This is a genomic window from Streptomyces sparsogenes subsp. cuspidosporus (genome assembly GCF_039532705.1).
GTDB classification, from domain to species: domain Bacteria; phylum Actinomycetota; class Actinomycetes; order Streptomycetales; family Streptomycetaceae; genus Streptomyces; species Streptomyces sparsogenes.
In genome coordinates this window covers 1-54,782 of the sequence record NZ_BAAASD010000039.1, presented here as the reverse complement: position 1 = coordinate 54,782, position 54,782 = coordinate 1, and the positions used below count along the sequence as shown (strand labels likewise).

Annotated in this window: 56 protein-coding genes (1 of these 56 running past the window's edge); 26 read left to right on the top strand and 30 right to left on the bottom strand. The window is 72.1% G+C overall.

From position 1 onward, the window contains the following. The 3 genes from ABFY07_RS33015 to ABFY07_RS33005 all read right to left on the bottom strand — a co-directional run. A protein-coding gene (locus tag ABFY07_RS33015; protein WP_346178012.1) for an NAD-dependent epimerase/dehydratase family protein crosses the window boundary here: on the bottom strand, positions 1-72 show its beginning. Its footprint begins 834 nt before the window's first position; the window shows 72 of its 906 coding nt (coding positions 1-72); it begins with the start codon at positions 70-72; its stop codon lies beyond the left edge, outside the window. Between the two features lie 208 nt (positions 73-280). Beyond that, positions 281-598 (bottom strand): transcriptional regulator, encoded by a 318-nt coding sequence (locus ABFY07_RS33010; RefSeq protein ID WP_346178011.1) that lies wholly within the window; start codon positions 596-598, stop codon positions 281-283. Next, the gene (locus ABFY07_RS33005) at positions 595-1,059 is read right to left on the bottom strand and encodes a hypothetical protein (RefSeq protein ID WP_346178010.1); all 465 of its coding nucleotides are present in this window, start codon (positions 1,057-1,059) and stop codon (positions 595-597) included. The genes ABFY07_RS33010 and ABFY07_RS33005 overlap by 4 nt, the downstream gene beginning before the upstream one ends. Before the next feature lie 182 nt (positions 1,060-1,241). On the opposite strand from ABFY07_RS33005, the gene ABFY07_RS33000 reads away from it, so the two are divergent. After that, positions 1,242-2,081: an SAM-dependent methyltransferase gene (locus ABFY07_RS33000; RefSeq protein WP_346178009.1), complete on the top strand. Its 840-nt coding sequence runs from the start codon at positions 1,242-1,244 to the stop codon at positions 2,079-2,081. 85 nt (positions 2,082-2,166) lie between these two features. Here the strand turns inward: ABFY07_RS33000 and ABFY07_RS32995 are convergent, their stop codons facing one another. After that, a complete protein-coding gene (locus ABFY07_RS32995) occupies positions 2,167-2,418 on the bottom strand; it encodes a hypothetical protein (protein WP_346178008.1) in 252 nt (83 codons plus the stop codon). A 737-nt stretch (positions 2,419-3,155) separates the two neighbouring features. Here ABFY07_RS32995 and ABFY07_RS32990 point away from each other — a divergent pair. Beyond that, the gene (locus tag ABFY07_RS32990) at positions 3,156-3,758 is read left to right on the top strand and encodes an XRE family transcriptional regulator (RefSeq protein WP_346178043.1); all 603 of its coding nucleotides are present in this window, start codon (positions 3,156-3,158) and stop codon (positions 3,756-3,758) included. A gap of 116 nt (positions 3,759-3,874) precedes the next feature. Here the strand turns inward: ABFY07_RS32990 and ABFY07_RS32985 are convergent, their stop codons facing one another. The 5 genes from ABFY07_RS32985 to ABFY07_RS32965 form a co-directional block, all read right to left on the bottom strand. After that, positions 3,875-4,282, bottom strand: a complete 408-nt coding sequence (locus tag ABFY07_RS32985) for a peptidase inhibitor family I36 protein (RefSeq protein WP_346178007.1) — start codon at positions 4,280-4,282, stop codon at positions 3,875-3,877. Between the two features lie 97 nt (positions 4,283-4,379). Further along, on the bottom strand, positions 4,380-4,931 hold the full coding sequence (locus ABFY07_RS32980; RefSeq protein WP_346178006.1) for a YciI family protein: 552 nt from the start codon (positions 4,929-4,931) through the stop codon (positions 4,380-4,382). Positions 4,932-5,116: 185 nt separating this feature from the next. Beyond that, positions 5,117-6,520, bottom strand: coding sequence for an acyltransferase family protein (locus ABFY07_RS32975; RefSeq protein ID WP_346178005.1), 1,404 nt, complete (start codon positions 6,518-6,520; stop codon positions 5,117-5,119). Positions 6,521-6,692: 172 nt separating this feature from the next. Then, positions 6,693-8,192, bottom strand: coding sequence for a polysialyltransferase family glycosyltransferase (locus ABFY07_RS32970; protein WP_346178004.1), 1,500 nt, complete (start codon positions 8,190-8,192; stop codon positions 6,693-6,695). Further along, positions 8,192-9,166, bottom strand: coding sequence for a glycosyltransferase family 2 protein (locus ABFY07_RS32965; protein ID WP_346178003.1), 975 nt, complete (start codon positions 9,164-9,166; stop codon positions 8,192-8,194). Before ABFY07_RS32965 ends, ABFY07_RS32970 begins: the two co-directional genes overlap by 1 nt. A gap of 187 nt (positions 9,167-9,353) precedes the next feature. On the opposite strand from ABFY07_RS32965, the gene ABFY07_RS32960 reads away from it, so the two are divergent. The 4 genes from ABFY07_RS32960 to ABFY07_RS32945 all read left to right on the top strand — a co-directional run bounded on the left by ABFY07_RS32960 (position 9,354) and on the right by ABFY07_RS32945 (position 14,308). Continuing rightward, positions 9,354-10,715 carry a DUF6716 putative glycosyltransferase gene (locus ABFY07_RS32960; protein WP_346178002.1) on the top strand — a complete coding sequence of 454 codons (1,362 nt, stop codon included), beginning with the start codon at positions 9,354-9,356 and terminating at the stop codon, positions 10,713-10,715. A 110-nt stretch (positions 10,716-10,825) separates the two neighbouring features. Beyond that, entirely contained in the window at positions 10,826-12,067 is a 1,242-nt protein-coding gene (locus ABFY07_RS32955; RefSeq protein WP_346178001.1) for a cytidylyltransferase domain-containing protein, read from the top strand. Further along, positions 12,068-13,015, top strand: a complete 948-nt coding sequence (locus tag ABFY07_RS32950; RefSeq protein ID WP_346178000.1) for an N-acetylneuraminate synthase family protein — start codon at positions 12,068-12,070, stop codon at positions 13,013-13,015. A 108-nt stretch (positions 13,016-13,123) separates the two neighbouring features. After that, positions 13,124-14,308 carry a hypothetical protein gene (locus ABFY07_RS32945; protein ID WP_346178042.1) on the top strand — a complete coding sequence of 395 codons (1,185 nt, stop codon included), beginning with the start codon at positions 13,124-13,126 and terminating at the stop codon, positions 14,306-14,308. 28 nt (positions 14,309-14,336) lie between these two features. Here the strand turns inward: ABFY07_RS32945 and ABFY07_RS32940 are convergent, their stop codons facing one another. Further along, positions 14,337-14,876, bottom strand: coding sequence for a GNAT family N-acetyltransferase (locus tag ABFY07_RS32940; RefSeq protein ID WP_346177999.1), 540 nt, complete (start codon positions 14,874-14,876; stop codon positions 14,337-14,339). Beyond that, positions 14,861-15,754, bottom strand: a complete 894-nt coding sequence (locus ABFY07_RS32935; RefSeq protein ID WP_346177998.1) for an NsdA family TPR-like regulatory protein — start codon at positions 15,752-15,754, stop codon at positions 14,861-14,863. Before ABFY07_RS32935 ends, ABFY07_RS32940 begins: the two co-directional genes overlap by 16 nt. A 146-nt stretch (positions 15,755-15,900) precedes the next feature. Between ABFY07_RS32935 and ABFY07_RS32930 the strand changes: the two genes are divergently transcribed. From ABFY07_RS32930 to ABFY07_RS32895, 8 genes are all read left to right on the top strand, one after another. Beyond that, complete coding sequence (locus tag ABFY07_RS32930; RefSeq protein ID WP_346177997.1) at positions 15,901-16,308, top strand: NUDIX hydrolase; 408 nt, start codon at positions 15,901-15,903, stop codon at positions 16,306-16,308. A gap of 334 nt (positions 16,309-16,642) precedes the next feature. After that, positions 16,643-17,917, top strand: a complete 1,275-nt coding sequence (locus ABFY07_RS32925; protein ID WP_346178041.1) for an amidohydrolase — start codon at positions 16,643-16,645, stop codon at positions 17,915-17,917. A 164-nt stretch (positions 17,918-18,081) separates the two neighbouring features. Further along, positions 18,082-19,119 (top strand): BMP family lipoprotein, encoded by a 1,038-nt coding sequence (locus ABFY07_RS32920; protein ID WP_346177996.1) that lies wholly within the window; start codon positions 18,082-18,084, stop codon positions 19,117-19,119. 161 nt (positions 19,120-19,280) lie between these two features. Continuing rightward, entirely contained in the window at positions 19,281-20,891 is a 1,611-nt protein-coding gene (locus tag ABFY07_RS32915) for an ABC transporter ATP-binding protein (RefSeq protein WP_346178040.1), read from the top strand. Continuing rightward, positions 20,888-22,162 (top strand): ABC transporter permease, encoded by a 1,275-nt coding sequence (locus tag ABFY07_RS32910; RefSeq protein WP_346177995.1) that lies wholly within the window; start codon positions 20,888-20,890, stop codon positions 22,160-22,162. The genes ABFY07_RS32915 and ABFY07_RS32910 overlap by 4 nt, the downstream gene beginning before the upstream one ends. Positions 22,163-22,280: 118 nt before the next feature. After that, positions 22,281-23,546 carry an ABC transporter permease gene (locus ABFY07_RS32905; protein ID WP_346177994.1) on the top strand — a complete coding sequence of 422 codons (1,266 nt, stop codon included), beginning with the start codon at positions 22,281-22,283 and terminating at the stop codon, positions 23,544-23,546. After that, the gene (locus ABFY07_RS32900) at positions 23,546-23,965 is read left to right on the top strand and encodes a cytidine deaminase (RefSeq protein WP_346178039.1); all 420 of its coding nucleotides are present in this window, start codon (positions 23,546-23,548) and stop codon (positions 23,963-23,965) included. The genes ABFY07_RS32905 and ABFY07_RS32900 overlap by 1 nt, the downstream gene beginning before the upstream one ends. A gap of 50 nt (positions 23,966-24,015) precedes the next feature. Beyond that, complete coding sequence (locus tag ABFY07_RS32895; protein ID WP_065960536.1) at positions 24,016-25,296, top strand: thymidine phosphorylase; 1,281 nt, start codon at positions 24,016-24,018, stop codon at positions 25,294-25,296. Between the two features lie 144 nt (positions 25,297-25,440). On the opposite strand, the gene ABFY07_RS32890 is transcribed toward ABFY07_RS32895, so the two are convergent. Then, positions 25,441-26,805 (bottom strand): MFS transporter, encoded by a 1,365-nt coding sequence (locus tag ABFY07_RS32890; protein WP_346177993.1) that lies wholly within the window; start codon positions 26,803-26,805, stop codon positions 25,441-25,443. Between the two features lie 183 nt (positions 26,806-26,988). Between ABFY07_RS32890 and ABFY07_RS32885 the strand changes: the two genes are divergently transcribed. Further along, positions 26,989-27,909 (top strand): LysR family transcriptional regulator, encoded by a 921-nt coding sequence (locus ABFY07_RS32885; protein ID WP_065960533.1) that lies wholly within the window; start codon positions 26,989-26,991, stop codon positions 27,907-27,909. A gap of 54 nt (positions 27,910-27,963) precedes the next feature. Here ABFY07_RS32885 and ABFY07_RS32880 read toward each other — a convergent pair whose 3' ends face one another. Continuing rightward, on the bottom strand, positions 27,964-28,728 hold the full coding sequence (locus tag ABFY07_RS32880) for an alpha/beta hydrolase (protein WP_346177992.1): 765 nt from the start codon (positions 28,726-28,728) through the stop codon (positions 27,964-27,966). Positions 28,729-28,855: 127 nt separating this feature from the next. Between ABFY07_RS32880 and ABFY07_RS32875 the strand changes: the two genes are divergently transcribed. Both ABFY07_RS32875 and ABFY07_RS32870 read left to right on the top strand, forming a co-directional pair. After that, positions 28,856-30,022: an adenosine deaminase gene (locus ABFY07_RS32875; RefSeq protein ID WP_346177991.1), complete on the top strand. Its 1,167-nt coding sequence runs from the start codon at positions 28,856-28,858 to the stop codon at positions 30,020-30,022. A 124-nt stretch (positions 30,023-30,146) separates the two neighbouring features. Next, a complete protein-coding gene (locus tag ABFY07_RS32870; protein ID WP_346177990.1) occupies positions 30,147-30,416 on the top strand; it encodes a hypothetical protein in 270 nt (89 codons plus the stop codon). 166 nt (positions 30,417-30,582) lie between these two features. On the opposite strand, the gene ABFY07_RS32865 is transcribed toward ABFY07_RS32870, so the two are convergent. The 4 genes from ABFY07_RS32865 to afsQ1 all read right to left on the bottom strand — a co-directional run bounded on the left by ABFY07_RS32865 (position 30,583) and on the right by afsQ1 (position 34,347). Further along, complete coding sequence (locus ABFY07_RS32865) at positions 30,583-31,158, bottom strand: VanZ family protein (RefSeq protein WP_346177989.1); 576 nt, start codon at positions 31,156-31,158, stop codon at positions 30,583-30,585. A 263-nt stretch (positions 31,159-31,421) separates the two neighbouring features. After that, on the bottom strand, positions 31,422-32,024 hold the full coding sequence (locus ABFY07_RS32860) for a hypothetical protein (protein ID WP_346177988.1): 603 nt from the start codon (positions 32,022-32,024) through the stop codon (positions 31,422-31,424). Further along, entirely contained in the window at positions 32,021-33,580 is a 1,560-nt protein-coding gene (locus ABFY07_RS32855; RefSeq protein ID WP_346178038.1) for an ATP-binding protein, read from the bottom strand. The genes ABFY07_RS32860 and ABFY07_RS32855 overlap by 4 nt, the downstream gene beginning before the upstream one ends. Before the next feature lie 89 nt (positions 33,581-33,669). Further along, positions 33,670-34,347 carry a two-component system response regulator AfsQ1 gene (gene afsQ1, locus ABFY07_RS32850; protein WP_174588994.1) on the bottom strand — a complete coding sequence of 226 codons (678 nt, stop codon included), beginning with the start codon at positions 34,345-34,347 and terminating at the stop codon, positions 33,670-33,672. Between the two features lie 202 nt (positions 34,348-34,549). Here afsQ1 and ABFY07_RS32845 point away from each other — a divergent pair, with 202 nt between their 5' ends. Beyond that, positions 34,550-35,368 carry a SigE family RNA polymerase sigma factor gene (locus ABFY07_RS32845; protein ID WP_346177987.1) on the top strand — a complete coding sequence of 273 codons (819 nt, stop codon included), beginning with the start codon at positions 34,550-34,552 and terminating at the stop codon, positions 35,366-35,368. Between the two features lie 152 nt (positions 35,369-35,520). Here ABFY07_RS32845 and ABFY07_RS32840 read toward each other — a convergent pair whose 3' ends face one another. Further along, complete coding sequence (locus tag ABFY07_RS32840) at positions 35,521-36,237, bottom strand: ATP-binding protein (RefSeq protein ID WP_346177986.1); 717 nt, start codon at positions 36,235-36,237, stop codon at positions 35,521-35,523. Between the two features lie 94 nt (positions 36,238-36,331). Here ABFY07_RS32840 and ABFY07_RS32835 point away from each other — a divergent pair, with 94 nt between their 5' ends. After that, a complete protein-coding gene (locus tag ABFY07_RS32835) occupies positions 36,332-36,772 on the top strand; it encodes a YybH family protein (RefSeq protein WP_346177985.1) in 441 nt (146 codons plus the stop codon). Between the two features lie 81 nt (positions 36,773-36,853). Here the strand turns inward: ABFY07_RS32835 and ABFY07_RS32830 are convergent, their stop codons facing one another. The 3 genes from ABFY07_RS32830 to deoC are packed head-to-tail and all read right to left on the bottom strand — an operon-like array spanning position 36,854 to position 40,200. Next, on the bottom strand, positions 36,854-37,726 hold the full coding sequence (locus ABFY07_RS32830; protein WP_346177984.1) for an aldehyde dehydrogenase family protein: 873 nt from the start codon (positions 37,724-37,726) through the stop codon (positions 36,854-36,856). Continuing rightward, positions 37,719-39,182, bottom strand: a complete 1,464-nt coding sequence (locus ABFY07_RS32825) for an aldehyde dehydrogenase family protein (RefSeq protein WP_346177983.1) — start codon at positions 39,180-39,182, stop codon at positions 37,719-37,721. Before ABFY07_RS32825 ends, ABFY07_RS32830 begins: the two co-directional genes overlap by 8 nt. 7 nt (positions 39,183-39,189) lie before the next feature. Next, positions 39,190-40,200 (bottom strand): deoxyribose-phosphate aldolase, encoded by a 1,011-nt coding sequence (deoC, locus tag ABFY07_RS32820; RefSeq protein WP_346177982.1) that lies wholly within the window; start codon positions 40,198-40,200, stop codon positions 39,190-39,192. A gap of 103 nt (positions 40,201-40,303) precedes the next feature. Between deoC and ABFY07_RS32815 the strand changes: the two genes are divergently transcribed. Together ABFY07_RS32815 and lspA are read left to right on the top strand one after the other, a co-directional pair. After that, the gene (locus tag ABFY07_RS32815; protein WP_346177981.1) at positions 40,304-41,038 is read left to right on the top strand and encodes a PH domain-containing protein; all 735 of its coding nucleotides are present in this window, start codon (positions 40,304-40,306) and stop codon (positions 41,036-41,038) included. A 137-nt stretch (positions 41,039-41,175) separates the two neighbouring features. Next, positions 41,176-41,724 carry a signal peptidase II gene (gene lspA / locus ABFY07_RS32810; protein WP_346177980.1) on the top strand — a complete coding sequence of 183 codons (549 nt, stop codon included), beginning with the start codon at positions 41,176-41,178 and terminating at the stop codon, positions 41,722-41,724. Between the two features lie 97 nt (positions 41,725-41,821). Here the strand turns inward: lspA and ABFY07_RS32805 are convergent, their stop codons facing one another. Together ABFY07_RS32805 and ABFY07_RS32800 are read right to left on the bottom strand one after the other, a co-directional pair. After that, entirely contained in the window at positions 41,822-42,073 is a 252-nt protein-coding gene (locus tag ABFY07_RS32805) for a hypothetical protein (protein WP_346177979.1), read from the bottom strand. Next, the gene (locus ABFY07_RS32800; protein ID WP_346177978.1) at positions 42,070-42,393 is read right to left on the bottom strand and encodes a hypothetical protein; all 324 of its coding nucleotides are present in this window, start codon (positions 42,391-42,393) and stop codon (positions 42,070-42,072) included. The genes ABFY07_RS32805 and ABFY07_RS32800 overlap by 4 nt, the downstream gene beginning before the upstream one ends. A 245-nt stretch (positions 42,394-42,638) precedes the next feature. Between ABFY07_RS32800 and ABFY07_RS32795 the strand changes: the two genes are divergently transcribed. Then, entirely contained in the window at positions 42,639-43,475 is an 837-nt protein-coding gene (locus ABFY07_RS32795; RefSeq protein ID WP_346177977.1) for a helix-turn-helix domain-containing protein, read from the top strand. Beyond that, positions 43,472-43,693, top strand: a complete 222-nt coding sequence (locus ABFY07_RS32790) for a DUF397 domain-containing protein (protein ID WP_346177976.1) — start codon at positions 43,472-43,474, stop codon at positions 43,691-43,693. Before ABFY07_RS32795 ends, ABFY07_RS32790 begins: the two co-directional genes overlap by 4 nt. Positions 43,694-43,768: 75 nt before the next feature. Here the strand turns inward: ABFY07_RS32790 and ABFY07_RS32785 are convergent, their stop codons facing one another. Together ABFY07_RS32785 and ABFY07_RS32780 are read right to left on the bottom strand one after the other, a co-directional pair. Next, positions 43,769-44,857, bottom strand: coding sequence for a hypothetical protein (locus ABFY07_RS32785; protein ID WP_346177975.1), 1,089 nt, complete (start codon positions 44,855-44,857; stop codon positions 43,769-43,771). 282 nt (positions 44,858-45,139) lie between these two features. Next, complete coding sequence (locus ABFY07_RS32780; RefSeq protein WP_346177974.1) at positions 45,140-45,679, bottom strand: TetR/AcrR family transcriptional regulator; 540 nt, start codon at positions 45,677-45,679, stop codon at positions 45,140-45,142. 86 nt (positions 45,680-45,765) lie between these two features. Between ABFY07_RS32780 and ABFY07_RS32775 the strand changes: the two genes are divergently transcribed. Beyond that, positions 45,766-47,025: an MFS transporter gene (locus ABFY07_RS32775; protein ID WP_346177973.1), complete on the top strand. Its 1,260-nt coding sequence runs from the start codon at positions 45,766-45,768 to the stop codon at positions 47,023-47,025. 65 nt (positions 47,026-47,090) lie between these two features. Here the strand turns inward: ABFY07_RS32775 and ABFY07_RS32770 are convergent, their stop codons facing one another. The 3 genes from ABFY07_RS32770 to ABFY07_RS32760 form a co-directional block, all read right to left on the bottom strand. Then, complete coding sequence (locus tag ABFY07_RS32770) at positions 47,091-48,842, bottom strand: phospho-sugar mutase (protein ID WP_346177972.1); 1,752 nt, start codon at positions 48,840-48,842, stop codon at positions 47,091-47,093. A 467-nt stretch (positions 48,843-49,309) separates the two neighbouring features. After that, the gene (locus ABFY07_RS32765) at positions 49,310-50,125 is read right to left on the bottom strand and encodes a purine-nucleoside phosphorylase (RefSeq protein WP_346177971.1); all 816 of its coding nucleotides are present in this window, start codon (positions 50,123-50,125) and stop codon (positions 49,310-49,312) included. A 124-nt stretch (positions 50,126-50,249) separates the two neighbouring features. After that, positions 50,250-50,687: a gamma-glutamylcyclotransferase family protein gene (locus ABFY07_RS32760; protein ID WP_346177970.1), complete on the bottom strand. Its 438-nt coding sequence runs from the start codon at positions 50,685-50,687 to the stop codon at positions 50,250-50,252. A gap of 86 nt (positions 50,688-50,773) precedes the next feature. Here ABFY07_RS32760 and ABFY07_RS32755 point away from each other — a divergent pair, with 86 nt between their 5' ends. Beyond that, positions 50,774-52,222: an NAD(P)H-quinone dehydrogenase gene (locus ABFY07_RS32755; RefSeq protein ID WP_346177969.1), complete on the top strand. Its 1,449-nt coding sequence runs from the start codon at positions 50,774-50,776 to the stop codon at positions 52,220-52,222. A 161-nt stretch (positions 52,223-52,383) separates the two neighbouring features. Further along, positions 52,384-53,367: a DeoR/GlpR family DNA-binding transcription regulator gene (locus tag ABFY07_RS32750; RefSeq protein ID WP_428837052.1), complete on the top strand. Its 984-nt coding sequence runs from the start codon at positions 52,384-52,386 to the stop codon at positions 53,365-53,367. 110 nt (positions 53,368-53,477) lie between these two features. On the opposite strand, the gene ABFY07_RS32745 is transcribed toward ABFY07_RS32750, so the two are convergent. Continuing rightward, positions 53,478-54,071: a TetR/AcrR family transcriptional regulator gene (locus ABFY07_RS32745; protein WP_346177967.1), complete on the bottom strand. Its 594-nt coding sequence runs from the start codon at positions 54,069-54,071 to the stop codon at positions 53,478-53,480. Positions 54,072-54,663: 592 nt separating this feature from the next. After that, positions 54,664-54,782, bottom strand: a 119-nt coding sequence (locus ABFY07_RS32740) for a biotin/lipoyl-containing protein (RefSeq protein WP_346176573.1), incomplete at its 5' end; no start/stop codon positions are given.

Sequence of the window (54,782 nt, the reverse complement as noted above, 5' to 3'; positions counted from 1 at the left end):
GAGCGCCTGGGCGGCGTGGCGCCCCAGCACCCCGCTCGCCCCTGCCAGCAGCACGTTCCTGGTGTCAGTCATGCCCATGGGACAAGACACCGGCGGCAGACGTGACACCCCGGGATGCGACCTGCGTCACACGGCGTCGGCGCCCCTCCCCGGCAGCGCGTGGCGGGCGGCGCGCAGGGCAAACCCTGCGCGCCGCAGCGGGACCCCGACGCCGTCCGTGACGACCTGCGCGACTACGTGACCGAGCACCGAACTGGCCGCCCGCTGGATCAGGTGGAGTTCACGCCGGAGGCTCTTCGGGTGGCGCCGCTGCGTCCGCCACGACTGCTTGCAGGGCCGCGATGTGGCCGTTGAAGGCATCCCGGCCGGCGCTGGTGAGCCGGGCGCGTACCTTTCGGCGGCCGCCGCTGAGGCGGCGTTCCGTGGTGACGTACCCGGCTTCTTCGAGCGTCGTGAGCTGTTTGGACAGCGCCGAGTCGGACAACTGGAGCCGGTCCTTGAGGAAGGCGAACTCCGCCCAGTCGGCCGCGGCCAGGGTCGCGACCAGGGAGAGGCGGGTGATGGGGTGGATCAGCTCGTCGAATCGTGCCTCCGTCATGCCCGCGCCCACCGGCGCAGCACGCGCAGGATCTCCGGACCACCGAACCCGACGATCGCCGCGACCATCACCGCCGCCCAGATGCCGGCATGGCCGGCGCCGTCGGCGTGGAGCGCCAGCGCCGCGAGGACGGTGGCCCCGACGAGCCCGAGCAGCATGCCGATCACGACCAGGGAGACGCGCCGCCCGGCGACCGCCGCGCTCACCTGCAGCCGATCAGTGCGTCGGCGCCCGTCGAGCAGGCGCGACGCGAGCACCGAGTGGCCCACGCCGAAACCCGCGGTCGCGATCCCGGCCGGCCAGGGCGGCAGCACGGTGCCCAGCACCCCCAGCAGGAGCCAGCCGCCCGCCATCGCCCACCAGTAGCCACGGGGCAGACCGACTTCCCCGGCCACCAGCAGCCGCGCGCGGTCGGCCGCCTCAAGAGCGGCGCGGGCCTGCTCCGGGGTGATGTTGTCCATGACGGGACCTCACTTTCCTGTTAGGAAAGTAACGGTCCCACTTTCCTGCCGGGAAAGTCAACGGTCGGCGGGCTCGAAAGCGAGCTCTGAGTCCGTCGGGTCACGGGCAGGATCGTGCCGACCGTTTCGGCACCGCTGACGTGTCCGCGGTGCCGAAGAGGACGACACCCCTGGAGAGCCGTATGACTTCTCGTGACACCCGAGCCGCCACGCATGAGGCGCGGCTGTACGCGCACTTCCTGGACGACGGGGAAGGCGGCCCGGAGCGGGAAGGCGGCGCGGACCGGGGGCTGACGCTGGCCGAACGGATACAGCGGCGAGTGCCCAACGTCGGGCTCATCGCCCGTAATCAGCGTCTCTTCGTGCTGCGAGCGGTGCGCACCGTCGCCGAGCACTACGGCATCCGGCAGTTCCTGGACATCGGCTCCGGGCCGGACCACGCGCCGAACGTCCACGAGGTGGCGCAGGCCATCGACCCGGTCTCCAGGGTCGTCTACGTCGATCGGGACGAGGCGGCCATGGCAAGCCTGTCGGCCCGCTGGGAAGGAGACGACCGCGTCGGCTGCCTCACGGCCGATGTGCGCGAGCCCGAGTCGATCCTGCGCTCCCCGGTCGTGCGGGGGACCATCGACTTCGACCAGCCGGTCGCACTGCTCCTCGCCTCGGTCTTTCTCTTCGTCGAGGACGAGGACGACCCGGCCGGAATCATCGAGCGGCTGGTCGAAGAGCTGCCGTGCGGCAGCCATGTGGTCTTCTCGCAGGGCACCTACGACTACGACGGCGACCGGCGCACCGTGGAACTCCTGACCTCCTTGTACGCGGAAGGCGGGATGGCCGTCACACCCCGCGGCAAGGCCACCATCGCGGGATTCCTGGAAGGGGCCGGATTGGAGATCCTCCCTCCCGGCATCGTCCCCACCAACCGTTGGCGCCCGGAAACCGAGGCGCGTGCGACGCCGGACGCCTTGCCGGGAGACGAGGCCGACTCCTGCATTCACGCCGTGCTTGCTCGCAAGCCGTAAGCGCTGTCGGCCGCGTCTCTGTGCCCCGTCGGGGAGCCCCAAACGCACTTGCTGGGCCTCCCGCGCGCTGGCCTGGACGCCCCCGTCAGTACCGCTGTCGGCCGCCCGGGTAGTGGACCGGCCGCCGGCACTCAGGAGCGGGGGTGGGCGGAGGCTGCTCACCGAGCGCGTAGCACAGCGCCGCATGCAACTGCTCCGCCTCGGCGGGGGTCAGCACCAATTGTGCGATGGCTCGGTGCCGTCCGCCGCTGCTGATGTGCAGCGGTAGTGCGAGTTCCCCATCCGCCGTGCGGCGCAGCCCCCGCCCCGGCACGGGCCCGATCTGCCAGTCGGTCATGCCGAACCCCGCCGCACTCAGGCGCGGGGCCGAGGCCACCATCGCCGTCGTCTTCGTGCACGGACAGGCGCCCGCCCCTGCTCTCAGCAACCCGCAGCACGTCATGCAGCGCCTCGCACAGCCGCTCCGCCAGGAAACGCAGTTCTTGCGCCCCCGCCTTCCGGTGGCCCAGCAACGCACGAGCGTGGCTCAGTAGTTCAGCTCCTATGGCGAGCTGTAGGGCCTCGACCTCGTCCGCCCATCGGCTCAGCTCGCTGTGATTCCCGTCCGGGGCCAGAAAACACGGCTTGCCCTCCGGGCCGGCCCATGGCAGCAGCCGCAGGCGGTTCATCTGGGTCACTGCGCCACCCCCGCGAACTCGCTGTTAGCGCAGACTGCTTTCACCCATTCGAGTGCACACAGGACCGGGTCGATCACGTCATCAGCTCCTAAGACACTGGTGGACATGCCCTTCGCGGCCAAAGCTTGGCCGCCCAAAGCGGACGTATCGCTGCCCAAAGCGAGGACGGTTGGGATGTATCAGCGCTACCGTGGAAAACGCCCAAACGTCCTCGGGGGGACCCTTGAACACGGCCTTACGGTCAGCTATCGAGTCCGCTGGGCTGTCACCGAGACAGCTCGCTATCCGGGTGGGGGTGTCCGGCAAGACCGTTGAGCGGTGGATCGCGGACGAAGAGCTGATCCCGCACGCCAGGAACCGGGTAGATGCCTCCGAGGTGTTGGGAGTTGACGCAGAGATGCTGTGGCCGAAAGCTGTGAGGGACCGCCTGAAGACCGGCGGCGACCGGGAGCTTGTCCAAAGCTACGCCTACAGGTCGGCTTGCCCTTCAACGGTCTGGGCCGACCTAATCGCCGGGGCGAACGATGACTTGTTCTTCGGCGGCTTCACGTCGTACTTCCTCTGGACGCAGGTGCCCGCTCTTCCTGAGACGCTGCGGAGGAAAGCACAGAGCGGATGCCGAGTCCGCTTCCTGCTCGGCGATCCGGACGGATCGGTAACCCGGCAGCGGGAAGCCATCGAGGACGTTGCTCTTACGGTCTCCAGCCGCATCAAGATGACCCTGGAGCAACTCGCCAAAATAGGTCAGGTGCAGGGGTTGGAAGCGCGGTTCTCCGCATCGGCTGATGCCATGAACCACGTCTCCCTCTCGGTCTTCCGCTTCGACGATGACGCACTCGTCACGCCGCACTTGGCGCGGCTCGTCGGCCACGATTCGCCATTGATGCATCTGCGACGCCATGGTGACGCGGGGATGTTCTCTCGCTTCGTGGAACACGCGGAGGAGCTGTGGTCCGGTGGCGTTCCCGTTCCGGGTGTCCCCTCGTCCGTGCCGCGATAGCGACAGCAGCCCTGCGGCGAGTCGATGCTCGACGTCAGGGGCACCGGCCCGGACCGGGATCCGATCCGGGCCAGGGCGCGGGGGCGGGGGCTGAGGTACGTGGAGAGCCGCCGAGATCAGCCGTCTTCGCCGGGCGGGGTGCCGCAGCTCTGGCCGCCGGGGCCGTCGAAGCCCACCGAGCTGATGAAGTCCCGGTAGTCGGGGTAGAAGTTGCCCTTGCCGGTCGGGCCGGCGGAGGTGACGACGGCGCAGCCGGCGTAGTTCGCGTCGGACCAGAGGTAGATGGTGGAAGGGGTCCGGTTCCAGTCCGACTTGGCCCGGTCGTCCATGCCGAGCGCCGCCAGGTCCGGCGTGCTGCCCTTCAGCTTGATCATGTCGCCGGTGCCGTCGAGGCCGGAGAACATGCAGTAGTAGCCGTCAGGACATCGGTCGTAGCCCTCGGCCGCGTGGGCCGTGGAGACCGGCAGGGCGGTGGCGGCGGCGACCGCCACCGGCACGAGCAGGGCCCGTAAGGTGTTCTTCATCGGTTCCTTCTTCTTGCTCCGAATCGCCGGCGCGAAACGAACCGGCCATGATCGAGCACGCGGCTCTCGACCGTCCATTCCCCTCCGACCACGCGGTTCAACCCCGCCCGCCGAACCGCCAGTTGTGCGCCTCGATGGCGGCGTACCGGTCCGGGGTCAGCAGGGCGCGCGCCGCGTCCGGGGACGGCGCGCGGACCAGGGCCGCGGTGCCGAGCCAGGTGGTGCCGTCGTCGGACAGCAGCGGGCCGTAGGCGATCAGTTCATCCCGGTCGGGCGGCAGGTCGAGGTCGGCGGCGGCCCGCCCCGCGCCGAGACCGAGCACCAGATACCGGTTGCCGCCGGTCGCGCCGCCGGGGAAGTCCCACATGGTGCGCCCCAGCGTGTTGCGCCACCGGCGCAGCAGTACGTCCCGGTAGGCGCCGGCCTGGTAGCCCGGCTCGTCGAAGGCGAACGCGCGGGCGGCGGCCGGGTCGGGCAGGTCGGCGATGTGCAGGCTGCCGGTGAGGGTCTCGCCGTCGTCGGCGAAGGTCGGGCCGCGGGCGATCATCTCCTTCGCGTAGCCGTCCATGTAGGACCAGTGCTCTTCGAGCAACTCGTGTCGTAGCGCCAGGGATCCGGGCCGGTCGCGGTGGTAGCAGAGGAATTCCATGCCCGGATGATCTCGCGCGAGAGATGACCGCGTCGGCCGGATGCGCGGTGACGTGACACACGGGCCGGGGTCGTACGGGCCGGGGTCGTACGGGCGGGGTCGTACGGGCCGGGGTCGTACGGGCGGGGTCGCACAGGCCGGGAACGCCCGGGCCCGGGACGCCGAGCCCGGGGATGCCTCGCGGGTCAGCGCACCCGGACCGCCGTCAGCGACTTCTTGATGACGGGCGTGAGCCGTTGCTCCACGAAGCGGTAGAGCAGCCAGGCGAGCGCCAGCATCAGCAGGATCGTGAGGGCCAGGGTGGCGTACGAGGGGAGGCCCAGCTCGCGGTGGAGCACTCCCACGACCACCCAGCCGAGGTGCTCATGGACCAGGTAGAAGGGGTAGGTGAGCGCGCCCGCCAGCGTCAGCCAGCGCCAGTTGGCCCACTGGAACTTCCCCAGGGCGATCAGGGCGACGGCCAGGAAGCCGAAGGCGACGAGGGCCACGATGCCGAGCGTCGAGCGGTAGGAGAAGAAGGAAGGATTCGGCGCGTGCCACAGCTCGGCCACCGCGTAGTGCTGGCCGATGAGGAAGCTGATGCCGACGATGCCCCAGGCGAGTGCGTCGTGGCCGTAGCGGTGGATCAGGTAGAGGCCGATGCCGCCAATGAAGAAGGGGGCGTACTCGGGCATCAGCACCAGGTCGAGGAGCGGCTGGTTCGCGGCCTCCGCGAGGGCCGCGCCGAGGGTCCACACGGCGCAGAAGAGCACGACGCGCTGACGGCCCGCGCCCGGGAGGACGACGAAGAGCGCGAAGAGGGCGTAGAAGCGCAGCTCGGCCCACAGCGTCCAGCACACGCCCAGGACACGGTCGGCGCCCAGGGGCTGCTGGAGCATGGTGAGGTTGACGAGGGTGTCGCTGGGCGAGACCGACTTGTACGCGACCCAGGGCAGCGCGAAGACGGCGGTGACGATGAGGATCGCGGCCCAGTAGGCGGGGTAGAGCCGCGAGACCCGGGAGGCGAAGAAGGAGCGCAGCGGGCGCCCCCAGCCGCTCATGCAGATCACGAAGCCGCTGATGACGAAGAAGATCTGGACGCCGAGGCAGCCGTACGCGAAGTAGCTGGAGGCGGTGGGGAACTGCTCGCGGGGCGAGGTGCCCCACGCCTGGCTGATCTCCCCGTCCCGGCCGCCGTAGTGGTACGCGGCCACCATGAGCGCGGCGAGCAGCCGCAGCCCGTCCAGCGCGCGGAGGCGTACGGGCCCGCGCCGCGCGGGGCCCGAGCCCTCGGCGGCGGGGGCGGGCGCGGGCGCGGGGGCGGGGGCGGGGGTCTGGGGGAGGGCGGGCGGCAGGGGGAGGGCGACGGTGGGGGATCCGGGGGAAGTGGGGGATGCGGGGGATCCGGGGGAAGTGGGGGATGCGGGGGATCCGACGGAAGTGGGGGATGCGGGGGATCCGGGGGACGCGGCGTATGTCGGGCCCGCGTCGCCCACCATGTCACCCACCGTGTCGGCCGGGCCGCCGCCGGGGCCGGTCGCCGGGCCGGTGGGCGGGGTGGCGGACGGGGCGGCGGACGGGGTGGCCGGTGCGCCGGCGGTCGCGGTCATGCGCCCACCCCGTTCCGCGTCTTCCCGTTCCGTATTGCCCCATTTCCCTCCCGGGGTATTCGCCGCGGTGGGCGTATTCGGCCCAGCTCTCTGCCCGTGGTCATCGCGCCGTTCCCGTTCCTTCGCACTCGTCGCTCGCTCAAAAGCCGTCCGATGTGTCCCCGCCCCCGGCTCACCCCGTGGCGGCCCGCTTCAGCGCCGACCGCTTGAGCGCGCGCGCCCGCCGGGCGACGCGGCGTACGGTCTCGTTGCGCGGGATGAACGCGAGCTGGGACGGGACCGCGCCGGGCAGGGCCAGCGCGGTCAGGCGGCGCCGCTTGAAGTAGCGCCAGGTGTTCGCGTCCAGATGGGCGGTCAGATAGCGCTCGGCGGCGGGGCGCAGCGACGGGTAGATCTTGGCCTGCATGGCGAAACCGACGGCCGTGACCAGCCCGGTCAGCCGCTGCCCCGTGCGCTCGTCCGTGGGCGGGGTCCACGCGGCGACGGCCTGGTGGTCCTCCAGGTCGGGCAGCAGCGCGTCGACGATGGTGACCGGCATGCGGTTGCTGTTCTGGTAGGGGGTCAGCCGCTCCAGCAGCACCTCGGTGCCGATCCGGGCCACCGGCAGCCCGTAGAAGACGCTCGCGGTGAGCAGCGCGGTGGAGAAGCAGCCGATGACCAGGGCCGGGGACATCCGCTGGTACAGCACCTCGGCGAGGACGGGCGTGTCCATGATGGTCAGCTCGGCGCCCAGCTCCGCGGCCTTCTTCTCCAGCATCCGCGACCAGCGGGCCGGCGCGGTGGGGTGCGGCTTGAACACGACGCTGCGGTGGCCGAGGGCCACGGCGCCGCGCAACATCCGCACGTGCAGCTCTTCCTCCTCCTGCGGGGTGAGGATGTCGAGCGCGGAGAGGTACTGGCCGAGCATCAGGGCCGGGCCCACGCCCGTGGCGATCCGCTCGCTGGCGGAGGCGACGCCGCGCGGGGCGGCGTCGGCGATCTCGGCGAGCACCTTGGTGAAGACGTCCGTCGGGACGATCTCCGCCTCGACGCCGAACTCGGTGAGCAGCAGCGGCCGCAGGCCGGGGACGAGGTCGAGGTGGAGGAGGCGGCGGACGCGGGTGCCGATCAGCGGGTCGAGCTTGTTGCGGGTGGGGCCGTAGCTCATCAGCCCGTCGGCGTAGACGTCGATGGGCGCGCCCTGGAAGACGTTGGCGATCGCCAGGGCCGGGTTGACCTGGATGGACTCCAGGACGATCTCGATGTCGTCGTCGCCCAGGTTCCACAGCAGCCGCAGATGGCGCTCCCACAGCGGGGCGTCGTCGGCGCGCGGGGACCAGCCGCCCGGGTGGAAGGGGCTGATCGTCTCGTTCCAGGACAGCACGCGGTCGAAGCGGCCGCGCAGCCGCTCGAAGCCGGGCATCTCGTCGAGGGAGGGCGTGGTCTCGGGCGTGGCGGCGTTGTTGCTGACCAGCAGCAGGCGGCGGTCGGCCGGGCCGATGCGGTCCGCGTCGAGGGCGGCCGCGATCGTGGCGACGCCGTAGAGCGTGGAGGCAAGGAAGATCTGCGTCCGCTTACGGGAGCCGCGGGGCGCGCGGGACGCGCGGGCCGTGTGGGGGCTCTGCGGGCCCTGGGGGCCCTGGTGGCTCTGCGGCGCCTGGTGGCTCTGCGGGCCTTGAGGGAAGGCGGACATCAGGCCGCCACCTCCGTCCCCGCGCGGCGCTTGAGCCTGCGCAGCCGGGCCGCGCGCTCGTGGTCCATCGAGTCCAGCGCTTCTTTCAGTACGTCCTGTGGCATGCGCTTCAGCGCGGCCGCGGACATGGAACGCAGTTTCCTGGCCACGGTCGGCTCGAACCTTTCGATGTTGCCGAGATGATGGGAAATGATCGCGCAATAGGTGCGGACGGCCTTCGGGAGAAGCGTGTCCGCGTCCCGGTCCCGGGCCGTTTCCTCGATTACCTGATCGAATGCGCGAATGAAGTCGAGTTGCCGTACGTCGCCGATCTGGGTCAGCGAGGAGGCGACGCCGCGCCGGTAGAAGACGCCGAGCAGGCCGACCACCGCGAAGGAGCCGGCCTCCCGGTGCAGCTTCCAGATCCACGGCCGGTCCTCGGCGGTGCGCAGCCCGTGGGTGAAGTGCAGCAGGCCCTGGTCGAGCAGGCGGCGGTGGTAGATGCCCGCCCACGCGAAGGCGTAGTCCACGGAGGTGGAGCGGTCGGCGGGGAGGATGGCGTCGCGCGGGTTCATCACGACGCCCCGGCGGCCGTGCGGCACGCGGTGGATGGAGCGCGCCCGCCCGGTGCACTGGACGTGGTCGGTGCGCACGAAGTCGCAGTCCAACTCCTCGATCGCGGCGAGCAGTTGCTCGTAGTAGCCGGGCGCGAGCCAGTCGTCGCCGTCGAGGAAGGTGAGGTACTCGCCCCGGGCCGCGTCCAGGCCCGTGTTGCGCGCGGTGGCGAGCCCGCCGTTCTGCTCGTGCCGTACGTAGACGGCCCCCGGAAGGTCGCGCTCGGCGCGCTCCAGGATCTCCGGCGTCCCGTCGGTGGCGCAGTCGTCGACGAGAATGAATTCGAAGTCGTCGCGCGCGTTCGCGCGCAGACTTCGCAGCGTATCGGGGGCATAGGTCTGCACGTTGTAGAACGGCACGATGACGGAGAGCTTAACCACTCGCGTGACGGTAGGTCGCCGTCTGGCATTCGTCTTGACGAGGGGTGTACGTAAAGGTGAACGAAGAACGTCAGGACGGTTAACCAGCCGCGCTGAGCAGCCGATTCTCCAATCGGCGATGTGCTGTTAACCCTTTGTTGCTCCTGTGTTGGGCCGCGAATCGAAATCGCTTCCTAGCGTCAGCGACGTGCCCTCACCTACCAATTCTCCGCTACGAGTCGCCGTGCTGGCGGACTCCGACACCCGGTGGAAATGGGGCGCGCTCACCGCGCACCGCCTCGTACCGGAGGACCTGGACTCCGCCTCCCCCCGCCGCATGGACGGCTTCCTGCTGCGCGGCCGGGCGACGCCCACGGTCCGCCAGCTGGCCGAGGTGGGGGTGCGCGCGGACTCGCTGCGCGAGGTGACGGGCGTCGAGTTCGTCTCGGCGGTGGACCGCGAGCGGTACGACGTGATCGTGCTCTCCCTGGTCGGCGGCGCCGTCCAGGCCATGCTGCACGGCCTCGCCCGCGCCTGGGAGGGCGCCGCGCGCCGCCCGGTCGTGGTCACCGGCTATGTGGGCGTGGTCTACGAGAAGCTCGCCGACGGCCTGCTGCTGCGGCACGGCGCGGACGTGGTGCTCGCCAACTCCCGCCATGACGCCGAGCGGTTCCGCGACGTCTACACCGGCGTCGGCGCCTCGGCGGACAGCGTCGTGGAGTGCGCGCTGCCGTTCCTCGGCGGCGCCCCGTACGACGAGAAGGCGCGCGAGCGGCGCGCCCACCCCGGCGGCACCGTGGTCTTCGCCGTCCAGCCGTCCGTCCCGGACAACCGCGCCGACCGGATGTACCTGCTGCGCCGCGCCGTGCGGCACGCCCGGGCGCACCCGGACCGCGAGGTGCTGGTCAAGCTGCGCAGCAAGCCCGGGGAGCACACCACCCACATCGAGGAGCTGCCGTACCAGAAGCTGGTCGGCAAGCTCGGCGACGACGTGCCGGAGAACTTCCGCCTCGCCTACGGGAACATGGGCGAGGTCCTGGACACCACGGACCTGCTGGTCACGGTCAGTTCCACGGCCGCCCTGGAGTCCCTGCACCGAGGCATCCCGACCGCCGTGCTCACCGATCTCGGGGTGCGCGAGGTGCTGGGCAACCACCACTTCCTCGGCTCCGGCTGCCTCGCCTCCTGGGACCAGCTCGACGCCGGCCATCTGCCCGAGCCGGACCCCGAGTGGGTGAGCCGCCAGGGCGTGGCGGCCGACGGCGCGTACGAGACGGCGTTCGACGCGGCGCGGCAGCGGGTCGCCGAGCTGGCCGCGGCGGACGAACTGCCGCCGCTGGCCCCCTACTACACGCGGACCACCGCGCCCGGCTATCTGCCCGCGCGGCTCGCCCGGTACGGCCTCGAGCCGGACGGCCGGCCCCGGCCGGGCGCGTCGGCCGGGGAGGCGGTGCAGGTCAGCGGGTTGCGGCGGGTCGTGCGCAACACCATGCGGGAGGCGGCGCGCGGCGCCTACCGGCACGGCGTCCAGCGGGTGGCGCCGGTGATCCGCCGGATGGGCGAGCTGTGAGCAGGGGGCACCTCCCAGCGGTAGCTGGGGGAGCGCTGCCGGCGGCCGCCCGCCCCGCACCCCAGAACCCCGAAGCCGCAGAAGCCGCAGAAGGCACTGAAGGAGCCGCCATGTCCCCCTCCGACCGGCGCGTGGTCGCCGTGATCCCCGCCCGTGGCGGATCGAAGGGCGTGCCCGCCAAGAACCTCGCCGCCGTGGGGGGCGTGCCGCTGGTCGCGCGCGCCGTCCGGGAGTGCCTGGCCAGCCGCCGGGTGACGGACGTGGTGGTCTCCACGGACGACCCGGGCATCGCCGCCGTGGCCCGCGGCGCGGGCGCGGAGGTCGTGCAGCGGCCGCCCGCCATCGCGGGGGACACCGCGACCAGCGAGGCCGCCGTGCTGCACGCGCTCGACGCGTACGAGGCGACGCACGGGATCACCGCGGAGGTCGTGCTGCTGGTCCAGTGCACCAGCCCGTTCATCGCCCGCGAGGACGTGGACGGCGTCGCCGGGGCGGTGCTGGACGACGGCGCGGACACCGCGCTGACCGTCGCCCCGTTCCACGGCTTCGTCTGGCGGGACGCCGAAGACGGGATCGACGAGGGCGCGGCCGACGGGGCCGGCGCGGCGGGGGAGGCGGCCGACGGCGGGTACGGCGTCAACCACGACAAGTCGTACCGGCCGCGCCGCCAGGACCGCCCGCAGGACCTGCTGGAGACCGGTGCCGCGTACGCCATGCGGGTGGACGGGTTCCGCGCCGAGCGGCACCGCTTCTTCGGCCGCACCGCGCTGATACGCACCGACGCCGCCCGCGTCCTGGAGATCGACGACCCGCACGACCTGGCGCGCGCCCGCGCCCTCGCGCCGCTCCTCGACGCCCCGCGCCCCGGCGCGCTCCCCACCCGCGACGACATCGACGCGGTGGTACTCGACTTCGACGGCACCCAGACCGACGACAGGGTGCTGATCGACTCCGAAGGACGCGAACTCGTCGCCGTGCACCGCGGCGACGGGCTCGGGATCGCCGCCCTGCGCCGCGCTGAGCTGGCGCTGCTGATCCTGTCCACGGAGCAGAACCCGGTCGTCGCCGCACGCGCCCGCAAGCTGCGGGTCCCCGTGCTGCACGGCATCGACCGGAAAGACCTCGCGCTGAAGCAGTGGTGCGAGGAGCAGGGCATCGCGCCTGAGCGCGTGCTCTATGTCGGCAACGACGTCAACGACCTCCCGTGCTTCGGCCTCGTCGGCTGGCCCGTGGCGGTCGCCGGTGCGCACGACGTCGTGCGCGGCGCCGCACGCGCGGTCACCTCCACGCCCGGAGGGGACGGTGCGATCCGCGAGATCGCCTCGTGGATTCTCGGAAAGGAACTGTCTTAAGTGAGCTCCAACAATCGCCTCCGTACGCTCGGCGACAAGATCGCCGGCCCCGGCCACCCGGTCTACGTCACAGGTGAGATCGGCATCAACCACAACGGCGACCTGGAGAACGCGTTCAAGCTGATCGACGTTGCCGCCGACGCCGGCTGTGACGCGGTCAAGTTCCAGAAGCGCACCCCGGAGATCTGCACCCCGCGTGACCAGTGGGACATCGAGCGGGACACCCCCTGGGGCCGGATGACCTACATCGACTACCGGCACCGCGTCGAGTTCGGCGAGGACGAGTACCGCGCGATCGACGAGCACTGCGAGAAGCGCGGCATCGCCTGGTTCGCCTCCCCCTGGGACACCGAGGCCGTCGCCTTCCTGGAGAAGTTCGACGTGCCCGCCCACAAGGTGGCCTCCGCCTCGCTGACCGACGACGAGCTGCTGCGCGCCCTGCGAGCGACCGGCCGCACGATCATCCTGTCGACCGGCATGTCCACCCCCAAGCAGATCCGCCACGCGGTGGAGGTGCTGGGCAGCGAGAACATCCTGCTCTGCCACGCCACCTCGACGTACCCGGCCAAGGCCGAGGAGCTCAACCTGCGCGTGATCAACACGCTCCAGGCGGAGTACCCGAACGTGCCGATCGGCTACTCGGGCCACGAGACCGGCCTGCAGACCACCCTCGCCGCCGTCGCGCTCGGCGCGACCTTCATCGAGCGCCACATCACCCTGGACCGCGCCATGTGGGGCTCCGACCAGGCCGCCTCGGTCGAGCCGCAGGGCCTGCAGCGCCTGGTCCGCGACATCCGCACCATCGAGGAGTCGCTGGGCGACGGCGTCAAGAAGGTCTACGAGAGCGAGCTGGGGCCGATGAAGAAGCTGCGCCGCGTCGCGGGCGTCGTCGCCGAGGGCGAGGCCGACGCGGTCCAGAGCGCCGAGCGCGAACCGGTCGGGGTCTGAGAGGCCAAGGAGCCGTCTGCCGTGAACTCACCGGCCGGTCAGCCCGGCCCATGCCCGGAAGCGGCGGGTCCCCGTGACTCCTCGGTGGCCGCCCGCCGCTTCCGGGCCCTGTCCCGGGACGGCGCGAAGCGTCCCGAGGGGCCCGCGGGCCCCGAAGCCGGGGCCACCCTCGCCTTCGTCGAGAGCCCGGTCCAGCTGCTGAACGTCCTGGAGTGGGCGTACGCGGACGGGGGAGGCGATCCGAGCCCTGAACAGGCCGCCGGCGGGGCGCCCGGGGGCCGCCCGTCGCCGAGCGCGCCGGAAGGGCTCGGGGCCGCCGGGCTCGGAGCCGACGGGCTGACGGTCGTGGTGCTCTCGCCGCACGACCCGATGACGCGCGGTCAGCTGCGCCGCATGGCGGAGCTGGCGCGGGACGAGGGCATCACCGTGCGGTGGGAGGACGCGCGCGGCGGGGCGGGCGCGCCGCTGAAGACGATCGGGGGGCTGCGCGGCCCGCTGCGCCGCGCCGGGCGGATCGTCATCGGCGACCCGTTCTCGCGCTATGTGCAGCTGCTGCTGACGCTGACCCGCGCCCAGGACCTGGTCGTCGTCGACGACGGCACGGCCACCATGGAGTTCGTCTCCCAACTGGCCAGCGGGGAGCCGCTGGTGCGCTGGCACCGGCGCGGCACCGGCCGGGGGGCGCGCGAGATGGTCTTCGCACCGGTGTCCGCCACCGCGCGCCGCCGGCTCACCCCGGGCGGCGACCGGCGGGTCGAGGTGTTCAGCTCGATGCCCGTCGAGCCCCCCGCCGGGGTGACCGTCACGGCCAACTCCTTCGCCTGGACCCGGGCCCGCTTCGGCCCGCCCCGCCTCACCCGCGGCACCGACCTGGTCGGCACCTCCCTGGTGGAGACCGGGGTGGTCGACCTGGAGCGCTACCTGGAGGCGGTCGCGACCCTGGCCCGTACGCACGGGGCGACCCGCTACTTCGCGCACCGCCGCGAGAGCGCCGAGAAGCTCCACCGGGTGGCGGCCGAGATCGGCCTCGAGGTCGTACGACCGGAGCTGCCGCTGGAGCTGATAGCCCGCCGCGGCCCCATCGGCCACACGATCGTGAGCTTCCCGTCGACCGTCGTGCACACGCTTCCGCTCGCACTCTCGGGCACCGGGGTCAAGGTCGCCGTCTGCGATGTGGACCCCGCCTGGCTGAGGAGCGACGCCTCGCCGCGCGCCCAGGGCTTCCTGTCCGGGGTCACGGGCACGGCCCGGGACGCCCACCGGCTGCGCTCGGTGCCCGCGGCGACGTCGTGAGGATCGGACGTGGGCAGCCCGGCAGGGCTCAGGTGGCCTGCAGGTCGCGGAGCATGACGGCGTAGAGCGGGGAGTCGGGGAACGGCTGTTGCTCACCGATCTTTCGATACCCCCACGACTCGTAGAGTGCCTGGATCTTCGGGCGCTTGGTGTCCACGGTGAGTACGGCGAAGGTCTCGGGACGGGAGGCGACGAGGGTCTGGTGGAGCCGCTGGGACACGCCGGTCTTCCGCCACTTCGGGCGCACCATCAGCTCTGACAACGAGAACGTAGCAGTCTCTGCCGGCACGGGCTGGAGATAGCCACGCCACCACTCCCGCCCTGGATCCGCAGGAGCGCCGTAGGTGAACCCAACCGGCTCGTCACCGTCGTAGCCGATGACGCATGAGAACCCGGGTTTGCCTCCCCAATGGTCCACGAACCACGGGAACCGCTGCACGAATGGCTCATCCATCCGGTCCGCGTAGGCGTCCGCGTGGACATCCAAGAGAACCTGCCGGATCGCTCCGAGGTCATCGTGAGTGTAGTGGCGTAGGACGACGTGTGCCGCGGTCACGTAGTGCTCCATTCGGATTGGTATCGGTCGGCCCACTCTCGCGCCACGGTGGCGCTCGGCGCGAGGGTGAAAAGGTCGCGGTGGAAGTCGCCCAGCACCACGCGCAGCCGCCCCGGGAGAGGATGTCCGGCCATCAGGTCGAAGACCTCCGCAGTCGTGGCGCATCCCTGGTCGATCTCGCCCTGGTGGACCTGGGCGAGCGCGAGACGGGCGACGGTCATGGCCCGGTTGCGGCGATACTTCTCGGGGAGCGTGGCCAGAGCCCGGTAAGACGCTGCTTCCGCCTTCACAGGGGCCCCGATCCTGTCATAAACGATCGCTGCCAAGGCGTTCAGCTCTGCGGGGCTGTAGAAGCCCACCCAGCCCGGTCGAGGCTGCTTCTCGGCTTTGGCCATGGCGTCCTCCGCGTATCCAAGGGAACGCCGGGCTGCTTGGCCGTGGCCTAAATTGGCGTGGGCGATGGCGGTGCGCGCGTGAGCGAGGGAGCCGAACAGCGGATCCCGTCGGGTGATGGCCGTTGTTTGCGCGGCTTGGGCGGCGGCGAGCGCTTCGCCGTACTCCCGCCGCTGGTGGGCAAGTAGGGCTGTGGCGTTCCACACTCGCATTTGTGCCGTTGGGTCCTGTGCCATTCCTGCCAGCCGTAGGGCCTCGTCCAGGTGACCCTTGGCTCTGTCGAGCTGGCGGGCGTCGATGCACGACCATGCAGCGGCGGCGGTGTAGTCGGCGGCCACGCTGAACAGGCGTTGCCTGATTCGTTGGGTCGCTGCCCGCCTCTGCAATTCGAGGGCTTCTTGTGCGCCGGCGAGTGCGGCCTTTTCCAACGCGGAGTGTCCCCCGCGGCTCTGGTCCAGGGTGGTGAGAGAGTCCAAGCCCTTGCGGCTACGGATCACGTCTGATGTTCCTACGGCCGGTCGTGCGCCCCTCAGAGGGGCGGCGGCGACAGTGGCTGCGGCTGCGCCACAGAAGCGACGGCGATGCACGTGGTCCTCCGATGGCGGCTCTGGGGCGAGTGGAGGGATGAAGCCGCATCGACGTCATGATTATTCTGGAGCGGAGCGACGGCCGCCTCCTCCTCGCCGAACGCTCCGGCACCGGCTACGCCGACGGCCTGCTCAATCTCCCCAGCGGCAAGGTAGACCCCGGCGAGAACGTCATCGATGCCGTCGCGCGCGAGGTCCTCGAGGAGGTCGCCGTCCGCATCGACCCCGCTGCCCTCCGCCCCGTACACGTCATGCACTACCGGAACCCCGAAGGCCAACCCCGCGTCGGCTGGTTCTTCGCCACCGCCGAGTGGGAGGGCGACCCTATCAACGCCGAGCCCCACAAGTGCGCGGGTATCTCCTGGCACCGCCCCGACGAGCTTCCGGCCGACACCGTGCCGTACAACGCCCTCGGCATCGCCCATTACCTCAAGGGCGAGCCTTTCTCCGTACACGGCTGGTAGGCCGTAGATCCGATGGCCGCCGTTCCCTCCCCTTCAGAGAGGCGGAGCGACGGCCGTATCCGCTGCGAGGGCGCGCCCCCGTGCCGAGGGGCAGGCCTGGGAGACGGCGACCACATCCTGAGACGGGGGAGGCAACTTCCTGTCAGGGCTCCACCGGTACGCCATGTGGCGCTCGTCACTACCCCGTGCCGTATGAGAGGCCTGTTATACCCCCTGACTAGGGCGATCATGCGCAGGGGTGGCAGTTTCCTGTCCCCCGAACGGGTTGAAGTTTTGTTGATCGACATCCGGTCGCGCCACCAGCCGTTCTACGCTTGATCGGGTGAAGCAATTGATGTCCCCCGAGACCGGTTCCGTCGTCGCCGAGGCCGAGGCTGTCACCTCCGAAGCCGTCGCACCCGAGGCCGTCCCCGCGGACGCCCTCGCGCTCCCCGGCCGGCTTCCCGAGGCCCTGCGGACGGAACTGATCGCCTTCCGGCGGGACATCCACATGCACCCCGAGCTCGGCAACCGCGAGTTCCGCACCACCGCCGCCATCAAGGCGCGCCTGGAGCAGGCCGGCCTCACGCCGCGCGTGCTCCCCACCGGCACCGGCCTGATCTGCGACATCGGCGCGGCGAGCGGCGCCGGCGAGGGCGCCGCGCTCCCCATGCTGGCGCTGCGCGCCGACATCGACGGGCTGCCCATCCCGGACACCAAGTCCGTGCCCTACCGCTCCACCGTGCCCGACCGCGCCCATGCCTGCGGCCACGACGTGCACACCACCGTGGTGCTCGGCGCCGGCCTGGTGCTGGCGGAGCTGGCCCGCGAGGGCCGGCTGCCGCGCCCCGTACGGCTGCTGTTCCAGCCCGCGGAGGAGGTGCTGCCCGGCGGCGCGACCGACGCGGTCGAGGCGGGCGTGCTGGACGGCGTCGGCCGGATCCTCGCCCTGCACTGCGACCCCAAGGTCGAGGTGGGGCGCATCGGGCTGCGCACCGGCGCGATCACCTCCGCCTGCGACCGGCTGGAGGTCTCCCTCGACGGCGCGGGCGGCCACACCGCGCGCCCCCACCTCACCACCGACCTGGTGACGGCCACCGCGAAGGTGATCACGGAGGTGCCCGCCCTGCTGTCCCGCCGGGTCGACACCCGCTCGGGCCTGGCCGTCACCTGGGGCCGGGTGGAGTCGGGCCACGCCTGCAACGTCATCCCGCAGCACGCCGAGCTGTCCGGCACGGTCCGCTGTCTGGACCTCCCCGCCTGGCGGGAGGCGCCCGACCTGGTGCACGCCGCCGTCGACGAGATCGCGACCCTGCACGGCGCCAAGTCGGAGATCACTTACGTCCGCGGGGTGCCGCCCGTGGTGAACGAGGCGAGCTCGGTCGAGCTGCTGCGCCGCGCGATGGAGACCCGCCGCGGGCCGCACGCGGTGGAGGACACCGAGCAGAGCCTCGGGGGCGAGGACTTCTCCTGGTATCTGGAGCACGTCCCCGGCGCCATGGCGCGGCTGGGGGTCCGCGGGGTCGGCGACACCGCCCGGCGCGATCTGCACCGCGGCGATTTCGACGTGGACGAGGGAGCGATCGAGGTTGGCGTGGAGCTGTTCACCGCCGCGGCCCTGCTCGGCTGAGACGCGACTTCGCCTGATCGACATGTCCCGGAGGCCCCCGGGACAAGTCAGATTCGCGACGATCCGATAACGGCTTCCGGACGCGCCTTTATCTGCCATCTACGCGCGTTACGATGCGGCGAAACCAGCGCCGAAGGAGGCGCTCAAGCCGAAGGGGAACCCTCGTGCGCCGGGTATCCAGCATCGCCGTCGCGGGCATAGGCATCGCGGCTCTCGCTTTCACCACCACAGCCTGTGGTGGCAGCTCCTCCGACTCCAAGAAGGACAAGGGCGCCGCCATCGCCTATGACGTCGGCGGCCGTGGTGACCAGTCCTTCAACGACGCCGCGTACGCCGGCCTGGCCAAGGCCGAGAAGGAACTCGGCGTCAAGGTCGACGACCAGGAGCCGTCGGAGGGCGAGTCCGACGCCGACAAGGTGCAGCGCCTGACCGAGCTGGCCCGCGAGGGGCACAACCCGGTCATCGCCGTCGGATTCGTCTACGCGCCGGCGGTCAAGGAGGTGGCCAAGAAGTACCCCAAGGTCACCTTCGGCCTCGTCGACGACGACACCGTCCACGCCAAGAACGTGGTCAACATGGTGTTCAACGAGGAGCAGGCCTCCTACCTGGCGGGCGTGGCGGCCGCCCTGACGAGCAAGAGCAAGACGGTGGGCTTCGTCGGCGGTGTGGAGAACCCGCTGATCAAGAAGTTCGAGGCGGGTTACGTCCAGGGCGTCCACGACACCGACAAGTCGGTCAAGGTGAAGGTCCAGTACCTCACCCAGCCGCCGGACTACAGCGGCTTCAAGAAGCCCGACCTCGGCAAGAGCACCGCCAACGGCCAGCTCGACGCGGGCGCGGACGTCATCTACCAGTCCGCGGGCAAGGCGGGCACCGGTGTGATCGAGGCCGCGGCCGCGCGCGGCAAGTGGGCCATCGGCGTCGACATGGACCAGTACAAGCAGGCGGGTCTGGTCAAGGTCAAGGACAAGATCCTGGCCTCCGCGACCAAGGGCGTCTCCGACGCGGTCTTCAACCTCATCAAGTCCGTCAAGGACGGCAAGCCGCAGTCCGGCACGGTGCGCTACGGCCTGAAGACGGGCGGCGTCGGCCTGGCCGACTCCAACCCGGCGTACCAGAAGATGACCAAGGTGGTCGAGGCGGTCGAGGCCGCGAAGAAGAAGATCATCAGCGGCGAGATCAAGGTCAAGACCACGCCGTAAGGCGGTACTCGAACCGCCGATCGGGCGGTACTCGAACCGCCGAGCAGCAGTCGAGCGGGGCCTGGGGAGGGAGCTTTGGCCACACCACCTCAGGTCCCGCTCGCTGTGCGACCCGGCGCCACGCCCCCTCGCGACGCCCGCCGCCGCCCCGCGATCCCCTCATCACCGCCAGACTCCTTCTCCGAGGAGAGTGCGCCATCAACGCGTCCAGCAGTCCGCCCGCAGTAGAACTCAGCGGGATCACCAAACGTTTCCCCGGCGTCGTCGCCAACCACGACATCCACATCGCCGTCCGCAAGGGCACCGTGCACGCGATCGTCGGCGAGAACGGCGCGGGCAAGTCCACCCTGATGAAGACCCTCTACGGCATGCACAAGCCGGACGAGGGGACCATCGCGGTCGACGGCGAAGAGGTCTCCTTCCACAGCCCCGCCGACGCCATCGCCCGGGGCCTGGGCATGGTGCACCAGCACTTCATGCTCGCCGACAACCTCACCGTCCTCGAGAACGTCGTGCTCGGCGCCGAGAAGCTGTACGGCATCGGCGGGAAGGCCCGCGCGAAGATCAAGGAGATCTCGGACGCGTACGCCCTCGGGGTGCGCCCCGACGTCCTCGTCGAGGATCTGGGCGTGGCCGACCGCCAGCGCGTGGAGATCCTCAAGGTCCTCTACCGGGGCGCCCGGACGCTGATCCTGGACGAGCCGACCGCCGTGCTGGTCCCGCAGGAGGTCGACGCGCTCTTCGACAACCTCCGCGAGCTCAAGGCGGAGGGCCTGACCGTCATCTTCATCTCCCACAAGCTAGGCGAGGTGCTGTCCGTCGCGGACGACATCACCGTCATCCGGCGCGGTACGACGGTCGGCTCCGTCGTCCCCTCCGAGGTCACCGCCCGGCAGCTGGCCGAGATGATGGTCGGCAGCGAACTGCCCTCGCCCGAGACCCGCGAGTCCACCGTCACCGATGTGCCGATGCTGCGGGTCGAAGGGGTCACGCTGACCACGGAGGACGCCGAGCACGGCGCCCGCACCGTGCTGGACGACATCACCTTCACCATCCGCAAGGGCGAGGTGCTGGGCCTGGCCGGCGTCGAGGGCAACGGCCAGACCGAGCTGATCGACGCGCTGGTCGGCACCCGCAAGCCCGACAGCGGCACCATCCTCCTCGGCGAGGAGGACATCACCGGCTGGCCCACCCGCCGCCGCCGCGAGGGCGGCGTCGGCTACATCCCCGAGGACCGGCACCGCCACGGCCTGCTGCTGGAATCGCCGCTGTGGGAGAACCGCATCCTCGGCCACGTCACCGAGCGCCCCAACACCAAGGGCAAGGGCCGCTTCTGGCTCGACCTCCAGGGCGCCCGGGCGGACACCGAGCGGATCGTCACCGAGTACGACGTGCGCACCCCCGGCATCGAGGTCACCGCGGCCTCGCTGTCCGGCGGCAACCAGCAGAAGCTCATCGTGGGGCGGGAGATGAGCCACCACCCGCGGCTGCTCATCGCCGCGCACCCCACCCGCGGCGTGGACGTCGGCGCGCAGGCGCAGATCTGGGACCAGATCCGCGAGGCGCGCCGGGAGGGCCTGGCCGTCCTGCTGATCTCCGCGGACCTGGACGAGCTGATCGGCCTGTCCGACACCCTGCGGGTCATCTACCGCGGCCGGCTGGTCGCGGACGCGGACCCGGCGACCATCACCCCCGAGGAGTTGGGCTCGGCGATGACCGGCGCGGCCACGGGCCATCTGGAACACCTCGCCGAGGAGGGGGCGGCGCGATGAAGAAGACCGACGAGGCGAAGCCGGACACGGCGACCGGCGGCGCGACCGCCGGGGCGACCAGCGGCGCGGACGGCGCGGGCAAGGCGACCGGCGGCGGCGCGGGCAAGGCGACCGGCGGGGCGACCGCCGGGGCGACCGGCGGCGGCGCGGGCAAGCGGTTCAGCCGCGACCGGCTGCTGCTGGCCGCGGCCGGCCCGGTGCTGGCGCTGGTCGTGGCGGTCGTGCTGACCTCCGTGGTGCTGCTCGCGTCGGGCAAGAGCCCGTTCGAGCCGTACACGCTGATGTTCGAGTACGCGGCCAACGCCGACGTCCAGGTGCTGATCATCAACCAGGCGAGCTCGTACTACCTGGCCGCCCTCGCGGTGGCCGTGGGCTTCCGGATGAACCTGTTCAACATCGGCGTGGACGGCCAGTACCGGCTCGCGGCCATGGCCGCCGCCCTGGTCGGCGCGAACGCCGGCCTGCCCGGCCCGCTGAACATCGCGCTGATCGTGATCGTCGCCATGCTGGTGGGCGCCTTCTGGGCGGGCATCGCGGGCATCCTCAAGACCACCCGGGGCGTGAGCGAGGTCGTCTCCACGATCATGCTCAACGCGATCGCCACCAGCCTGATCGCGTATCTGATCCTGCCCGAGCAGTTCGGCGTGCAGCCCAAGGGCAGCAACAACCTCACCACCGGTGACCTGCCCTCCTCCTCCTGGTTCCCGGGCATCCACGTCAGCGATGTGGCCGGTGACGTCTACGGCTTCGTGTTCGTCGCGATCGGCTGCGGCGTGGCGTACTGGCTGGTCCTGAACCGCACCCGGTTCGGCTTCGACCTGCGCGCGACCGGCGCCAGCGAGAGCGCGGCGGCCGCCAGCGGTGTCGACGCCAAGCGCATGGTGCTCACCAGCATGCTGATCTCCGGCGCGGTGGCGGGCCTGGCGGGCATGCCGGTGCTGCTCGGCGACTCGCACACCTACAGCCTGAACTTCCAGACCGGCATCGGCTTCACGGGCATCACCATCGCCCTCCTCGGCCGCAACAACGCGGTCGGCATCGCCTTCGGCGCGCTGCTGATCGCGTTCCTAGACAAGACGGCCTCGACGCTGGACTACAACGGCTACGAGAAGGAGATCGCCACGATCATGCAGGGCCTGATCGTGATCTCCGTGGTCGTCTCCTACGAAACCGTTCGCCGGTACGCCCTGCGCCGCCAGCAGCGGAAGGTCGGCGAGGAACTCGCCGCCGCGGCCCGCGCCACGACGACCCGTGAGGAGGTGCCCGTATGAGCGAGTCTTGGCGCGCTGCGCGGGCTGGACTGAGGAGCCGCGCAGCGACGAAGGAGCGAGCAGTGACGAAGGAAGCCCGCGCGGGGGAGCGCGCCGAGACTGAGCGGGGGGATGGCGCGTGAGTACGACCACTGCTGTCGATACCGCGAAGCCGCAGCCCAAGAACCCGGTGCGCCGGAAGCTGTCCCTGCCCGTCGTCCTGCTGATCGTCGCGGGCGCCGTGGTCCTGGCCTCGGTGGTCCGGATGATCACCGGCGCCGACGACATCACCTCCGTGGGCCAGGTCTCGGGCGCGCTGGAGCTCGCCATCCCGATCGGCCTGGCGGGGCTCGGCGGTCTGTGGGCCGAGCGGGCCGGCGTGGTCAACATCGGCCTCGAGGGCATGATGATCCTCGGCACCTGGTTCGGCGCCTGGGCCGGATACCAGTGGGGGCCGTGGACCGGGGTGGTGCTCGGCATCCTCGGCGGCGCGCTCGGCGGGCTGCTGCACGCCGTGATCACCGTGACGTTCGGCGTCAACCACATCGTCTCCGGTGTGGCGATCAACATCCTCGCCGTCGGCGTCACCCGCTATCTGTCCAACTTCACCTTCCTGGAGGCCGAGGGCTCCAAGAGCGCCCGGCAGTCCCCGACCATCGATCCGATCACCGACATCACCGTGCCGGGGCTGTCGGACGCGATGAAGACCCTCAACGGCAAACACTGGTTCCTCGTCTCCGACCTCGCGGGGTTCGTCGGCGGTGTGGTGACGGAGCTGTCGCTGCTCACCGTGGTGGCGCTGCTGCTGGTGCCGTTCACCTGGTGGGTGCTGTGGCGGACCTCGTTCGGCCTGCGGCTGCGGTCCTGCGGGGAGAACCCGGTGGCGGCGGAGTCGCTGGGCGTCAACGTCTACCGCTACAAGTACCTGGCGGTGATCATCTCGGGCGGGTTCGCCGGGCTCGGCGGCGTCTTCCTGGCCGAGGTGGCCTCCAACATCTACCAGGAGGGCCAGACCGGGAACCGCGGCTACATCGGCCTGGCCGCGATGATCTTCGGTAACTGGATGCCGGGCGGCCTCGCCATGGGCGCGGGCCTGTTCGGCTACACCGACAGCCTCAACCTGCGCTCCGGCGGTACGAACGTCCACGCGCTGCTGCTGTTCCTGGTGTTCGTGCTCGCGCTGGTCGCGCTGTGGCAGCTGTACCGGAAGAAGTACCTGGCCGGGGTCATCGGCGCGGCGTTCTCGGCGCTGCTGCTGGTCTGGTATTCGCTGACCGAGGAGGTGCCGAGCCAGTTCGTGACGGCGGCCCCGTACATCGCCACGCTGCTGGTCCTGGCGCTGTCCGCGCAGCGGCTGCGTGCGCCCAAGGCGGCGGGGCAGCCGTACTACAAGGGAGGCGGATGATGAACACGGGCGCGACCCCGACCGCGAGCGCGCCGGTCGACTGGGAAGCGCTGCGCGCGCAGGCCCGGGACGTGATGTCCCGGGCCTACGCCCCGTACTCCCACTACCCGGTGGGCGCGGCCGCGCTGGTCGACGACGGCCGCACGGTGACCGGCTGCAATGTGGAGAACGCGGCGTACGGCGTGGCGCTGTGTGCCGAATGCGGCCTGGTCTCCGCCCTGTTCGCCTCGGGCGGCGGCCGTCTGACCGCCTTCACCTGCTGCGACCGCGACGGGGCGGTGCTGATGCCCTGCGGCCGCTGCCGCCAGCTGCTGTGGGAGCACGGCGGCCCCGAACTCCAGGTGGACACCGCCTCGGGCATCCGCCCGCTCGCCGAACTCCTCCCGGACGCGTTCGGGCGCGACAACCTGGAACGCTGAGCTGCTCTGGGCGCTTCGGCGCCCGCATCCCCGAAAGGCCCGCATCCACCATGGACGCCATCTCCGTCATCCGCGCCAAGCGCGACGGCGGCCGTCTCACCGACGCCCAGATCGACTGGATCATCGACGCCTACACGCGCGGGGAGGTCGCCCACGAGCAGATGTCCGCGCTCGCGATGGCGATCTTCCTCCAGGGCATGGACCGCGCGGAGATCGCCCGCTGGACCGCCGCGATGATCGCCTCCGGCGAGCGCATGGACTTCTCCTCCCTGCCGCGCCCGACCGCCGACAAGCACTCGACCGGCGGCGTGGGTGACAAGATCACGCTGCCGCTGGCCCCGCTGGTGGCCGCCTGCGGCGCGGCCGTGCCGCAGCTCTCCGGGCGCGGCCTCGGCCACACCGGCGGCACGCTCGACAAGCTGGAGGCCATCCCCGGCTGGCGGGCGAAGCTCTCGGGCGAGGAGATGCTGCGCGTGCTCGGGGACGTCGGCTGCGTCATCTGCGCGGCGGGCGAGGGGCTCGCGCCCGCCGACCGGAAGCTGTACGCGCTGCGCGATGTGACCGGGACCGTGGAGTCGATCCCGCTCATCGCGAGCAGCATCATGTCGAAGAAGATCGCCGAGGGCACCGGTTCGCTGGTGCTGGACGTGAAGGTCGGCTCGGGGGCCTTCATGAAGGACCTGGCCTCGGCGCGGGAGCTGGCCGCCACGATGGTGGGGCTGGGCACCGACCACGGGGTCCGTACGGTCGCCCTGCTCACCGGCATGGCCACCCCGCTCGGCCGCACGGCGGGCAACGCGCTGGAGGTCCGCGAGTCGGTGGAGGTGCTGGCGGGCGGCGGCCCGGCCGATGTCGTCGAGCTCACCCTCGCCCTCGCCCGGGAGATGCTGGACGCGGCGGGCCTGCCGGACGCCGACCCGGCCAAGGCGCTCGCGGACGGCTCCGCGATGGACCACTGGCGCCGCATGATCGCCGCGCAGGGCGGCGACCCGGACGCGCCGCTGCCCGTCGCCCGCGAGCGCCATGTGGTGACGGCCGAGTCGACCGGCGTGCTGACCGGCCTGGACGCGTACGCGGTCGGCCTCGCCGCCTGGCGCCTCGGCGCGGGCCGCGCCCGCAAGGAGGACCCGGTGCAGGCGGGCGCGGGCGTGGAGATCCACGCCAAGCCGGGGGAGCGGGTACGGCAGGGCGAGCCGCTGCTGACGCTGCACACGGACACGCCGGAGAAGTTCGACTACGCGCTGGAGGCGCTCGCGGGGGCGGTGAGCTACGCGCCGCCGGGGACGGAGTTCACGGCCGACCCGATCGTCCTGGACCGCATCGCGCCGTGAGCGCGCCGTAGTCGAGGGAACGGGCGAAGGGGCCGCACCGCCGGGACAGTTGGCGGGCGGCCCCTTCGGGCTCTCGGGAGGTGGCCGGGGGCGGCCGGGTGTGACCGAGGCCGGCCCGGGTTCGGCCGGGTCCGGCCCGGGACGTTACGCCCGGGCGGCCAGCCGGCGCATGCCTTGCGTGGTTTCGTTGGACTGTGTGCGCCGCTCGGCCTGCCGCTCCGACCGCGCCACGATCTCCGCGCGCCGCTCGGCCAGCGCCTTGCGCGTCGCGTAGAGCGTGATCCCCGCCGCGCCGGTCACGGCCACCAGACCGAGCAGGACGGTGCCGGTCCAGCCGGCCGCGTGGAAGGCGAGGGCGCCGAGGGTGCCGCCCACGCTGCTGCCGACGTAGTACGTGGTCTGGTAGAGCGCCGAGGCCTGGGCGCGCCCGGTCTTGGCGGCCCGGCTGACCGAGGACGAGGCCACGGCATGGCCCGCGAAGAAGCCAGCGGTGATCAGCACCAGGCCGACCAGCACCGCCGCGATCGAGTCGCCGAGGCTCAGCAGCAGCCCGGCCGTCGTCGTGGTGACCGCCACATACAGCGCCCCGCGCCGGCCCAGCCGGCCGACCAGCTTTCCGGCCGCCGCGGAGGAGGCCGTACCGACCAGGTAGACCAGGAAGATCGAGCCGACGAGGGACTGCGAGAGGTTGAAGGGCTCGGCGACCAGGCGGTAGCCGATGACCGTGTAGACACCGCCGAAGACGGTCATGAACAGCGCGCCGATCGCGTACAGCCGGCGCAGCAGCGGGTCGGACAGGTGGCCGCCGACCGTGCGGGCCAGGGCCCGCGGGCTGACCGTGGACGGGGTGAAGTGGCGCGCCTTGGGCAGCAGCAGCCGGAAGGCGATCGCGCACACCAGCGACAGGACGCCGACCGCGCCCAGCGCGACGCGCCAGCCCCAGCCGTCGGCGACCCAGCCGGTGAGCAGCCGGCCGGTCATGCCGCCGAAGCTGTTGCCCGCCACGAACAGCCCGATGGTGCCGATGAGGGCGGCGGGGCGCACCTCCTCGGAGAGGTACGCCATCGCGGAGGCGGGGATGCCGGCGATCGCCGCGCCCTGGACGGCGCGCAGCGCGACCAGCCAGCCGAGGTCCGGGGCGAAGGGCACCGCGAGGCCGACGGCGACGGCGACCGCGAGCGAGACGGTCATCGTCCGGCACCGGCCGTAGCGCTCGGACACGGCGCTGAGCGGGAGAACCGCGAGGGCCAGCGCGAGGGTGGCGGCGGAGACCGTCCAGCTGGCCTGGTCGGCCGACACGTGGAGGTCACCGGAGATCGCGGGGAGGAGTGCCTGGGAGGAGTAGAGAAGGGCGAACGTCGCGAGGCCGGCGGCGAAGAGAGCGAGCCTCATCCGGCCGAAGCCCGGGTCCCCGGGGCTCAACCGATCGGGAGCGGCGGGGGTCGACGACGTCTTGGCGCAGGCGTCCACAGGGGTTCCGGTGGACGCCTCGGTATCAGCAGGAGGCATGTCTTGACCGTATGTGCTCCCATTTTGATGCGTCCAATGCACGGAATTGCCATAATCGATGCTGTGCCGCATCAGCCGAGGTCAGCGAGATCGTTGTCACGCCGCAGCAATGAAAAAGACATTCCCGTGACAACCGGCCCCCCGACACCACCGCCGCCAGGCTCCCCGCCCGCCGACCGCGTGATGGCCGAGTTCGAGGCAGACTCCTGGGCCGCGGCCCTGACCCCCCGCCTCGTCCAGTTCGCGGCCGTGGCCCAGCACGAGCACGTCACCCGGGCCGCGCAGTGGCTCGGCGTCCCCCAGTCGACGCTCAGCCGGGCGATGGTACGCCTCGAAGCGGACCTCGGCGTCGCGCTGTTCGCCCGCCGCGGCCGCACCGTCGCCCTCACCCCCGCCGGCCGCACCTTCCTGCGCGCCGTGGAACGGGCCCTCGCCGAGGTCGAGCGCGCCGCCGAGTCCGTACGGGCCGACGCCGACCCGGCCGCCGGGAAGATCGCCTTCGGGTTTCTCCACACCCTCGGCTCGGAGACCGTACCCGGTCTCATCCGCGCCTTCCGCGTCGACCACCCGCGGGTGCGCTTCCAACTCGTCCAGAACTACGGCGAGGCGATGATCGAGCGGATGCGCGCCGGCGACCTCGACCTCTGCCTCACCTCCCCCGTCCCCGACGCCCCGGACCTGGTCGCCCGCCGCCTCGACGAACAGCGACTCCGCCTGGTCGTCCCGGACGACCACCGGCTCGCCGGCCGCAAGCGCATCAGACTGGCCGAGGCCGCCTCCGAGCTGTTCGTCACCCTCGAACCGGGCTACGGCCTGCGGCGCATCACCGACGCCCTGTGCGCCGAGGCGGGCTTCAAACCCAGGATCGCCTTCGAGGGCGAGGAGGCCGAGACCCTCCGCGGCCTGGTCGCCGCCGGCCTCGGCGTCGCCCTCCTCCCACCCCCCGCCGTCCCCCGCCCCGGCGTCGCCGAACTCACCGTCACCGCCCCCCGAGCCGTCCGCGAGATCGGCGTCGCCTGGCTCGACGGCCACCCCGACACCGCCCCGGTCGCCGCCTTCAAACGCTTCCTCCTGAGCCGCCGCGGTCAACTCCTCCCGCGCTGAGGCCCGTCCGGCCGCGCTGAGGCCCGTCCGGCCGCGCCCGGCCGGGGACCGGCCTCAGCGCGGCAGCGTCGAGCCGAAGCCCGCCGCGAGGGGCATGCGCAGGCCCAGCGGGGGCGGGGCGGCGAGGGCGTCGGCCACGGGGCGGGAGTAGCCGTGGGCGAAGAGGGAGCCGAGCAGGAAGTCGGCGGCCAGGGCCTGTACTTCGGAGCGGTGGTGGTGGAGACCGTGGCCGTCGGCGTGCACCTCGAAGCGGCACACATCGCGGTTGATCTTCTTGGCCCGTTCGGCGAGCCGGTAGGACAACTCGGGGTCGGTGCGCTGGTCGTTGGTGCCGTGGGCGATGAGGACCTGCCGTCCGACCAGCTGCTTCACCGGCTCGGGGGTGAGCTGGGCAGCCGGCTCCGGCAGCCAGGGGGCCAGGGCGACCACCGCGTCGACGGCCTCGTGGCCGGCGGCGCGCAGGGCGGCGCGGGCGCCCATGCCGTGGCCGATGAGGCAGACGGGCACATCGCCGTAGCGCCGCACCACCTCGTCCACCGCCCAGGCGGCGTCCTCGGCCGGATGGGCCGCGTCGCCGTTCCAGCCGCGGTGGCGGTAGTGGACGGCATGGGCGGTCAGCCCCTCGGCGCGGCCCGCCCGGACCAGCCGCCGGGCCAGCGGCAGCATCGTCGCCACCGACAGCCGGGAGGGCCGCCCCGTGCCGGTCTCCGGGCCGCCGGGGAGCAGCAACACCACGCCGTGGACGGTCTCTCGCGCGGCGGCCGCGCCTCTCGGCCGCCCCAACCGGGCGCCCCGCTCGGGCAACGCTTGCTGAGCCATGGCAGAACAATCGCAGAAGGAGCGGTGTACTCCACCACTCGTGCGGGTCACTGTTGCATATCTATCGAGGCCAGTTGGCGGAGCCGCGCGGCGACACGATCTACGCGCGTAGGGGTATGGTGCGCAGATGACGAGCGAGTACCACGACAGACCCACCCCCGAGCAGATCCGCCGCGCCCCCAAGGTGCTGCTGCACGACCACCTCGACGGCGGGCTGCGCCCCGCCACCGTCGCCGAACTCGCCCGGGAGACGGGCTATGACGCGCTGCCGGAGAGCGATCCGCGGAAGCTCGGCGACTGGTTCCGGGAGGCCGCCGACTCCGGTTCGCTCGAGCGCTACCTGGAGACCTTCGCGCACACCTGCGGCGTCATGCAGACCCGCGACGCGCTGTTCCGGGTCGCCGCCGAGTGCGCCGAGGACCTGGCCGCTGACGGGGTCGTCTACGCCGAGGTGCGCTACGCCCCCGAGCAGCACCTGACCCGGGGGCTGACGCTGGAGCAGGTCGTCGAGGCGGTCAACGAGGGCTTCCGCGAGGGGGAGCGGCGGGCCGGGGAGAACGGCCACCGCATCCGCGTCGGCGCCCTGCTCACCGCGATGCGCCACGCGGCCCGCGCGCTGGAGATCGCCGAACTCGCCAACGGCTTCCGCGACCGCGGCGTCGTCGGCTTCGACATCGCGGGTGCCGAGGCGGGCTACCCGCCCACCCGCCACCTCGACGCCTTCGAGTATCTGAAGCGGGAGAACAACCACTTCACGATCCACGCGGGCGAGGCCTTCGGGCTGCCCTCCATCTGGCAGGCGCTCCAGTGGTGCGGCGCCGACCGGCTCGGCCACGGCGTCCGCATCATCGACGACATCCAGGTCGCCGACGACGGCAGCGTGACCCTCGGCCGGCTCGCCTCGTACGTCCGGGACAAGCGCATCCCGCTGGAGCTGTGCCCGACCTCCAACCTCCAGACCGGGGCCGCCCGCTCGTACGCCGAGCATCCCATCGGACTGCTCCGCCGGCTGCAATTCCGGGCGACCGTGAATACGGATAATCGTCTGATGAGCGGTACGAGCATGAGCGACGAATTCGCGCACCTCGTTTCGACGTTCCACTACACGCTCGACGACATGCAATGGTTTACGGTCAATGCAATGAAATCGGCGTTCATTCCTTTTGATGAACGTCTGGCGATGATCAATGACGTGATCAAGCCTGGATATGCCGAATTGAAGTCCGAATGGCTGTTCCGTCGGATGGCCTCGGCATCCCCCGTGACCAGGGGGTCCGGCGCCGAGGGCAGATGATCGCGCGGGCGGTGATAAACGGCCGGTCGGCAGCCGGTGAGTGCTTTTCCGGGTTTGCGGGGAGCGGAAATCCATCGCTACGTTGCCGTACCGGTCAAGCCCCCGTCTCAAGGACAGATTTCTGATGAAGCAGGGAACCATCAAGACCCTCGGCGCCATTGCCCTCGGCGCGGTCGCCGTCATGGCCGGAGGCGGCAGCGCGGCCGCGGCCGGCAACGCCCCGGCCGGGCCCGCCCGCAGCATGGGCGTCGGGGCCGGGCAGCCGGGTCATGCCCCGCGTCCGGGCCAGCCCGGCCCCAACGACAAGGGCCTGCTGGGCAACCTGCCCCTCCAGCCGACCGCCCTGAAGTCCGGCAGCCTGCCGGCCGGTCTGCCGAGCGGCCTGCTGGGCTGAGCCCGGTCACCACGGGCGTCCCCGCGGGCGTACCCACGGGCGAAGGGGCTCGCACACCCGGAGGGGGTGCGGGCCCCTGTGGCGCTTCGCGGCGGCTTTCCGCTTCGGCTGTCCTCCCCCTCGGTCGCCTTCCCCCACGGCCGCCTTCCCCTTCAGCCGCCCCCTGTTACGGCGCGACCCCGACCCGGGACAGGGACGGGGTCATGGCCTGGGCGCCCTCGTCCCAGTCCTCCGGCCGGCCTTCGCCCGCCGTGCGGGCGGCGGCCCGCTTCCGGTCCGCCCGCCGGCGCAGCCGGCTCCGTACGGCGGGGACCACCGCGAGGTGCGCGAGCGCGACGCCCGCCGTGTTGAGCAGCACCGTGTCGACGTTCATGATCTGGCCGGTCAGCTCGCTGTGCACGAGCGCGATCGCCAGGGAGATCATCGCGCCGGTGAAGACCGTCCGGGCGAACGAGGCCAGCGGGTAGACCGTCACCCGGCCCCCCGCCAGCGGCAGCAGCACCCCCAGCGGCGCGAGCAGCAGCAGCCCCCCGCCGATGCTGCGGGCGGCCTCCCAGGGGCCGAGCGCCAGGTCGGCGCGGATGGTGGCGAGCGGTTCGAGGGTCACGGCGGTCACCCAGGGCGCGGACAGCGGGCGCAGGGTCAGCCAGCACACGTACGACAGGTGTGCGACGAGGAGGACGAAGCCCGCGGCGCGGAAGCGGAAGGCGGCCCTGCGGCGGCCGGAACCATGACCCTGCACGCCTCTCAGGACGCCGGGTGCGGGGCTCGTGGTTCCGCCGCGGCCGCGCTGGTGGCAAACGGGTTACCGGTGAGTCCGCCGGCGGCCGCCCCTCGAGGCCGTGCCCGGGGGCCGGGGCCCCCGGGCCGGGCTCAGCGCACGACCACGGCACGACCATGGCACGACCGGGACGCGACCACAGCATGACGACAGCCCGACCACGGCACGACGAGGGCACGACCGGGACGCGACCAGGGCACGACCACCGCCCGGCCGCCCCGCGACTAGGGCACGAGAACGCCGGAACTCACCGCGATCTCGGGGTGCCGGCGCATCTCCTCCGTGCACTCGTAAGCCTTGAGCGGGTCCCGCTTCGCGTCCGGGCCGCCGAGCACCACCCGGTGCCTGGAGTCCGCCACGGGGGTGTCCGCGTAGGTGCAGACGATCTGCGCGAGCGCGTAGGACTGCAGCTCCTCCGGCAGCCGGTTCAGCCGCAGCGCGTGATCCGGGTCGTCCTGGGCCGGGCCCGAGACGCGCACCCAGTCCTCCACCGCGGTGGTGAACCCCGCCCCCTCCTCGGCCGCCGACGGCGGCTGCTGCAGCTGCTCCAGCAGCGCCCGGGCGCGCTCCAGCGGCCGCTGGGCCGTCTTGTCGTCCGTCGCCGGCGCGCCGCGGCTCACGGAGAGGAGCCGCGAGGTGCACAGCAGATAGACCCGTACGGTGACCCGGCCCGCGCCCTCGGCCGACCGCCCCGGCTCGGGCGCCTGGCAGGACGCGCGCGAGGGGGCCGGTCCGGCGTCCACCGGCACGGACGTGCCGCGGATGCCGCAGCCGGCGGTCAGCAGCGCCACCGCCCCGAGCAGCGCGCCCGCCGCTCGCCGCCTCATCGCTCGCTCCCCTCGTCAGGGCCGCGCCGACCGGCGTCCCGGCCCTCGCCCTCGCCCCGGGCATCACTCCGGCCCGCAACACCCGGCCCGCCGCCCTGGCCCGCGCCCTGACCGGAACCCTGGCCAGGCCCCTGATCCGGCTGGCTGAGCCGCGAGGCGTCCATGGGAAGGCGCAGCGTGAAGACGGCGCCGCCGTCCGGAGAGTTGTCCGCGGTGATCTCGCCGCCGTGGATGTGCGCGTTCTCCAGCGCGATCGACAGGCCGAGGCCGCTGCCCTCCGACCGGGGCCGGGAGGCGCTGGCCTTGTAGAAGCGGTCGAAGACATGCGGAAGCACGTCCTCCGGAATGCCCGGGCCGTGGTCCCGGACCTGGATCAGCAGCTCGTCGTCCACCGGCCGCACCGAGACCCGGACCGGCGAGCCGCCGTGCTTGAGCGCGTTCCCGATCAGGTTGGCGAGGATGACGTCGAGCCGCCGGGGGTCCAGCCGGGCCACGATCCCCCGCTCCGCGTCCAGCTCGACCGCGTCCAGCCACGCCCGCGCGTCGATGCACGCCGTCACCTGGTCCGCGACATCCACGTCGTCGAGCACCAGCCGTGCCGTGCCCGCGTCGAAGCGGGTCACCTCCATCAGGTTCTCCACCAGGTCGTTCAGCCGCCGGGTCTCGCTCACCACGAGCTGCACCGCCGGGGCGATCATCGGGTCGAGCGCGTCGGTCTCCTCTTCCAGCACCTCCGTCACCGCCGTGATCGCGGTGAGCGGAGTGCGCAGCTCATGAGACATGTCCGCGACGAAGCGGCGGCTGGCCGCCTCCCGCGCGCTGAGCTCCGCCACCCGCTTCTCGAGACGCTCCGCGGCCCGGTTGAAGGTACGGGAGAGATTGGCCAGCTCGTCGGTGCCGGAGACCTCGAGGCGGGTGTCGAGGTGACCCTCGCCCAGCCGGTGCGCCGCCTCCCCGAGCCGCTGCACCGGCCGCAGCACCGTGGCCGCGGCGGCCTGCGCGAGCAGCGCGGAGCCGATCAGCGCCAGGGCGGTGGCGATGCCCAGGGACCAGGCCAGGGAGTTCAGGTCCTGGCGCTCGTTCTCCAGGGACTTCAGCATGTAGCCGGTCGGCCCGCCGCCGTTCACCCGGGCGCCGCCGATCAGGTACGGGGTGCCCTTCACCGTGATCCGCTGCCAGTAGAGGTGATAGGGGGAGGTATTGGAGCCCGCGACGGCGCGTTTCCTGTCGACCGCGCTGCGCAGCGACTCCGGCACGGTCTTCGGCGTCAGCAGATCGTCCGCGGAGGCCGCGGTGCACGGGCCGCCACCCTCGGTCCGGGCGATCAGCAGCACCTCGTACTTCTGGGTGTTGTCCGCCATCCGGTCCGCGGCGTCCTGCAATTCGGGACAGGTCGGCACGGCGGGCAGCGGGTCGGTGGCCTCCTTGAGCGACTTGCGGAAGTCGTCGAGCGCCGCGTCCTGGGTGCGGGTGAGCACCGCGTCGCGATTCAGCCAGTACGCGATCGCCGACGCGGACACGGCGGCCGCCAGCGCCACGAGCCCGAACACGAGCATCAGCCGCAGCCTCAGGCTGAGCCACCGCAACAGCCCCGCGGCCCAGCCACGCACCCGGCCGGGCTTCCCTCCGCCGGCTACCGCCGGGTTCACTGCGGCGCGTCCAGCCGGTATCCGACCCCGCGCACCGTACGGATCAGGGTCGGGGACGACGGCACGTCCTCCACCTTCGCGCGCAGTCGCTGGACGCACGCGTCCACCAGCCGGGAGTCACCGAGGTAGTCGTGCTCCCACACCAGACGCAGCAGCTGCTGCCGCGACAGCGCCTGCCCCGGCCTGCGGCTCAGCTCCAGCAGCAGCCGCAGCTCAGTGGGGGTGAGCTGGAGATCCTCGCCGTTCTTGGTCACGGTCATGGCCGCCCGGTCGATGACCAGGGACCCGAAGGACGCCGAGTCATTGGCCTCCCGCTCACCGCGGCGCAGCACCGCGCGGATACGGGCGTCCAGCACCCGCCCCTGCACGGGCTTGACCACATAGTCGTCCGCGCCCGACTCCAGCCCGACCACGACGTCGATGTCATCGCTCCGCGCGGTCAGCAGGATGATCGGCAGCTGGTCGGTGCGCCGGATACGGCGGCACACCTCGAAGCCGTCGATGCCGGGCAGCATCACATCCAGCACGATCAGATCCGGCCGCTGCTCGCGCAGCAGTTTCAGGCCGTCCTCGCCGCTCGCCGCCGTCGCCACGCGGTGGCCCTGGCGGGACAGCGAGAGTTCGAGGGCCGTGCGGATGGCGTCGTCGTCCTCGATCAGCAGAAGGAAAGGCACGTTGGTCATTCTGGCCTACAAGGCGCCTGTAGTTCGACCGTCGGGCCGTCAGGAGGTTCACTCACCCCCCGCCCCTGTGACGAGCCTGTGACAGTCGGCGGACAGGGCCATGAAACTGGCCCGGCAGTCTTTTGGGCACCGGGAGGAACGACGGCCCGGGAAGCCAGCGAACCGAGCAGGCTCCACCGACGGGGGGCGCGAGATGAACACACTGCACTTCACGAATGCCAGCGCAGTTATTCGCACGCGCCTCCACGACGCCGGCCGGAGCAACGAGAAGTCCGGTGCCGTGAGCGGGCGGGGGTGCGCTCGCGGCGCCGGGCGTCAGCGGCCTCCTTACATGGTGGCCATTGACGCGTACACGGGGGTCACCGGCGGGGCCAAGAGCCCGGGGGGCTCCGCGGACCAGGGGGGTCACGGGGGACACGGGGGCCGCGGAGAAAACGGGGGAAGCGGGGGAAGCTCGTACAGGGAGGCATCGGGGGAGCGGTGCGAGGCGTCGGAGGCGGAGTTCACCGCCTACGTGCAAGAGCGCCGCGCCTCCCTGTACGCCACCGCCTACCACCTGACCGGCGACCGGTTCGAGGCCGAGGACCTGCTGCAGAGCGCGCTGTTCTCGACCTACCGGGCCTGGAACCGGATCAGTGACAAGGCGGCGGTCGGCGGCTACCTGCGCCGCACGATGACCAACCTGCACATCAGCGCCTGGCGCCGGCGCAAGCTCAACGAGTACCCGACGGAGGAACTGCCGGAGACGGCCGGCGACCACGACGCGATGCGCGGCACCGAGCTGCGCGCCGTGCTGTGGCAGGCCCTCGCGCGCCTGCCCGAGCTGCAGCGCACCATGCTGGTGCTGCGCTACTACGAGGGCCGGACGGACCCGGAGATCGCGGACATACTCAACATCAGCGTCGGAACGGTCAAGAGCAGCATCTGGCGCTCACTGCGCCGGCTGCGCGAGGACGAGGCCCTCAGCTTCGGCCGGGACGAGGCGGAGTCCTTCGGCGAGCTCGTCGCCTGAGGGATCACAGACGCCGGCGTTCGGGGGAGCGTCGGTCGTACGGGGGAAGAACGGGGGAAGAACGGGGGAACACGGGGGAAGCGAGCGGGTCCGGATGGCCGGGGGGTCTGTCCGGGCCCGCTTCGCGCTGCGCGCGCCGCGCGGCGCTAGTGCTAAGACGTACGGCTCGGGGCCGTCTCCGTGGCCCGCGGCTCTGTGGTGTGCGCGCGGGGGCGGCCGGCCCACGCGGCGGCCGTGATCCGGCCCAGCGCCTCGTCCTTCCCGCACGGGTACGCCCCGAGCGCCGTCTGCCGCGCCACGATCCCGCGCTCCGCGCGCATCAGCCGCCAGCCCCGCCGCAGCAGATACGGCGCGGACTTGCGCCCCTCCCGCAGATCCCGCAGCAGCCGGCGGCGGAAGGTGGTGGAGGGGCGGCCGCGCAGGCAGAGGGCGTCGGCGAGGACGCCGAGCGCGCCGCAGCGCTCGATGATGTCGGCGGCGAAGATCCCCTCGGCGACGAACAGCGGGGCGCCGCCGATGTCCAGCGGCTCGGCGCCGACGCGGGCGCTGGTGGCGATGTCGTACAGCGGCACCGTCGCCCGTGACGTACGGCACAGCGCCTCGATCGCCGCGACCGCCGCGTCCGCGTCCCAGGACAGCGGCGAGTCCCAGTCGGCTCCCGCCCCGCCCGGGAGCTGGGGCAGCGAGGGATCGTCGCCCTCCTTGTAGAAGTCGTCGAGGTTGAGCACGGGCAGGCCGGTGCGGGCCGCCAGGGACGACTTTCCGGAGCCGGAGGGGCCGGACAGCAGGACGACGCGGGCGGCTATGGGAGGAATGCTCACGGGACACCAGTGTGAGGCATGACGGGCCCGGGGGAACCGCTGTGACATCCCGCTGTGACATCCCGCCCTCACATTCCGGGCCGCTGCGGTGTCGTACCGGTGAGAGGCCGAAACGCCACACGGAACGGAAGGGACGGGCGCCATGACCGCGCAACACGAGGTGGACGAAGCCGCGATCCGGCAGCAGATCGACAACGTCGTCGAGCGGATCCGGGCCAAGGACCTCGAGGGCCTGAGGAAGCTCTACGCGGAGGACGTCGTGTCCTTCGACGTCGAACCGCCGCTGCAACACGTGGGGATCGAGGCGAAGCTGAAGAACTGGGCGAGGGCGTTCACGTTCTTCCGCGAGGTGCGTTACGAGGTGCGCGACCTGGCCGTCACCGTGGGCGGTGACGTGGCGTTCGGGCACTGCTTCGGCCGGCTCGGCGGCACGCTGGAGAACGGGACGGCGACAAGCGGCATGTGGGTCCGGGCCACCTTCTGCTTCCGGAAGACCGACGGAGATTGGCTGATCGCGCACGACCAGGCCTCGGTGCCGTTCGACATCGCGAGCGGCAGGGGAGTGGCCGACCTCGAGCCCTGACGCGTCGCGGACGTCCGGGACCGGGTCCTGCGACGCCACCCCGCGGCGCCGCTCGACGAGCGGCGCCGCGGGGCTGAACGGTCACACACCCATCGGGTGCCAGACCGTCTTCGTCTCCAGGAAGGCCAGCAGCCGGCCCGTGCCCGGGTCGGCGGACCAGTCCACAGGCTGTGGACGGACCACGCGCTTGAGGTTGTCCGCGGCCGCCTCCTCCAGCGTCCGGGCCAGCTCCGGGTCCGCGCCCGCCAGGTCGATCGCGTTGACGTCCTGGTGGGCGGCGAGCGGGGCGGCGATCTCGGCGGTGCGGCCGGAGAGGATGTTGACCACGCCGCCCGGCAGGTCGGAGGTGGCCAGGACCTCGCCGAGGGACAGGGCAGGGAGCGGGGCGCGCTCGCTCGCCACGACCACGGTCGTGTTGCCGGTGACGATCGCCGGGGCGATCACGGAGACCAGTCCGAGGAACGACGACTCCTGGGGCGCCAGGACGGCCACCACGCCGGTCGGCTCGGGCGTGGAGAGGTTGAAGTACGGGCCCGCGACCGGGTTGGCCGCCCCGGCGATCTGGGCGACCTTGTCGGACCAGCCCGCGTACCACACCCAGCGGTCCACCGCGGCGTCCACGACGGCGGCGGCCTTGGACTTGCCGAGCCCCTCCGCGTCGGCGACCTCCCGCGCGAACTGCGCGCGGCGGCCCTCCAGCATCTCCGCGACGCGGTAGAGGATCTGGCCGCGGTTGTAGGCCGTGGCCCCCGACCAGCCGCCGAACGCCTTGCGGGCGGCGACGACCGCGTCGCGGGCGTCCTTGCGGGAGGAGAGCGGCGCGTTGGCGAGCCAGCGGTCCTTAGGGTCGGTCACCTCGTACACCCGCCCGCTCTCGGACCGGGGGAACTTGCCCCCGACGAACAGCTTGTAGGTCTTGAGCACGCCCAGGCGCTCAGCGCGGTCATCAGACATCGAGGTACGCCTCCAGGCCGTGGCGGCCGCCCTCGCGGCCGTATCCGGACTCCTTGTAGCCGCCGAACGGAGAGGCCGGGTCGAACTTGTTGAAGGTGTTGGACCACACCACGCCCGCGCGGAGCCTGCTCGCCATCCACAGGATGCGCGAGCCCTTCTCGGTCCAGATGCCGGCGGACAGCCCGTACGGGGTGTTGTTGGCCTTCGCGACCGCCTCCTGTGGGGTGCGGAAGGTGAGGACGGACAGCACCGGCCCGAAGATCTCCTCGCGCGCGATGCGGTGGGCCTGGGTGACGCCGGTGAACAGCGTGGGCGCGAACCAGTAGCCGGAGGACGGCAGCGCGCACTCCGGGGCCCAGCGCTCGGCGCCCTCCGCCTCGCCCGCGTCGGCGAGGGTACGGATCCGGGCCAGCTGCTCGGCCGAGTTGATCGCGCCGATGTCGGTGTTCTTGTCCAGCGGGTCGCCGACCCTGAGGGTGCGCATCCGGCGCTTGAGCGCGTCCAGCAGTTCGTCCTGGATCGACTCCTGGACGAGGAGGCGGGAGCCCGCGCAGCAGACGTGGCCCTGGTTGAAGAAGATCCCGCCCACGATGCCCTCGACGGCCTGGTCGATGGGGGCGTCGTCGAAGACGATGTTGGCCGCCTTGCCGCCCAGCTCCAGGGTGACCTTCTTCTCCGTACCGGCGACCGTACGGGCGATCGCCTTGCCGACCTCGGTGGAGCCGGTGAAGGCGACCTTGTCGATGCCGGGGTGGGCCACCAGCTCGGCGCCCGTCGAGCCGTCGCCGGTGACGATGTTGACGACGCCCCTGGGGAGCCCGGCCTGACGGCAGACGTCCGCGAAGAACAGGGCGGACAGGGGGGTCGTCTCGGCGGGCTTGAGGACGACCGTGTTGCCCGCGGCGAGGGCGGGGGCGATCTTCCACGCGAGCATCAGGAGCGGGAAGTTCCACGGGATGACCTGGCCCGCGACGCCCAGCGGGCGGGGGTTCCTGCCGTAGCCCGCGTAGTCGAGCTTGTCGGCCCAGCCCGCGTAGTAGAAGAAGTGCGCGGCGACCAGGGGCAGGTCCACGTCGCGCGACTCGCGGATCGGCTTGCCGTTGTCCAGCGACTCCAGGACCGCCAGCTCGCGCGAGCGCTCCTGGACGATGCGGGCGATGCGGAAGAGGTACTTGGCGCGCTCGGCGCCGGGCAGCGCGGACCACTTCCCGAAGGCCTTGCGGGCCGCCCTGACCGCGCGGTCCACGTCCTCGGCGCCCGCGTGGGCGACCTCGGACAGCGACTCCTCGGTGGCGGGGGAGACGGTCTTGAAGACCTTGCCGTCGGCGGCCTCGGCGAACTCGCCGTCGATGAAGAGCCCGTAGGAGGGGGCGATCTCGACGACGGAGCGGGACTCGGGCGCGGGCGCGTACTCGAACGGGTTCGTGGGGTTCGTGTGGTTCGTGGGGTTCGTCATGGCAGCCTCAGTCCACCGTCACGTAGTCGGGACCGGAGTACCGTCCGGTGCTCAGCTTCTGGCGCTGCATCAGCAGGTCGTTGAGGAGGCTGGAGGCGCCGAAGCGGAACCAGTCGGGGGTCAGCCAGTCCGCGCCCAGTGTCTCGTTGACCAGCACCAGGTACTTGATGGCGTCCTTGGAGGTGCGGATGCCGCCCGCGGGCTTCACCCCGACCTGGACCCCGGTCGTGTCACGGAAGTCGCGGACCGCCTCCAGCATGAGGAGGGTGACGGGGGGCGTCGCGTTGACCGCCACCTTGCCGGTGGAGGTCTTGATGAAGTCGGCGCCCGCGAGCATCGCGAGCCACGAGGCGCGGCGCACGTTGTCGTAGGTCTCCAGCTCTCCGGTCTCGAAGATGACCTTGAGGTGGGCGGCCGTGCCGCTGCCGTCCGTACGCCGGCACGCCTCCTTGACCTGCCGGATCTCCTCGAAGACCTGGAGGTAGCGGCCGGACAGGAAGGCGCCGCGGTCGATCACCATGTCGATCTCGTCGGCCCCGGCGGCCACGGCCTCCCGGGTGTCGGCGAGCTTGACGGCGAGCGCCGCCCGGCCGGAGGGGAAGGCCGTCGCGACCGAGGCCACATGGACCTCGGGCCCGCCCGCCTCGGCCAGCGCCCGCTTGGCGGTGGCGACCATGTCGGAGTAGACGCAGATCGCCGCAACCTTGGGGACGGAGCGGTCGGTCGGATCGGGACTGACCCCCTTGGCGCACAGCGCCCGGACCTTGCCCGGGGTGTCCGCGCCCTCCAGGGTCGTGAGGTCGATCATGGAGATGGCCAGGTCGATGGCGTACGCCTTCGCCGTGGTCTTGATCGAGCGGGTGCCGAGGGCGGCGGCACGGGCCTGGAGGCCGACCGCGTCGACGCCCGGCAGGCCGTGCAGGAAGCGGCGCAGCGCGCCGTCGGTGGCGGTCACGTCCGCCATCGACGCGAGCCGCTCGGCCGCTTCCGCGCCGTATGCGGGAACTGTGGTGGGCATGGTCACCAGGGGAGCATATCTACGCGCGTAGCCAAATGTCACCCCCGAGGGCGGTCGGTCCCGGAGCGTCGGGCCGCCGCGCCGGTGCGGCAGAATCGGCCCCATGACGAGCCCGGACGACTCCTCGCACGACTCCTCCGCCCCGCGCGAGCCCGACCAGGGGACCGCCGGTCAGCGCGGTCAGGGGGCCGCCGACCAGGGGGCCGCGGATCAGGGGACCGCCGACCAGGGGGCCGAGTACGCGGACCGCGTCTACCGCTCGGTGGGCGGCATCGCGGGCGGCGTGCTGCTGCTCGCGATCGGCGCCTGGCTGGGGATCGACGCGGTGATCAGGAGCGAGGGGCGGACGCCCTGGGTGGCGCTCGCCGGGCTGCTGCTCGCGGTGCCGCTGGTGGTCGCCTTCACCGTACGGCCCGCGGTGTACGCCGGCGCGGACCGGCTGCGGGTGCGCAATCCCTTCCGCACGATCACCCTGCCCTGGGCCTCGGTGGAGGCCGTCCGCGCGGGCTACTCCAGCGAGGTGCTCGCGGGCGGCGCGAAGTACCAGCTCTGGGCCATCCCGGTGTCGCTGCGCCAGCGCAAGCGGGCCACCCGCCGCCAGGCGCGCGCGGCGACCGAGGACCCCTTCCGCCGGACCTCCGTCCACGCCGACGTCGACGCCGACGACGAGCGGCGCGCCCAGGCCGACCGGACCATCGGCGAACTCCGCTCGCTCGCGGAGACGAACGCCACGCGCGAGGGCGCGCAGGGCGCCCCCGAGGTGCGCTGGGCGTTCGAGGTCATCGCGCCGGCGGTGGCGGGGGCGGTGCTGCTCGCGGTGGTGCTGGCGATCACCTGAGCGGTCGCGTTCTTCCCCGGCCCGGCCGCCGCCCTGCGGTCGATGGCCAGCCCGGGAGAGGCGGCACGGGCGGCCGCCTCCCCACCGGTTCGGCAGCCCGTAGGCTGGCGCGACACCGGGACGGCGAGGAGATCAGCGTGACGACAACCGAGGCACCCAAGAGCGACACACCCGCCCAACGACGCTGTGTGTGGCTGCTGTGGACGGTGGCCGGTATCGCGTACGCCATCGACCAGGGAAGCAAGCTGGCGGTGGTCGCGGGTCTGGAGGGGCGCGCCCCTGTCCCGGTCCTCGGCACCTGGATGGAGCTGCGCGTACAGCGCAACCCCGGCGCGGCCTTCGGCCTCGGCGAGGCGACGACCATCGTGTTCACCCTGATAGCAGCGGCGGTCGCCCTCGCCATCGTCCGGGTGTCCCGCCGGTTGGCCAGCACACCGTGGGCGATCTCGCTGGGACTGCTGCTGGGCGGCGCGCTCGGCAACCTCACGGACCGTCTCTTCCGATCCCCCGGGGACATGCGGGGCGCGGTGGTCGACTTCATCGTGGTCCGGGACTTCAGCGTGATGAACCTCGCCGACTGGGCGATCTCTTGTGGCAGTGCCCTGATGCTCCTGCTGTCCTTCCGCAGGCACGAGCTGGGCCCCGCGAGCAGCTCAATCGCTGCGGCAGACGCAGGCCGGTCGTAGCGTGAGCCCGCCCGGGACGCTTCCCACAGACAGTCCCGGACGGGCGGCTGAGCGCCGCCCGCTCGTGGTTTCCCGTGGAGCGGGCGGCTGCCTTTGCTCAGTACCGCTGTCGGCCGCCCGGGTAATGGACCGCCTGACGGCATTCCGGGGCGTCGGTGGACGGCGGCTGGCCGTCGAGCGCGTGGCACAGGGCCGCGTGCGGTTGTTCCGCCTCGGCGGGGGTCAGCTCCAGGTCGGCGATGGCGCGGTGCCACCCACCGCTGCTGATCCGGAGCCGCAGCGCGAACCCGTCCTCGCCTGTGCGCCGCAAGCCCCGCCCGGGGATGGCATTGATCCGCCAGCCGGTCATGACGACTCCCCGGCGGGTTCGGCGAGGCCGTCGTCGTGCGCGGGCAGGCGCCTGCCCCGGCTCTCCGCCACGCGCAGCACATCGCGCAGCGCCTCGCACAGGCGGTTCGCCAGGAACCGGAGTTCTCCGGTGTCCGCTTTGCGGTCGGCCAGCAGCGCACGGGCGTGGCCGAGGAGTTGTGTCCCCATGGACAGCTGAAGGGCCTCGATCTCGTCCGCGCGGCGGCTCAGTGGGCTGTCGCCGTGATCCGCCGACAGGTAGCACGGTTTGCCGTCCGGGGTGGTCCAGGGCAGCAGGCGGAGGCCGGTCATGGTGTTCATCCGACCGCCTCCATATCTGAGGCCGAAAGGGTCCTCACCCGGGTGGGTGGGCGCCGGTTAGGGTCGATCACGTCATCAGCTCCTCTAAGGCTTGGCTGGTGGCCACGCCCCCGGACGGTCGCGCGTCGCGGGGGTCCTCCATGGCGGTGCTTGTTGACTCTTTGTAGTGCAAGGGTGACTGTCGGCGCGTACGCTCGGCAGGGGTTGGACTCCCAACCGCACCGTGGGAGGCAGGAGTTGCGCGCATGGCCACGCGGAAACGCGAACTGACACCCGACCGGAGCGTCCGCCATCTCTTCGGCGCCGAGCTGCGCCGACACCGCGAACAGGCGGGGATGAGCCTGGACCAGCTCGCCGAAGTGGTGGCGTCGAGCCGCAGCCACTTGGGTCGGATCGAGCTCGCGGAGTACATGATCCCTCCCGAACTCCCCGCTCAGCTCGACGCGGCGTTCGGCACGGACGGGATCTTCCAGAAGCTGTATGCACTGGCCCGGCACGAGGTGCACCCCGACAAGTACCGGCGGTACATGGAGCTGGAGGCGCGTGCGCAGTCCATCGGGCATTACGCCGGACAGCTCGTGCCTGGCATGTTGCAGACGGAGGACTACGCCCGTGCGCTCTTCCGGGTCAGCAATCCCGAGGCTCCTGCGGAGGAAATAGAGGAGAAGGTGGCGGTTCGCATGAGTCGCCAGGCTCTGCTGCGGACCACGTCCGCGCCTCATCTGTCGGTGGTCCTGGACGAGGCGTGCGTGAGGCGGCCGGTCGGTGGGCCGGTCGTCATGCGCGCCCAACTGTCCCGCCTCGCTGAGCTGGTGGACACTCCGCGCACCCTGATTCAGGTGCTGCCGTACGAGCACGGTGAACATGCGCTGATGGGCGGCGGTGGCGCGCTGTATCTGCTGACCATGGACGATGGTACGTCCGTCGCCTATGAGGAGAGCATCTCCACGGGGCAACTTATCGAGGACAGGGAGAGGGTGGTGAGGCGTATGCGGTCGTACGATCTGCTCAGGGCATACGCCTTGTCGCCGACCCGGACGGCGGCATTCATCCATTCCGTCATGGAGGCATTGACGCCATGAGCAGCACCCCGGACTTGTCCCGCGCGGAGTGGGTCAAGTCCAGCCACAGCAACGGCGACGGCGGCGCATGCGTCGAGTGGGCACCCGGATGCGCGTCCGCCGGTACCGTCCCCGTCCGCGACAGCAAGGACCCCCACGGCCCCGCGCTGGTCTTCCCGACGGGGGCCTGGTCGTCCTTCGTCTCGGCCGTCAAGGGCGGCGGGTTCCCCGCCGTCTGATGCGCCCGGCGGCACCGAAGAGCGCGGCCCCCGCCACCCGGCGGGGGCCGTTCTGCTGCGGTCGAGCTCGTTGACCTAGGAGCGCGTGGCGGTCGCGCAGTCGTCGTCCGCGGACGTCGTGCCGTCGTTCGCGTCGACCGGCTTGCTGCGGTCGTACGGATCGATGAGGCGGTCGTCGTCGGTGGACTGCTCGTCGGCCGTGCCGAAGGGCGGCACGAAGTAGCCGGTCGGGCCGGAGCAGCCGCCGTTGGTCATGTCGAGCGCGTACGAGACGAGGGACATCGTGCCCGGCTCGGTGATGACCTTGGCCGGGTCGTCCCAGCTCATCACCACCTTGCGCCGCACGATCGTACGGATGACCTCGGCGTCCCGCCCGCTGTCGGCCGCCGGGGTGACCGGGTACACGAAGGTGACGTCCGCCGTCACCTCGACCGCCCCCCGCTTCCCCTCCCGGTACGTGAGCCGGCCGCGCGTCTTGACCACGTCACCGACCAGCCGGGTCTGCTCCGGCCGGAAGCGGCTGAACAACAGCAGCGGGTCGGTGTCGGGATCGGGCTTCTTCGACGACAGGGCGGTGCGGAGGTAGTCCTGGACGTCCTTCTGGTGCGGGTTCAGCAGCGCGATCGCCTTCGTGGGGCGCTCGCCGCGCAGCACGTCGGAGTCGAGCCCCGCCGCCACCAGGAAGTCCCGGCTCTGCTTCAGGGCCCGCTCGACCTGGGCGGCGTTCATCCAGCCGGTCGCCTTGGCCGGTGGCACGGTGATTCCCGCCGCGCCGTCGGCCCAGCGGGCGGCGGGCGAGCCCCGGAAGGGTTCGGCGAGGGTGGGGCGCAGGTCGGGCTCGGCGTCCGGCGCCTCCCGCGGGGCTTCCGACTCGGCGGCCAGCGGGGCCCCGTCCTGTCCGCCGTCGTCGCCGCCGAACCAGCCGACGATCTGCTGGGGGAAGAGCGCCACGAGGAGGGCCACGAGCGCCACCAGCCCGGTGACGTACCAGACCTTCCTGCGCCGGGGCCGGGCCGGGGAGTACGTACGCCAGCCCTCCGCCTGCCTGGGATGCTCCCGGAGCCGTCGCGCCACCTCGCGGGCGCGTGCCGACGGCTCCACGGGGGCGCCGGTCGTGTCCTTCACCGTTTCGCGGAGGAACCGCTCCCACTCCTCATCGGACACCGACGACTCGTCCTGCCCCCCAGTCCCGCCCACACCACACTCCCGTTCTCGCTCGATGGCCGATGGCCGATGGCCCGATGGCCCGATGGCCCGATGTGGCTCGATCACGAGTGCGATCGAGAGCCGCCCGCATAATCGCATGAGCCACCCACAGCCCGGCCCGGGCGCTGGATGACTGTCGGGCCGCCGCGCTGTTCGCCGTCCGCCGCTCAGCGGTAGCTGGGGGCGGGCGCGCCAGGCGTCGGGAGCCCAGCATGATCCACAAGACGCCCCCTGGGGGCGTCAGGCCATCAGGCGCTCGGCCATCCGTCGCGCCCGGCGGGCGGGTTCGCCGCCGCGCTCGCGCATCGAGGTGACGATCGCCCCGTCCATGAGCAGCGCGAACTCGTCCGCCAGCTCGTCGGCCCGGGGGTGGCCGGCCCGGGTGAGCAGACCGTGCACGTAGGCGGTGACGCCGCGCTTGTGGGCGGCGGCGAGCCGGTGGACCTCGCTGCCGGGGTCGCCGGTCTCGGCCATGGCGTTGATGAACGCGCAGCCGTGGAACCCTTCTTCCTCCGCGCCCTCGGCCAGCGCGTCGAAGACGGCGAGCGGGCCGCCGCCATGGGCCTCGACCCGCGCCTCGAGCCAGGCCCGCCAGTGCTCGTCGCGCCGCTGGAGGACGGCGGTCACCAGCTCGTCCTTGCCCGAGAAGTGCCGGTAGAGCGAGGCCCGGCCGACACCGGAGACGGCCAACAGGCGCTCCAGGCCGACCGCGTGGATGCCTTCCGCGTAGAAGAGGTCCTCGGCCGCCTGGAGCAGGCGATCGCGTGCGTTCGTTGCCATGCGTCCACGGTAATCACCCTTGACGCAAGACGGAACCGATCAGTACCGTCCCGCAAGATGGAACCGATCGGTACCGAGGAGGGTTCATGACGCGCACGTCCGCCCCGGAGAGCGGGGGCGACACGTCGGCCGGCACACCGGGAGAGGGCTCGGACCCATCGCACCGGCGGAGCATCCTGGTGCTCGGGTTCGGCACCTTCGCGATCGGCACCGACGAGTTCGTCCTCGCCGGCGTGCTGCCCGAGTTCAGCGAGTCGCTGGGCGTCTCCACCGCCACCGCGGGGCAGGTCGTCACCGTCTTCGCGCTGACCTGTGCCGTGATGTCGCCGGTCCTGGCCACCCTCACCGCCGGCTGGCCCCGCCACCGGGTGCTCAAGCTGTCCGTCCTGCTCTACCTGCTGGGAGTCGTCGGCACGGGGCTCGCCCCGAGCTTCCCCGGGGTCCTGATCGCCCAGGTCGTCGCCGCCTCCGGCGCCGGCCTGTACATCCCGGCGGCCGGCGTCACCGCCTCCGCGCTGGTGGGCCCCGAGCGCCGCGGCCGGGCCATCGCCGCCGTCACCACCGGACTGACCGCCGCGACCGCGCTGGGCGCGCCGATCGGCACCGTCGTGGGCAGCGCGCTCGGATGGCGCGCGACGATGTGGTTCATCACCCTGCTCACCGTCCTGGGCCTGATCGGTGTCCTCGCCCTCGTCCCCCGGGTGTCGGTTCCGGCCCCGGGTGGGCTGCGCCGGCGCCTCGCGCCGCTGGGTGACCGGCGCGTGGTCGTCGTCCTGGCCACCACGCTGGTCGCCTTCACCGCCGCGTACGTCGTCTACACCTACATGGCCGAGGTGTTCGCCCCCGCCACCGGCGGCGACGGCACGCGGCTGGCCGTGCTCATGTTCGCCTTCGGCCTGACGGGCACGGCCGGCAACTTCTACGCGGGGACGCTGGCCGACCGGTTCGGCGCGCGCCTGGTGGTCGGGGGCGCCGTCGCGCTGCTCGCGGTCAGCCTCGCCGTTCTCCCGCTCGCGACCGGCTCGTTCGCCGCCGCCCTCGCCATCACGGTGGTCTACGCCATCGCGGCCTGGGGCATCACCGCGCCCCAGCAGTCCCGGCTTATCGCCCTGAACCCCGCCTCGGCCCCGCTGCTCATCTCGCTCAACGCGGCGTTCCTCTACCTCGCCATCGCCTTCTCCGGCGTCATCGGGGCGGTGGGCATCGGCACCCTCGGTGCCCGGCGGATCAGCCTGATCGGTGCCGTGGTGGCCGTGCTCGCCCTGGCCCTGTCCGAGCTGGGACACCGCCTGACCAGCGGCCGGCCCGGCCCGGCCGCCGAACCGGGACGTGGAGCTTTGCGGTGAGTATCGGACAGCGACACGCCGACGCCACGGCGTGTCGCCGTCCGATACTCACCGCAACTCGGGTGTCAGATCCCCGCCGCCGTCGCGAGGTCCGCCTTGACGGCCGCCAGGACCCGCTCCGCGGTGGCGCGCGCCGGCGCGAGCGCGTCCGCGCCCGGGACCTCGACCACCACCTCCAGGTAGCACTTCAGCTTGGGCTCGGTGCCGCTCGGGCGGACGATCACGCGGGCCGACCGGACGGCGGTCCCGGGCGCCGTGCCGGGGCGGCCGGAGAGGTGGTAGCGCAGGCCGTCCGTCGGGGGCAGCGCCTCCGTACCGCGCGTGAGGTCCTCACTGGACGCGACGGCCAGGCCCGCGAGCTCGGTGGGCGGCTGCTCGCGCAGCCGCTTCATGGCCTGGCCGATCAGGGACAGGTCCTCGACGCGTACGGACAGCTGGTCGGTGGCGTGCAGCCCGTGCTCCAGCGCGATGTCGTCGAGCAGGTCGGCGAGGGTGCGGCCCTGTTCCTTGAGCTCGGCCGTCAGCTCGGCGACGAGCAGCGCGGCCGTGATGCCGTCCTTGTCGCGCACGCCCTCGGGATCGACGCAGTAGCCGAGCGCCTCCTCGTAGGCGTAGCGCAGGCCGTCGACCCGGGCGAGCCACTTGAAGCCGGTCAGCGTCTCGGCGTACGGCAGGCCGGCGGCGTCCGCGATGCGGGAGAGCAGGGACGACGAGACGATCGAGGTCGCGAAGGTGCCGCGGGCCGCCTTGTGGATCAGGTGGGTGGCGAGGAGCGCGCCGACCTCGTCGCCCCGGAGCATGCGCCACCGCGTGGCGGTCGGGGTGGACGGGGAGGACGGCGCGGCCTCGGGGGCCGGCACCGCCACGGCGCAGCGGTCCGCGTCGGGGTCGTTCGCGATGATGATGTCCGCGCCGCCGGGGCCGAGGCCGCGCGCGGTGGCGAACGCGAGGTCCATGGCGCCCGGCTCCTCCGGGTTGGGGAACGCGACGGTCGGGAAGGCCGGGTCCGGGTCGGCCTGCTCGGCGACCACCGTGGGGGCCGGGAAGCCCGCGCGGGCGAAGGCGGCCGTGACGGTCTCGCGGCCGACGCCGTGCAGCGGGGTGTAGACGACGCGCACGTCGCGCGGGGAGCCGGGGGTGAGGACGGCGTCCGTACGGGCCAGGTAGGCGTCCAGGACCTCGTCGCCGAGGGTCTCCCAGCCGGAGTCCGGGCGGGGCACGTCGTCGAGGCCGCCGATCGCGGCGATCTCGGCGGCGATGTCGTGGTCGGCGGGCGGCACGATCTGGGAGCCGTCGCCGAGGTAGACCTTGTAGCCGTTGTCGCGGGGCGGGTTGTGGCTGGCGGTGACCTCGACCCCGGCGACCGCGCCGAGGTGGCGGATGGCGAAGGCGAGCACGGGCGTGGGGAGCGGGCGCGGCAGCAGCGCGGCCCGCAGGCCCGCGCCGGTCATGACGGCGGCGGTGTCGCGGGCGAAGTCCGCGCTCTTGTAGCGGGCGTCGTAGCCGATGACGACGAGGCCGGGCTCGTCCCCGGCGCCCGCCTGCTTGGTGAGGTACGCGGCGAGGCCGGCGGCGGCGCGGACGACCACGGCGCGGTTCATCCGCATCGGGCCGGCGCCCAGCTCGCCGCGCAGGCCGGCGGTACCGAACTGCAGGGTGCCGGAGAACCGGTCGGCCAGCTGGTCGAGCGCCTCCGGCTCGCCCGCGTCGGCCGCCTCCAGCAGCTCGGCCAGCTCTGCGCGGGTCTCGGGGTCGGGGTCCTCGGCCATCCAGGTGCGGGCTGCGGCGATGAGGTCGGACTCGGGGGTGGGCGCCATGGGCGGCCTCCTGGGGGGTGGCTGGGGACGGGCGGGTATCGGTTGCGGAGCGAGGCCGAGCCGCGCTGCCGCGCGCCCGTGCCCCGCCGCCTCGGCGTCGCCGGGAGGGCCACGCCGCCTCGGCGTCGCCGGGTGGCCGCCGAGAAGGGCTGCTCAGTGAGTACCCGGGCGAACGGCCGTGACGCCCGGCTCGGGCCCGGCGTGGGGGCACCTCCCAGCGGTAGCTGGGGCGAGCCGAAGGGGCGCGCCGCCCGCGCCGGGGGCGCCGGCGTCACCGCGCAAGGGGGAGCGCGCGGAGTCCCTGAGGCTGCGACCGATATGCGGCTCCGCCGCGCGGAGCGCCGAGGCTGTGATCAATATGCGGCTACCGCCGCGCGGTCGACCGCCGACAGGGGCTGAGGCGCCCCGGCGGGGGCACCTCCCGGCGGTGGCCGGGGGAGAGCCGAGCCCTGAATCGGCGGTCGGGGTCAGATGCGGTCGAGGACCTGCGCCAGGAGGCTGCCCATCCGCGCGGCGGAGTCGCGGCCGGCCTGGAGGACCTCCTCGTGGTTGAGGGGCTCGCCCGTCATGCCGGCGGCGAGGTTGGTGACCAGGGAGATGCCGAGGACCTCGGCCCCCGCCTCGCGGGCGGCGATCGCCTCCAGGGCGGTGGACATGCCCACGAGGTCGGCGCCGAGGACGCGGGTCATGTGGATCTCGGCGGGTGTCTCGTAGTGCGGGCCGGGGAACTGCGCGTAGACGCCCTCTTCCAGGGTGGGGTCGATCTGTCTGCACAGCTCGCGCAGCCGGGGCGAGTAGAGGTCCGTGAGGTCGACGAAGTTCGCGCCGACGATCGGGGAGGTGGCGGTGAGGTTGATGTGGTCGCTGATCAGCACCGGCTGGCCGGGGCGCATGCCCTCGCGGAGGCCGCCGCAGCCGTTGGTGAGGACTACGGTCTTGCAGCCGGCGGCGACGGCGGTCCGTACGCCGTGCGCGACGGCGGCGACACCGCGGCCCTCGTAGTAGTGCGTGCGGCCGAGGAAGACCAGCGCCCGCTTGTCGTTGATCTTGTACGAGCGGATCTTGCCCGCGTGGCCCTCGACGGCGGGCGGCGGGAAGGAGGGGAGCTCGGTGACCGGGAACTCGTGCTCCGGGGCGCCGAGGGCGTCGGTGGCGGGCACCCAGCCCGAGCCGAGGACCAGGGCGACGTCGTGGATCTCTTCGCCGGTGAGCTGGCGGAGGCGCGCGGCCGCGGCGTCGGCGGCGGCGTAGGGGTCCCCCTGATGGGTAACTGATGCGTTCACGCGGATGAGATTAGCCGCTGATTGCCTACGCGCGTAGACGTATCCGGGCGCAGCGTTCGATTCTTTGCCAAGGCGCGATCGAACTGCGCGGACGATACGGCGGCGGGGCCGGGGCGGGCCGCGCTCAGCAGGGGCGCTTGCGCAGTTCCATGACGTAGTCGTGCGGGGCCCCGGCGGACTCGGCGGCGTCCGCGATCTCGCCGAGGTAGCGGGCGGAGGGGAGGCCGCCCTCGTAGCCGTTGAGCACGTACAGCCAGGCCGCCTCGTCGCCGTCCAGGGTGTGCACCCGGACCCGCATCCGGCGGTAGATGTCCAGGCCGACCCCCTCCCAGCGGTCCATGGACTCCTCGTCCATGGGGGCGATGTCGTACAGGGCGACGAAGACCTGGGAGCGCGGGGCCTCGACGATGGTGGCGAGGGCGCCCTCCCAGCCCATCTGCTCGCCGCCGAAGGTCAGGCGCCAGCCGTTGATCCACCCCGTGCCGCGCAGCGGGGAGTGCGGTGCGCGGCGGGACATCAGCCGCGCGTCGAGGTTGCCGGCGTACGCGGCGTAGAGCGACATGGCTCTGAGGGTACGGGAGTGAGGAGGGAAGGTTTCCGGGGCGCCGGGAACCCCCCGGAGGAGTGATGTGATGAGGGTGCGGGACAATGGAGCATGTGACTCGGATCGTGATCATTGGTGGCGGACCCGGCGGCTATGAGGCGGCGCTGGTCGCCGCTCAGCTCGGTGCGGAGGTGACCGTCGTCGACTGCGACGGTCTGGGCGGGGCGTCGGTGCTCACCGACTGTGTGCCCTCCAAGACATTGATCGCCACCGCTGAGGTGATGACGACCTTCGACTCTTCGTACGAGGAGTTGGGGATCATCGTGGCCGATGACACCCCGCCGCTGGCCCAGGAGGCCCGGGTGGTGGGCGTTGACCTGGGCAAAGTCAATCGGCGGGTGAAGCGTCTGGCGCTGGCCCAGTCCCATGACATCACCGCGTCGGTCACCCGCGCGGGCGCGCGGGTGATGCGCGGCCGCGGGCGGCTGGAGCCGTCCCAGGCGCCCGACGGGTCACGGAAGGTGATCGTCCGGGCGGCGGACGGATCCGAGCAGACCCTGGTCGCGGACGCCGTGCTGGTCGCCACCGGGGCCCACCCCAGGGAGATCCCGGACGCGCTGCCGGACGGGGAGCGCATCCTGAACTGGACCCAGGTGTACGACCTGGAGGAGCTCCCGGAGGAGCTCATCGTGGTCGGCTCCGGCGTCACGGGCGCCGAGTTCGCGGGCGCGTACCAGGCGCTGGGGTCGAAGGTCACCCTCGTCTCCAGCCGGGACCGGGTGCTCCCCGGCGAGGACCCGGACGCGGCGGCCGTGCTGGAGGACGTCTTCCGGCGGCGCGGGATGAACGTGATGGCGCGCTCGCGGGCGCAGGCCGCCAAGCGGGTCGGGGACCGGGTCGAGGTGACGCTCCAGGACGGACGGGTGATCACGGGCACCCACTGTCTGATGGCCGTCGGCTCCATACCGAACACGGCCGACATGGGCCTGGAGGAGGCCGGCGTCCGGCTCAAGGAGTCCGGGCACATCTGGACCGACAAGGTCTCCCGGACCAGCGCCCCCGGCGTGTACGCGGCGGGCGACTGCACCGGGGTGCTGGCGCTGGCGTCGGTGGCGGCCATGCAGGGCCGGATCGCGATGTACCACTTCCTCGGCGACGCGGTCGGCCCGCTCAACCTGAAGACCGTCTCGGCGAACGTCTTCACCGACCCGGAGATCGCCACGGTCGGCTACTCGCAGGCCGATGTGGACGGCGGGAAGATCGACGCCCGGGTGGTGAAGCTGCCGCTGCTGCGCAACCCGCGCGCGAAGATGCAGGGCATCCGGGACGGCTTCGTGAAGATCTTCTGCCGCCCGGGCACCGGCATCGTGGTCGGCGGCGTGGTGGTCGCGCCGCGCGCCAGCGAGCTGATCCACCCGATTTCGCTCGCGGTCGACAACAACCTGACGGTGGAGCAGATCGCCGGCGCCTTCACGGTCTACCCGTCCCTGTCCGGCTCGATCGCCGAGGTGGCGCGGCAGCTCCACACGCGGAAGACGCAGGAAGAGGCGTAGGAGACGGGGGCGGAGATCGCTTCCCATACCGCCCCATACCATCTCCCGGGGTCGCAGACGAACAACATCTGTTAATTGGTGCAAGCTGCTGAAACCAGACGGTCGTTGGGGTTACTGTCAGTTTCGTGTTCGCTGCAGAACGTCGCCAATTGATCCTTGAAATGGTGCGTGCGAACGGAGCGGTGTCGCTCCGCGAGCTCGCCCGCGTCGTCCAGACCTCCGAAGTGACCGTACGGCGGGATGTGCGGGCGCTGGAGGCAGAAGGACTGCTCGACCGCCGGCACGGCGGTGCGGTGCTGCCGGGCGGATTCACCAGGGAGTCCGGCTTCCCGCAGAAATCCCATCTAGCGACCGCGGAGAAGACGGCGATCGCCGATCTCGCGGCCGGTCTCGTCGACGAGGGCGAGGCCGTCGTGGTCGGCGCCGGGACCACCACGCAGGAGCTGGCCCGCCGGCTCGCGCGCGTCCCGGGTCTGACCGTGGTCACCAATTCCCTGCTCGTCGCGCAGGCCCTGGCGCATGCCAACCGCGTGGAGGTCGTCATGACCGGCGGCACCCTGCGCGGCTCCAACTACGCGCTGGTCGGCAGCGGCGCCGAGCAGTCCCTCCAGGGGCTCCGGGTCAGCCGGGCCTTCCTGTCCGGCAGCGGGCTGACCGCCGAGCGCGGCCTGTCCACGTCCAACATGCTGTCCGCCAGCGTCGACCGCGCGCTGGTCCAGGCGGCGGCGGAGGTGGTGGTGCTCGCGGACCACACCAAGCTGGGCACCGACACCATGTTCCAGACGGTGCCGACGGACGTCATCACCCGTCTGGTGACCGACGAGCCGCCCCCGCACGACGACCGCGCCCTCACCGAGCTGCAGGCCCTCGCCGACCAGGGCGTGCAGATCACGGTGGCCGGGCCGGGCGCGGGCGCGGGCGCGGTGGGCGGCGAGGGCGGCCCGGCCGGGCCGGGACGGCAGCAGCCCCGGCTCGGCGGACCGTCCGCCGCGCGCGGCGGGGAGGACGGGCTGCCGCTCCCGGGTCCGCGCCGCAACCACCCCCACCAGCCGGGCGCCGGGCCCGGCGCCACGCTGCGCGGCTCGATGCCGCTGACCGACCAGCCGGGGGGCCGGGTCGCGGACCTGGCGCCACGGCGGCGCTGAGGGCGGGGCGGCCGGGCCGGGACGGAGTCGGCGGGGGCGTAGCCGGCCGGGGCTCAGCCGGCGGGGGCATAGCCGGCGGGGTTGAGCTGCTCGGCGCGGCTCGGCGCGGCTCAGCGCGGCTTGAGGCCGGTGAAGGTCAGCGCCAGCAGCCGATCGGCCAACTCCGGGTCGTCCGGCGACTGTTCCACGGCCAGCGCGATGGCGTTGGTCAGCTGCATCAGGTCGGCTATGCCGACGTCGGACCGTACGTTCCCGGACTGCTGGGCGCGGGCGAGCAGCGCGCTGCCCGCCTCGCGCATCGGCAGGCCGCACCCCTGGGACAGCGAGGAGCTCTCGTCCCCGGAGGCCGCCAACAGCGCGTGCGAGAGCCCGCGGTAGGTGCTCGCGTAATGGATGATCTCGCGCAGCCAGTCGACCAGCGCACGGCACGGCTGCGGCGCCTTCGCCAGCTCGCGGGCGCGCGCCAGCAGCGCGCACACCTCTTGCCGGAAGACCGCGCCCATCAGCGCGGTGCGGTTGGGGAAGTGCCGGTAGAGCGTGCCGATCCCGACCCCCGCCCGGCGCGCGATGTCCTCCAGCGACGCGTCGGTGCCGTGCTGGACGAACGCGGCCCTGGCCTCGGTCAGCAGCCGCTCGTAATTGCGGCGCGCGTCGGCGCGCATGGGGCGCGGTGGGGTGTGCGCCGGGGCTGTCTCGGTCGCCATCGCGGTCCTCCCTGCGCCGTCGGTCGTACGGTTCCCGTGGTGTCGTGTGGGCTTCGTGGCCCGTGGGTCAAGCATGCCATTACGAGCCGGGGCGTAAGTGTGACGGCGGTGGAGGCTGCGGCTCCGCGAGCCGCAGCCTCGCAGCGAGAGCTCTAGTCCTCGTCCGGTTCGGGCAGTGGCTCTCCGTCGGGGTCGGGGAACGCGGGGCCGGGAGGCTTGGGGGCATGCCTGAGGCGCGCAAGCTGCGCCAACCGCTTGGTAGGTGTGCCGAGCAGCATCGGGGGCCTTCCTCTTGTCCGTGGGATGTGGCGACAACCGTGTGAGCACTCGAACCCACAATTCGAACTGCTATGCGGTTCAGTATGGCTGTTCGCTTCCGCTGGAACCAGACCGTGGTCGTCGGTGCGGGCTCGCTGGCCCGCCGATGTCGTCGCCGGGGTCAACGTGCGCGATTGTGCACGCTCGGCGTGGGTGCTTGTCACCGCACCCCACCCTCCCCCGGATGCCTCGGGCCCCGGTCGAGGGTTCGACCGGGGCCCGGGAGGCTGGGTTGTCGGGACGTCAGTCCTTCATGTCTCAGTCCTTGGTGTCGTCAGTCTTTGATGTCGCAGATGACGGCGCCGGCGGTGATGGAGGCGCCGACTTCGGCGGTCAGGCCCTTGACGGTGCCGGAGCGGTGGGCGTTGATGGGCTGTTCCATCTTCATCGCTT

Coding starts and splice junctions, on each gene's coding strand:
- ABFY07_RS32840 (WP_346177986.1), bottom strand. CDS start 36,237: ATGTCACAGCGGTTCCCCCGGGCCCGTCATGCCTCACACTGGTGTCCC.
- ABFY07_RS33005 (WP_346178010.1), bottom strand. CDS start 1,059: ATGGACAACATCACCCCGGAGCAGGCCCGCGCCGCTCTTGAGGCGGCC.
- ABFY07_RS32795 (WP_346177977.1), top strand. CDS start 42,639: ATGGCCACGCGGAAACGCGAACTGACACCCGACCGGAGCGTCCGCCAT.
- ABFY07_RS32975 (WP_346178005.1), bottom strand. CDS start 6,520: ATGACCGCGACCGCCGGCGCACCGGCCACCCCGTCCGCCGCCCCGTCC.
- ABFY07_RS32910 (WP_346177995.1), top strand. CDS start 20,888: ATGAAGAAGACCGACGAGGCGAAGCCGGACACGGCGACCGGCGGCGCG.
- ABFY07_RS32940 (WP_346177999.1), bottom strand. CDS start 14,876: ATGGAGCACTACGTGACCGCGGCACACGTCGTCCTACGCCACTACACT.
- ABFY07_RS32800 (WP_346177978.1), bottom strand. CDS start 42,393: ATGAACACCATGACCGGCCTCCGCCTGCTGCCCTGGACCACCCCGGAC.
- ABFY07_RS32985 (WP_346178007.1), bottom strand. CDS start 4,282: ATGAAGAACACCTTACGGGCCCTGCTCGTGCCGGTGGCGGTCGCCGCC.
- ABFY07_RS33000 (WP_346178009.1), top strand. CDS start 1,242: ATGACTTCTCGTGACACCCGAGCCGCCACGCATGAGGCGCGGCTGTAC.
- ABFY07_RS32930 (WP_346177997.1), top strand. CDS start 15,901: ATGATTATTCTGGAGCGGAGCGACGGCCGCCTCCTCCTCGCCGAACGC.
- ABFY07_RS32990 (WP_346178043.1), top strand. CDS start 3,156: ATGCTGTGGCCGAAAGCTGTGAGGGACCGCCTGAAGACCGGCGGCGAC.
- ABFY07_RS32925 (WP_346178041.1), top strand. CDS start 16,643: ATGTCCCCCGAGACCGGTTCCGTCGTCGCCGAGGCCGAGGCTGTCACC.
- ABFY07_RS32980 (WP_346178006.1), bottom strand. CDS start 4,931: ATGGAATTCCTCTGCTACCACCGCGACCGGCCCGGATCCCTGGCGCTA.
- ABFY07_RS32900 (WP_346178039.1), top strand. CDS start 23,546: ATGAACACGGGCGCGACCCCGACCGCGAGCGCGCCGGTCGACTGGGAA.
- ABFY07_RS32760 (WP_346177970.1), bottom strand. CDS start 50,687: ATGTCGCTCTACGCCGCGTACGCCGGCAACCTCGACGCGCGGCTGATG.
- ABFY07_RS32750 (WP_428837052.1), top strand. CDS start 52,384: ATGGTGCGTGCGAACGGAGCGGTGTCGCTCCGCGAGCTCGCCCGCGTC.
- ABFY07_RS33010 (WP_346178011.1), bottom strand. CDS start 598: ATGACGGAGGCACGATTCGACGAGCTGATCCACCCCATCACCCGCCTC.
- ABFY07_RS32845 (WP_346177987.1), top strand. CDS start 34,550: ATGAACACACTGCACTTCACGAATGCCAGCGCAGTTATTCGCACGCGC.
- ABFY07_RS32755 (WP_346177969.1), top strand. CDS start 50,774: ATGGAGCATGTGACTCGGATCGTGATCATTGGTGGCGGACCCGGCGGC.
- ABFY07_RS32890 (WP_346177993.1), bottom strand. CDS start 26,805: ATGCCTCCTGCTGATACCGAGGCGTCCACCGGAACCCCTGTGGACGCC.
- deoC (WP_346177982.1), bottom strand. CDS start 40,200: ATGCCCACCACAGTTCCCGCATACGGCGCGGAAGCGGCCGAGCGGCTC.
- ABFY07_RS32875 (WP_346177991.1), top strand. CDS start 28,856: ATGACGAGCGAGTACCACGACAGACCCACCCCCGAGCAGATCCGCCGC.
- ABFY07_RS32955 (WP_346178001.1), top strand. CDS start 10,826: ATGTCCCCCTCCGACCGGCGCGTGGTCGCCGTGATCCCCGCCCGTGGC.
- ABFY07_RS32870 (WP_346177990.1), top strand. CDS start 30,147: ATGAAGCAGGGAACCATCAAGACCCTCGGCGCCATTGCCCTCGGCGCG.
- ABFY07_RS32880 (WP_346177992.1), bottom strand. CDS start 28,728: ATGGCTCAGCAAGCGTTGCCCGAGCGGGGCGCCCGGTTGGGGCGGCCG.
- ABFY07_RS32790 (WP_346177976.1), top strand. CDS start 43,472: ATGAGCAGCACCCCGGACTTGTCCCGCGCGGAGTGGGTCAAGTCCAGC.
- ABFY07_RS32835 (WP_346177985.1), top strand. CDS start 36,332: ATGACCGCGCAACACGAGGTGGACGAAGCCGCGATCCGGCAGCAGATC.
- ABFY07_RS32825 (WP_346177983.1), bottom strand. CDS start 39,182: ATGACGAACCCCACGAACCACACGAACCCCACGAACCCGTTCGAGTAC.
- ABFY07_RS32995 (WP_346178008.1), bottom strand. CDS start 2,418: ATGACCGACTGGCAGATCGGGCCCGTGCCGGGGCGGGGGCTGCGCCGC.
- ABFY07_RS32970 (WP_346178004.1), bottom strand. CDS start 8,192: ATGTCCGCCTTCCCTCAAGGCCCGCAGAGCCACCAGGCGCCGCAGAGC.
- ABFY07_RS32770 (WP_346177972.1), bottom strand. CDS start 48,842: ATGGCGCCCACCCCCGAGTCCGACCTCATCGCCGCAGCCCGCACCTGG.
- ABFY07_RS32860 (WP_346177988.1), bottom strand. CDS start 32,024: ATGAGGCGGCGAGCGGCGGGCGCGCTGCTCGGGGCGGTGGCGCTGCTG.
- ABFY07_RS32885 (WP_065960533.1), top strand. CDS start 26,989: ATGGCCGAGTTCGAGGCAGACTCCTGGGCCGCGGCCCTGACCCCCCGC.
- ABFY07_RS32780 (WP_346177974.1), bottom strand. CDS start 45,679: ATGGCAACGAACGCACGCGATCGCCTGCTCCAGGCGGCCGAGGACCTC.
- ABFY07_RS32895 (WP_065960536.1), top strand. CDS start 24,016: ATGGACGCCATCTCCGTCATCCGCGCCAAGCGCGACGGCGGCCGTCTC.
- ABFY07_RS32745 (WP_346177967.1), bottom strand. CDS start 54,071: ATGGCGACCGAGACAGCCCCGGCGCACACCCCACCGCGCCCCATGCGC.
- ABFY07_RS32855 (WP_346178038.1), bottom strand. CDS start 33,580: ATGCTCGTGTTCGGGCTCGTGGCGCTGGCGGCCGCCGTGTCCGCGTCG.
- ABFY07_RS32815 (WP_346177981.1), top strand. CDS start 40,304: ATGACGAGCCCGGACGACTCCTCGCACGACTCCTCCGCCCCGCGCGAG.
- ABFY07_RS32775 (WP_346177973.1), top strand. CDS start 45,766: ATGACGCGCACGTCCGCCCCGGAGAGCGGGGGCGACACGTCGGCCGGC.
- ABFY07_RS32805 (WP_346177979.1), bottom strand. CDS start 42,073: ATGACCGGCTGGCGGATCAATGCCATCCCCGGGCGGGGCTTGCGGCGC.
- ABFY07_RS32830 (WP_346177984.1), bottom strand. CDS start 37,726: ATGTCTGATGACCGCGCTGAGCGCCTGGGCGTGCTCAAGACCTACAAG.